Below are 57,671 nucleotides of genomic sequence, written 5' to 3' on the forward strand. Positions count from 1 at the left end.
AGGCCGAAGCGTACGCTTCGGCCTTTTTTGTATGTGGGTTACGAGCAGCATATTTGGTGTCCCTCATTGGGTCTGCTTGCCTTAACTGACATAAATGGACACGGGCTTCCCCTGGCGCGGGGGTACAGTCAATTTCGCTAAAGCGCTCACGTCTTGCGGTGTTTTGCGTAGTCCAAGGTGACTGGATATGTTAAAACGTGCCAATTAGGTTCGCAGCGGCAAAGAGCTGCCATACTGGCTGGAACTGAAGGCCGATGATTAAGTCGAAGCCCAATGAGAATTTAAGGAGCAATTGGTAATGACGCTTATCAAGAAGCCGCTGGCAATCGCTGGCGCGCTACTCAGTCTGGTGGGCTCTGCAGCGTTGGCAGAAGTCGATACCAACGTTGTAAAAACCATCAAGACACGCCTTGAGGCGAGTAATCCCAAAGCAACCTATGGAGAGGTGCGGGAGAGTCCAATTGAGGGGCTTTACGAAGTGGATGTCGATGATGGCAACACGACCCTGTTCGTCTCTGCTGATGGTAATCACTTTGTTTACGGCGATCTCTATCAGGTGAAGGCTGGCGGTGTTGCCAACCTTTCCGAGCAGCGTAGAGCGACGCGCCGCGCTGCGGTTATGGGCGCCCTTGATACAGAAGATATGATTGTCTTCTCCCCGAAAGGTGAAACCAAGGCAAGCGTTTATGTATTTACCGATGTGGACTGCGGTTACTGCCGCAAGCTGCACCAGGATGTGCCCGAGCTGAACAAGCGCGGAATCGAAGTGCGCTACCTGGCGTTCCCACGCGGTGGTCTTAACTCCCTGGGATATCGCAAACTGGCAACTGCATGGTGTGCGGAAGACAGCAACAAGACGCTGACTGCACTTAAGAACCGTGAAAACGTGCCTTTGGATGTCTGTAAGGCAAACCCCGTGGCAGCTCAATACAAGTTGGGCAACGAGGCTATCGATGTGCGCGGTACGCCGACTATCGTGATGGAAGATGGTCGGGTTGTTCCCGGTTACTTACCACCGGATCGCCTGCTTAAAGAGCTGGGAATTTAAGCCCGGCTGATAGCTAAAAAAACCGGCAGCCGAGAGGCCGCCGGTTTTTGTTTTTAAGCAGGGTTTTTAATTTCTACTTTTCTCGGCTGGGTCATATTCTCCGGCGCGAGGATATCGTTCAGTTCCTCCTCACTCAGTAACCCCTCATCAAGGATTAACTGCTTCACACTGGCACCGGTAATTAGTGCCTGCTTGGCGATGCGGGTGGCATTTTCATAGCCAATAAACGGGTTTACCGCAGTAATCAGGCCGATGCTGTTCTCAACCAGTTGCAGGCAGTGCTCTTCGTTGGCAGTGATGCCGCTCACACAACGATCCGCAAGCGTGGTCATGGCTTGGGTCATCAGGCGCATGGACTGTAGCAGGTTAAAGGCGATTACTGGCTCCATTACATTGAGCTGCAACTGGCCGGATTCAGCAGCCAGGGTAATCGTGAGGTCGTTGCCGATCACCTGGTAGGCAACCTGGTTAACCACTTCGGGAATAACCGGGTTGACCTTGCCGGGCATAATGGATGAGCCGGGTTGCATCGGCGGCAGGTTAATTTCATTGAGGCCAGCGCGAGGGCCGCTGGAAATCAGGCGTAAATCGCTGCAAATTTTCGAGATCTTAACGGCGATGCGTTTCATGACGCCGGAGAACATCACGAAGGCGCCCATGTCGGAGGTGGCTTCCACCAGGTTTTCTGCGCAGATAAAATCGATGCCGGAAATTTCTGACAGCGCGTTAACAACCAGCTGGCGATATTCCGGGTCGGTATTAATGCCGGTGCCGATCGCGGTACCACCCATATTGATCTCTTTGAATAGGGCGACCAGCTCCTTAACTCTGTCGACATCTTCGCGCACAGTGGCGGCGAAGGCGGCAAACTCCTGGCCCAGGGTCATAGGTACCGCATCTTGGAGTTGGGTGCGCCCCATTTTAATTACTGAGGCAAACTCTTTGGCCTTCTTGTCGAACTCAACGCACAAGCTCTCCATGGACTGAACCAGGTCGCTGTAGCTGAGCAGAATGGCCAGGTTTATCGAGGTTGGATAAACATCATTGGTAGATTGCGACAGGTTTACATTGTTGTTGGGGTGTACTTTTTTGTACTCGGCTTTGTTGTGACCGAGTAATTCCAGCGCGCGGTTGGCAATCACCTCATTGGCATTCATATTGGTAGAAGTGCCGGCGCCGCCCTGAATCATATCTACCAAAAATTGATCGTGCAGTTTGCCATCGATAATCTCGTCACAGGCAGTGGCAATGGCATCTTGCAGTTTGGGTTCCAGGTAGCCGAGCTGTCCATTGGCGCTGGCTGCAGCTTTTTTTACCATCGCCAGTGCTTTTACTAGGTTGGGGAAGTGATTCAGGGTAATTCCGGTAATCTGGAAATTTTCCAAAGCGCGCAAAGTTTGAATGCCAAAATAGACATCGGCCGGTACTTCGCGCTCACCCAATAAGTCTTTCTCCAAGCGGGTTTCTGCACCTGCACTAAAAACCGGCATTGGTTTGAGTGTGTGGAAATCGTTGGTCATCAGTTTCTCTTCTCTTCATCGTATGGGTCTGTGTGGGGTGGGGTAATATCTCCACCTCCCGCAAGCCTCGTGTTGGGGTAATTTAGTAATTAATTGGGAAGTATTTTTAGAGTGGTGTCGCAAAGAAACTCTGCGGCCCCTCTGTAGAGGTTGCGCGAATATTCTCGCGGATGTTTTTGTTTATCTCTTCGGACTCAGGACCAAAAACACCACATAATTTCAGTGCATTTTTTATGCTGATGTTGTGACCGAGAGATTCGAGAACTACTTTTGTGCAGACGGGCTCACGCCTGTCACTGGCGGATGCTCCCAGCTTTAATCCGGATAGATAGCTGACTCGGCTTTTATAAGTAGGGTATAAAATAGTTTGTGCGATTTCATTGTGAGTCAGTGATTCATAGCCAACCAGAAAAATACGATCGGCAAGAAAGAGCAGCATGCCTTTATAGCGGGATTTATACCACTCATCCCTGTCCGGGTAGCGCATTCGTTCGAAGCGCTGAAAATAATACCCATCACCATCCGACTCAATATGCAGCAGGCTGCGAATAATATGGTCGGAGAAGGTCATGGAGTAGTGGTACTCGAAATAGAAGCCTAAATATTTATCGGCCCGCCCCTGGGACTCCCGCATCAGAATATCAATATCGCGATTGTAGGGCCTGGCGGGGAGGCTGTCGGAGACGGGCGCGTTGCGTACGCGAACAATTTGGCTGAATTGCTCGTGGGGCATCACGATTTCATGGGGCTCTACGCCAAAAAAATGACATATCTTTCCCAGGGTATACTGGGAGGGTTGAGTGTTACCGTTGAGATATTTATTGAACTGGGCACGGTTCACCCCAATTCGCCGGCACACCTCGGCTATGGATGGGTAGAAGCTGCACAGAAGGCGGAGGTTTTGCGAAAAATCGTTGCTCATCGGTATTTTGCTTCTGGATAGAGGTTATCCCTTCAACCCCTGTTACTCACTCGGTCCTTTTTTAAAGTCGAAGCCATATGGCTTCGCCAATAGTTCCAGTTTCTATCAGTTGGGGTGGTTGCACTCACCGCACAGCGGGCGCTGTAATAGGGTTTTAATTTCCGTATCGGAATGGCCCATTGCCAACAGGTGGTTGAGCTTTACAAAACAGGCTTCGCTGGTCATATCCAGACCACCTATAACACCGGCATCAAGCAGTGCGGAGCCCGCAGCGTATTTACCCAGATCCACCTGGTGCTCCAAACACTGGGACACTGCTACACAAATAGTGCCGAGCTTTGAAGCCTTCTCAAGCTGCTCAGTAAACGCACTGTCGTCAGTCGGCGCATTGCCGGTGCCGTATGTTTCAATAATCAGGCCCTTGGGGCGGCTCTCTAAAATTTTCTCAATCAGTGAGGGAGATATACCGGGAAATAGTTTCAGTAAAATCACTCCGCCATTGGCATTGGTGGGAATCTGAAACTGCGGTTCACCGGTGGGCACCAGCAGGGCGTTGTGGTCGATATTGACCTGGATACCCACTTCCCCGAGACAGGGGTAATTGGGGCTGCTAAAAGCATCCAGTGAGCCAGAGCTGACCTTTACTGCACGGTTGCCACGTAGAAGTTTGCCGTTGAAGTAGAGGCAGACCTCCCTGATATCGTCGGAGCCGCTTAATAATAGCGCCGCAATTAAGTTGTTATAGGCGTCGCTACGCATCTCCCGCAAGGGAATCTGGGAACCGGTGACGACCACGGGCTTTTCTATGCCTTGCAGGGCAAAGGACAGTGCTGAGGCGGTGTAGGCCATGGTGTCGGTGCCGTGCAACACCAAAAAGCCTGAGTACTGGCTATAGTTGTCGCGTATCAGGCTGGCAATGTGATACCAGTCCTTTGGTCGCATATTGGCGCTATCCAGCAGTGGGTCGAGTGCCTGGAAATCGTATTGTGGAAGTTGGCCGATAACATCTTGTAAGAGGCGGCCCAGTGCGCCTTCCAGGTCGGCGTCAGGCACATAGCCCGATTCGCTTCGGCGCATTCCCAGGGTTCCGCCTGTATAAAGGATTAGGGTTTTCTTCATTACTCGACCACTATCTGAGTCCGGATTCAGTACGCCCCTATTTTGTGCAAAGGCGCGGTGGATGCAATTTCGCAGGTTGCTGTTACCTGATGCTAGTAGATGCTTCTATAGCATCTACTGAGGACGCTGTTGGTTTCAAGAGGTGATTTTGGGTGACAGAAGTTTCGACTCTACTCTAGCTGGAAGCGGTGCCTTTGTGGCGCAATTATATTGACTTTTTTACGTTCCGCTCGGTAAGGTTGATGATCTTTTGTCAATTTTATTTGCATTTATTGCGCGGCTTCCTGTGGTGGCACTTTCTATGTAATCGGGGTAGATCCCGATCTGGTTCGCTGCCCTTATAGTTGCGCGGAGGAACATTGTGAGCGCAACAGTGGAAGAGACTGCGGAGGCGGAGGCTCAGGTGGTTGTAAAAAAGGCACCCCGTGCCGTGCGGATCGGTATCTGTGGCTTGGGTACTGTCGGCAGTGGAACGGTGAATGTATTGGCGCGCAATGGGCGGGAAATTGCAGCCCGTTGTGGTCGCGCCCTGGTCATTGAGCAAATAGGTGCGCGCCGCGATAACGCACACTGTGATACCGGCCAGATAAACGTTACCCGGGAAATTTTCGATGTCGCCAATAATCCCAACGTGGATATTTTGGTGGAGCTTATCGGTGGTACTACGGTAGCCAAGGAGCTGGTGCGCACAGCGATTGAAAATGGCAAGCATATTGTCACCGCCAACAAGGCGTTGATTGCCGAACACGGCAACGAGCTGTTTGAGCTGGCCACAAAGCACAACGTCACCATTGCCTATGAGGCGGCAGTAGCCGGCGGTATTCCTATTATTAAGTCCCTGCGCGAAGGATTGGTGGGCAACCAGGTGCAGTGGCTCGCCGGAATCATTAATGGCACCGGCAATTACATCCTCACTGAGATGCGGGAGAAAGGGCGCAGTTTCGATGAAGCTCTGGCCCAAGCCCAAGCTTTAGGATATGCGGAAGCGGACCCCACTTTTGATGTGGAAGGTATCGATGCTGCTCACAAGCTGGTGATTATGGCTTCCCTGGCATTTGCTATGCCGCTCGCTTTTGACAAGGTGTACACCGAAGGCATCAGCCGGATCTGTAGTGAAGATATTCGCTACGCCGATGAGCTGGGATACCGTATCAAGCATCTGGGGATTGCGCGTCGCACTGACAAGGGCGTGGAGTTGCGGGTGCACCCGACTTTAATCCCCCAGCGCCGCCTGATCGCCAACGTAAACGGCGTTATGAATGCGGTGCTGGTCAGCGGCGATGCTGTGGGACCAACCCTGTATTACGGCGCTGGTGCGGGCGATGAAGCCACGGCATCGGCAGTGATCGCCGATCTTGTTGATGTGGCCCGCACTCTTGAGGCCAAGCCGGAGCACAGAGTGCCGGCAGCGGGTGTCGCCCTTGCGAACCAAGGGGGAACCCAGGTTCTGCCGGAAGAAGATGTTATTACCAGTTATTACCTGCGTATCGCCGCCCACGACAAGCCCGGTGTTATGTCTCAGGTGGCCACCATTTGCAGTGATCAGGGCATCAGCATCGAGGCTCTGATCCAGCACGAACCGGTTGAAGGTGAAGCACTTGTCCCGGTGGTGATTTTGACCAGTCGAGCTGATGAAGCCAGCCTCCGCCAAGCGGTTGCACAAATAGAGGCTTTGGAAACGGTCGAAGGTGAAGTCGTCAGGATTCGTGTCGAGAGCCTCGGATAAACCCCGCGGGCGCCGAGTGACATAACCCCGGGCTCGGTGCTCCAATCAATTAACTCCCCAGCCAGCGATAAGAGCCAAGAAATACTGTGAAATTTGTCAGCACACGCGGCAGCGCGCCGTCTCTCTCCTTCGCCGATACCGTACTAACAGGCCTTGCCAGCGATGGAGGCCTCTATGTTCCCGAGAATTTGCCGAAGTTTTCTCGCGAGGAAATTGCCTCTATGGCGGGGCTTGATTACGAGCAGCTGGCCTTTCGCATTATCCAGCCGTTTGTGGGGGATGATCTCAGTGATGAAGAGCTGGGCGGTATTATCGGACGCTCCTACAAGCACTTCCGCCACAAGGCTATTGCCCCGCTGGTGCAGACGGACACCAATGAGTGGGTGCTCGAGTTGTTTCACGGGCCCACCCTGGCATTCAAAGATTTTGCCTTGCAGTTCCTCGGTCAACTCTTTGATCACCTACTGAAAAAGCGCGGTGAAAGAGTGGTGGTTATGGGAGCAACTTCTGGGGATACCGGTTCGGCCGCGATCGAAGGTTGCCGCCACTGCGACAATATCGATATTTTTATTCTGCACCCCCATAACCGTGTGTCTGAAGTCCAGCGACGCCAGATGACCACAGTGCAGTCGGACAACGTATTTAATATCGCTCTCGAAGGTAATTTTGACGATTGCCAGAATATGGTGAAAGCGAGTTTTGCCGATCAATCATTCCTGCCCGATGGACGCCGCCTGGTAGCGGTTAATTCCATTAACTGGGCGCGGATTATGGCGCAGATCGTCTATTACTTTTATGCCGCCCTGCGCCTGGGGGCGCCGGATAAAACCGTTAATTTCTCCGTACCCACCGGTAATTTTGGCGATATTTTTGCCGGATACCTGGCGAGGCAGATGGGATTGCCTATCGACCAATTGGTAATTGCGACCAATGCCAACGATATTCTGCATCGCTGCATCAGCGGCAATGACCACACTCCCAAACCACTGGTGCACAGCTTGTCTCCCAGTATGGATATTATGGTGTCGAGCAACTTTGAGCGATTGCTGTTTGATCTCTACGGTCGCGATGGTGCGACGGTTGCTGAATTGCTCGCGGATCGCAGTCAGCCCATGCATTTGAGTGAATCGGCCCTGGGCAAAGCGAGAGAAGTTTTCTCCTCCAGTCGGGTGGATGACAAGCGCACGGTTGAAGTGATTGGTGAGACCTTCAGCTCCTGCGAATATCTACTTGATCCGCATACAGCTATCGGGGTTGAAGCCGCACGACAGGTACGTCACTCTACCGAACAGCCCATGGTTTGCTTATCTACCGCACACCCGGCAAAATTCCCCGATGCCGTGGCCCAGGCCCTGCCAGAAAAAGAGATTCCCCTGCCGAGTCATATGCAGGATCTCTGGCAGCGGGAGGAGCGCTTCAAGGTATTGCCCAATAACTTGTCCCAAGTACACGACTATATGGCGACGATGCTGTCAGAAGGCAGTTAATCGGCACACTGTCGTGCAATAAGCGGCAACCGATTAGCTATTAGTTTGCTGAGAAATACATTGAGTACAAAAATTCAGCGACGGCCAGTGGATTTGTCTACTGGCCGTTTTGCTTCTGAAACACCAAAAATATTGCAGCGTGTCCTGTTGGGGCGGGGGATTGTCAGCGAAGAAGCGTTGGATCACAGCCTCTCTCAATTACAGAGCCCGCAGAGTATGCGAGGGCTGGAGGCTGCCGTTTCCTTGCTGGTGGATGCTATCCACGGGCAAAAGAAAATCCTTATCGTGGGGGATTTCGATGCGGATGGAGCCACCAGTAGCACCTTGGGGGTGTTGGCCCTGGGTGCAATGGGCGCGCCGGGAGTGGAGTACCTGGTGCCGAATCGCTTTGACTTCGGCTACGGGCTGACTCCAGAAATTGTCGAGGTAGCCAAAGATTATCAGCCCGATCTGCTGATCACCGTAGATAACGGTATTAGCAGTATCGAGGGCGTGGCAGCGGCAAAAGCTGCTGGTATGAAAGTGATTGTGACGGATCACCACCTGCCCGGCAGTGAGCTGCCGCAGGCGGATGCCATCGTAAACCCGAACCAGCCGGACTGTGACTTTCCCAGCAAGAACCTGGCCGGAGTGGGGGTGATCTTTTATCTGCTCAGTCGTTTGCGTACGGCCCTACAGCAGAGTGGGTGGTTTGAGCAGAGCGGTATTGCCCCGCCCAATATGGCCGAATACCTGGATTTGGTCGCCTTGGGTACTGTGGCCGATCTGGTCCCGCTGGATCACAACAACCGGATTCTGGTTCACCAGGGCATCGCCCGTATCCGCGCCGGCCGCTGCCGGCCCGGTATTGCCGCCCTGATGGAGGTTGCCGGGCGCGACCAGCGCAGGCTCTCCACCACAGATATTGGTTTTATTTTGGGGCCGCGTATTAATGCGGCTGGCCGTCTCGACGATATCGGCACCGGTATCCGCTGCCTGCTCACCCGCGATCCCAGTGAAGCGCGGGAGCTGGCCGGCGAGCTGGACGCCCTGAACCGGGATCGCAAAGCGATCGAGCAGGGGATGCAGAGGGAAGCAATGGCGGCCCTGGATGAGTTGCGCCTGGAGGGCGAAATTCCCTGGAGTTTGTGTCTGTACGATGCCAACTGGCATCAAGGTGTGGTGGGTATTTTGGCCAGCCGCATCAAAGAGAAATTCCATCGCCCGGTGATCGCATTTGCTGAGGGTGATAACGGCCTGGTGAAGGGCTCTGCGCGTTCGATTCCAGGGCTGCATATTCGCGATGCCCTGAGTGACGTAGCTGCCGCTCATCCGGACCTGATCAGCAAGTTCGGTGGCCACGCTATGGCGGCGGGGCTGAGCTTACCCCAGGAAAACCTGGAGGCTTTCCGCAAGGCTTTTGAGCAGGTGGTGCGCAACCGCCTGAATGAAAACCAGCTGCACGCGGTTATCGACTCTGACGGTGAGTTGGAATCTGGGGATTACACTTTGCACACGGCAGCCATGTTGCGCGCTTGCGCGCCCTGGGGACAGGCGTTTCCAGAGCCGGTATTCGACGGTGAATTCCTGTTGCTGCAACAGCGCATTGTCGGCGAGCGCCATTTAAAAATGGTGGTGGCGCCGCCTCAGGCGCCGCAATTAGCGCTGGATGCTATTGCTTTTAATGTGGACACCGAGCAGTGGCCGCAGCCCACGGAAAGAGTGCGCTTGGCTTTTAAGCTCGATGTTAATGAATTTCGCGGGCGGGAATCCCTGCAATTAATGGTGAGCCTGTTAGAAGCGGTATAGGGCCCACTTTGTATTTGGCTGTTGGGAAAAACACGGAGTTTTTTGCAGCAGCTCCCAAGTTGTTTGGAAGTAAAAAGTAGTGAAACGTAAACAAGTCCAGGCCGAAGTCCTACTGTTATTAGCCGCTCTCTTCTGGGGCGTTGCCTTTGTGCCGCAAAAGATTGCCATGGCGGATATTGAGCCGCTGGCATTTAACGCATGGCGTTTTATTCTCGGCGGTTTAATCCTGATCCCTATCGTTTACTGGTTGTCCTCCCGTCGCGATGCCCAGCCCGGTGAAGCCGAAGGGCAATCGGTGAATCACACCTGGCGCGCCTGCCTGCCCGGTGGCGCACTGTTGGGTTTTTGGCTGTTTCTAGGCGCGGCACTGCAACAGGTGAGCCTGCTGTATACCACTGCCGGCCGCGCTGGATTTATTACCGGTTTTTATTTACTGCTGGTGCCGGTGATCGGTTTGTCCCTGGGGCATAAAACCAATCGCTGGACCTGGATGGGAATTGGTCTCGCTTTGTTCGGTCTCTATTGGTTGGCGGACTTCAGTGAAGAATCCCAGCTGGTGGGCGACTTAATGGTATTTGCCAGCGCCTTTGTTTTTGCCATTCAGGTATTGACGGCAGATCGATTGGTAAAACGCTACGATGCCCTGAGGCTGGCCTGTATCCAGTTCCTGGTGTGTGGCCTTTTGTCCGCCGTAGCTTCGCTATTTACCGAAGAGGCGACACTGCAATCGGCGATCGATGCGGCTTGGCCTATCGCCTATATGATGATTTTCTCCACGGCACTGGCGTTTACTTTCCAACTCTTGGCCCAACGCTACGCCGCGCCTTCTCACGCTACCGTAATTATGAGCCTGGAGGCAGTTTTCGCCCTGGCGGCGGGCTGGCTATTCCTCAATGAAATGCTCAATACCACGGAGTTAATTGGCTGTGGTTTGATGCTGGCGGGGATGCTGGTCAGTCATTACGGCAACCATAGCGGTACTCACCACTAGGAATATCAATGGAATTATCGACACTGGCACTCTTTGTTCCCGCAAGCTTCTTTGCCTCGGTCACACCGGGGCTCTGCATGATGCTATCGCTCAGTCTGGGAATTACCCTGGGCGTGCGCCAGACTCTGTGGATGATGGTGGGGGAGTTGATCGGTGTTGCGTCGGTGGCGATTACCTCTGCACTTGGTGCTGCGGTATTGATGGTTCAGTATCCGACTTTATTTCAGCTGCTCAAATACTGCGGGGCCGCCTATTTGGCCTGGATAGGCGTGCAGATGTGGCGCTCCCGGGGGCAGCTGGCTCTGATGGATCAGGGTGATACGGTCGACGCTAGCCGACCATCGCGAAGAGCGCTGGCACTACAGGGTTTTGTTACAGCTGTGGCTAACCCCAAGGGCTGGGCGTTTTTTATTGCGTTATTACCGCCATTTATTAACGATACCAAACCTCTGATACCCCAGCTTTCAGTCTTGCTGGCGATATTGCTGCTTTTGGAGGCGTTGTGCCTGCTGATTTATGCCAGTGGCGGCCAGGCCCTGAGTCGATTGTTGGAGCGGTCTGAAAATGTGCGTTTGGTTAATCGGATTTCTGGTACTTTGATGCTATCGGTGGGAGCCTGGTTGGCGTTATCCTGACACGGCTATTTATCGCTTTATGGAGGATGTTCTGTGTTGAAAAAACGGTTGTCATTCTTATGGGTATCGGCCCTGATTATCTCAGTGGCGGCTTGCGGCCAGTCGAGGGAGGAGAAAGCGATGGAGAACGAGGTTGAGAACACACCCGGCGCGGCGGAGCCCGAAGTCGCACCCACGCCTCCTGCAGCGACTATGAGGCCAGGGGAAATGGTGTGGATTTACCGCGGCAGTGGCAGCAAGCAGTGTGAAGGGGGTGGTATGACTCTTCAGCAGAGTCAGGCCAAGTTGAGTGACAATGGGGTGAAGGTGCAGGAGTCCCGCTGTGGAGTCCGCACCGACAGGATGTTCCCCGCCGTATGTGGCGCACCCACAGGAGATATCCTGATGCACTTGGTCGGTATGGATGCCCTGGATGCCTCAATTGAGCTGGGATATAGCCCCGCGGAGAAAGTGCAGTATCAGTTTGCTGCCTGTCGGGACAACAGTGCCTGAGTTGAAACCTTAAGTGGGGTAATCGTGAATATTTCCCAGGCCGCAGAGAATTCGGGGCTCAGTGCAAAAGCCCTGCGGCACTACGAAAATATTGGCCTGGTGGTGCCCGGCCGCTCTGCTAATGGCTATCGGGATTACTCCACTGCCGATGTTGAAACCCTCTGCTTCGTGCGCCGCGCGCGGGCCTGTGGCTTTACCACTGAGGAGGTCCGGGCGCTGCTGGGGTTGCGGGATAACCCGGAGCGCCACAGCCGCGAGACCAAAGACCTGGTCAATCACAAGCTCGGGCAGCTCGAAGAGCAGTTGCAGACCCTGCTGGGGATGCGCGCAACCTTGCGGGCCTTTGCCGATAGCTGCGCCGGCAATGAGTCCCCGGACTGCGCAATTCTGGAAAAGCTCTCGGGACAGACCGCCTAGTAGAGGATTTGCCGCCATATCAGCCCCTATCTGACTGGAAGGACCCCCGCGCGCTGCGGTAGAATGCGCGCCGCTTTTTATTTTGTCCGGACACCGAAAGTTCATGGAAATCAATCCCCTCATCAATCAATTAAAAGACCTCGAAGAGCGCACCGACGTTCTTAGGGGGTATCTTTGACTACGCCAGCAAGAAAGAACGCCTTACCGAAGTAGAGCTGGAGCTGGCCGAGCCGAGCGTTTGGGACGACCCCAGCCGCGCACAGGAACTGGGGCGCGAGCGCTCCTCCCTGGAAACGGTGGTTAATACCATCGAAAACCTCGACTCCGGCATCGCCGATTGCCGCGAACTGTTGGAAATGGCCGTCGAGGAAAATGATGAGGACTCCGTAGGGGAGGTCTCCACTGAGATCGAAGGTCTCCAGCAGCAGCTGGGGATTCTGGAATTCCGCCGTATGTTCTCCGGCGAGAACGACGAGAACAACGCCTATCTGGATATCCAGGCCGGCTCCGGCGGTACCGAGGCCCAGGACTGGGCGGAAATGATCCTGCGTATGTACCTGCGCTGGGGTGAAGCCCACGGCTTCAAGACCACCCTGGAAGAGGTCTCCGCAGGGGAAGTTGCCGGTATCAAGAGTGCCACTGTGCATTTCGCCGGCGACCACGCTTTCGGCTGGTTGCGCACGGAAACCGGCGTACACCGCCTGGTGCGCAAATCGCCGTTTGATTCCGGCAACCGCCGTCACACTTCTTTTAGCTCGGTATTTGTATCACCGGAGATCGATGACAATATCGAGATTGAAATCGACAAATCCCAGGTGCGTGAGGATACCTACCGCGCGTCCGGCGCCGGTGGTCAGCACGTGAACAAAACCGATTCTGCGGTGCGTTTGACCCACACAGAATCCGGTATCGTCGTGCAGTGCCAGAGCGAGCGCTCCCAGCACCAGAACCGCGATAAAGCCTGGAAAATGCTGCGCGCAAAAATGTACGAGCAGGAAATGCTCAAGCGCAATGCAGAGAAGCAGGCCATGGAAGACAGCAAGGCCGACATCGGTTGGGGCAGCCAGATTCGCTCCTACGTGTTGGACGACCAGCGTATCAAGGACCTGCGCACCAATGTCCAGACCAGCAACTGCCAGGCAGTACTGGACGGAGACCTGGACCAATTTATCGAAGCCAGCCTCAAAGCCGGCCTCTGATTTAAAGTCTCCACTCTCACCGCGCCCCTCGTCGATGAGGGGCAATATCAATCACAAAACTGATAGATCACCATGACTGATATCCAGCAAGACGAAAACAAACTGATCGCCGAGCGCCGCACCAAGCTTTCCGCTCTGCGCGAGAAGGGCAATGCTTTCCCCAACAGTTTTCGCCGCGAGAACCTCGCTGCCGACCTGCAAGCTGAGTTCGGCGATAAACAGAAAGAGGAGCTGGAAGAACTGGGTAAACGGGCGTGCGTAGCAGGGCGAATCCTGGCTAAACGCGGACCCTTTATGGTGATCCAGGATGTGTCTGACCGCATCCAGCTATACGCCGATAAAGCGGCACAGAAAGATATTAAAGAGCGCTTCGGTGCCTGGGATATCGGCGATATCGTCGGCGTAAAAGGCACACTGCACAAATCCGGCAAGGGCGATCTCTACGTCAACTGTGAAGAGTACAGCCTGCTGACCAAAGCGCTGCGCCCGCTGCCGGAAAAATTCCACGGCATTGCCGATCAGGAAATGCGTTATCGCCAGCGCTACGTGGACCTGATCGCCACGCCGGAAGCCCGCGAAGTGTTCCGCGTGCGCTCCAAGGTGATCGAGTACATCCGCGATTTCCTCAACGCCCAGCAGTTTATGGAAGTGGAAACGCCCATGCTGCAAGTTATTCCCGGCGGTGCCAGCGCGCGTCCGTTCGTTACCCACCACAATGCGCTGGATATCGATATGTACCTGCGTATTGCCCCGGAGCTGTACTTGAAGCGTCTGGTTGTGGGTGGTTTTGAGCGGGTTTACGAGATCAACCGCAACTTCCGCAACGAGGGTCTGTCCACGCGCCACAACCCCGAATTCACCATGCTTGAGTTCTACCAGGCGTACGCGGACTACAACGACCTGATGGACCTCACCGAGAAGATGCTGCGCGGTATCTGTGAAGATGTACTGGGCTCCACCACTGTGGAATACCAGGACAGCAGCTACGACTTCTCCAAGCCGTTCGCGCGTTTGTCTGTGTTCGACTCCATCCTGCACTACAACCCGGAACTCACTGCGGCCGATATCGACAATATCGAATCCGCCCGCGCGGTAGCCGAGAAGCTGGAAATCCCGCTGAAAGATAGCTGGGGCCTGGGTAAGGTACAGATCGAGATCTTCGAGAAGACTGTAGAGCACCGTCTCGACCAGCCGACCTTTATCACTGAGTACCCAACCGAAGTGTCTCCGTTGGCTCGCCGTAACGATGACAATCCGTTTGTTACCGACCGCTTTGAATTCTTCGTTGGCGGCCGCGAGATTGCCAATGGATTCTCCGAGTTGAACGACGCGGAAGATCAGGCTGAACGCTTCAAAGCCCAGGTTGCGGAGAAAGATGCCGGTGACGACGAAGCCATGCACTACGACGCCGACTATATCCGCGCGCTGGAATACGGCCTGCCGCCCACCGCTGGTGAGGGCATCGGTATCGACCGTCTGGTAATGCTGTTTACCAACTCTCCGTCGATTCGCGACGTACTGCTGTTCCCGCATATGCGCCCTGAAGCGAACGACTAATCGCTTCTCACTGCCGGGTAGTTTTACCTGCCCGGCAGTATTTCCTCCCCCTATGCCGCAGATTTCCTCACTCTGAAACTTCCCTCAGCTCTATCTATCCTTATTCATTGGTGCTCTATCGGGCCTCGAATGATTTGGAGCGGTTGCTGCTATGAAACAGGGACAGGCGAAAGAGAAAAGCGCAAGGCAAATATTGGCGCTAACGCTCTGTAGCTTTATCTCCTGTACCGCCGCTGCGCAAAGTTCGGAGCCTGCACCGGCTGCCAGCCTAACTTCCAAAGAGCCTGATGACTGGCGCTTCCTTGCCACTCCCTATCTTTTCCTCCCGCTTCGCACTAAAGGGACTTCCACTGTCGCTGACACCAGTGTCGATATTGATCTGGATTTAAGCAAAACCCTGGAGCTCCTCAACGCTGCATTTTCTGTACGTCTGGAAGCCTGGAAAGGGCGCTTTGGGGTAGTGGCGGATCTCTACTATGTGCACCTCAGACTGGACAAGGGAGCAACCATCACCCCGCCGCGAAACCCACAGCTGGATATCGATGTAGATATTGATGTGGAAGTGGATGCTCGCCAGGGCTGGATAAATGCCCTAGCCGGTTACCGGATTTTGGAAGGGAACCTGGCTAATAGTGGGCGAAAGTACTTCGTTGATGTGGGAGCGGGTTTGCGCTGGAACCGATTAAAGCAGGAAGTGAAAGCACGAGCGGGAATTAATATAGGCCCCAGACCCGAGTTCAGGAATCGCCTCGGAGGCAAACAGAGTTGGTGGGAACCTACACTATCTGCGCGAGGTGCAATCGGAATTACTGAATGCCTAACCATTGCTGTACGCACGGAATTGGGAGGCTTTGGCGCTGGGGGTGATGACTTACAGTGGAATCTACTAGCCGGATTCGACTGGCGCGCCTGGAAGACAACCTCGCTGCGTTTTGGGTATCAGTATTACAGTATTGATTATTCCGATCGACTCTCTGATGGGCGTTTTGCTTATGATATTACTCAACATGGGCCGTATATAGCGGCGACTTGGCGGTGGTAGTTGAGCGAGTTCTATTTTTGATTAAAGCGTGTGGGGTCGCTCAATGATCTTCTTAGTGACCGTTATTTATGAAGAGGCTAAGATTTTTAGAGTAATAATCTTAAAATCAAATAGTTGGTTATCTATCTGCAACATTTGATAGTGGTTATATTGATCATACTTTTTTATTTGGTTCGATGGTCTCGTTTATGTACATCTAATTGAAATGATAGTGAAAGGTAAATGTGAGCAGTTGATTTACATTTGAAATAGTAGTCAAGATAATAGTGGTTTGAGGGCTAACATATAAATAAAATGCACAATCATGACAAATAAAATCAAACGAAAATTACATATTGGAAATAGCATTTATTTCTGGGTAGCTAATCAAGAGAATCTTTTTTTGTATCCATACAAGGAATTCCATATTCGAGTACATCTCGCTAGAAACACCAAATCTCTATTGTATATAGATGCTAGTAGTTGGTACTTTACTCTGTCACCAAAGTCTGTAAGAGAGGCTGTAGAATTTGCATTGAGTTCAGGTTGGGAGCCAAAAGTTGCAGGCAAAACAATGTATGTTTCAATTAATGAGAGTGGGTACTACACCTTGCCGCAGGGGCTAAAATATGACTTTGAGCGACAAGGTAATAGTGCATTGCAAGCTTAGGTGCAGCGATGGCTTTTCCGTTTCGTCTTAGTATTCACTACAAACCTACATGAGCTGTGGGCGTTATGATATCTAGTATGAAAATAATAATTTATATTCTTTTCGCTATTATAATTTCGGGTTGCTATCCAATCAATAAAACAATTCAGCCTAGGGCTGAGATGGTGGTAATCAACGAGGTTGGAAACCCTGTCAGTGATGCTGTTGTCACCTTAATTGCTGGAGCTTATCCGTACGGTGAAGAGCGTACTCGTATGAGTATAAAGACTGATTACTCTGGTAAGGCTGAGTTTCCCATAATTAAAGATTGGAGAATTGAATCGTTGATGATTCATGGGGCAGAACATTACTTTTGGAGCTGGTGCGTATATAAAGAAGGTTTCCTTACCTATGAAGTTGGTAATGGTGGATCAGGCGAATTCACTCCGAATGCGCATATCATTTTAGAAGCAGGTGTCGCAACACCGTGCTCAAGTATATTAGAACAGTGGGAGACTGTGGATAGCTCATAATAAAAAAATACCCGATGTAAGAGTCGTGGCTACACTTTTTCGTGGGTGCACAGGATGTTTTCTGATAAAAGGAATTGTAGATTGAAAAATATATTTATTTTACTAGTGATGACTTCACTTAATGCTTGTGCTACTCCAAAAATTGAGAGTGAAAGTACAATTTTTGCATTTGTTGGAGAGCAAATTTACTTCTATGAGTTCCAGCCCAGTATTGATGGCGATTTTGTTCTTATGGATCTAGCTTTCAAAGCAAAGTACAGAGTTATTGAAAAAGTACACGGTGACTATGCCTCAAATGTGATATCGTTTGAAGCTTATGACCATTACGGAACACCAGAATTCTCAAAATATAAATATGTCCTTCTCTTTGTTTCTGAGCATAATGGGGAGATATACCATGAGAAATATCAATTCTTTGATGTTTATAAGACTAGATCAGGGCTCTGGGCTTATTGTGGCACTCCTTTTGAGTATGAGGAATATGAAATAGAACCCAAACCGCTAGAAAATATCGATTTCTACCCAGAAATTGAATACAGCACTATCATGTACAATGAAACTTTTGCTAAGAGGGAGTTTCCAGAGCCAGTTTTTGAGCATCGAAATGGTAAAGCCATTTGTCGGCAAGGCGTATACCTTGATGAATTATTTCGAATTAAAGAAGAGACTGTATTAAAGTCTCGAGGTTATTTCGATTAAAATAAATAGTAATGCAATTTAAGTAAAGGGCCCAAAATGTCTGGGCTTCTACAAGAATCGCCCGCTCTGACTTTTTATCGAGATGTTAAATGACTATGCGTGACTATCTTATTCTTCTCTGTAGCATTGTATTGGCGGGGCTCGGATTTCTCCTACCCCAAGATCAGCTGTTTATGGCTGTTAGGCAAGATGGTGAACTATTCCGTCCACTTTCATCTGGTGGTGATGATCCCACACTAATCAAGATCGCTCTTGGTTCTTATATAGCCAGTGCATTCTTTGCAATCATTAGTTTATATGTCCGTAAAATTAGGCGGTTTATTTTTCCACTTTATCTGGTAAATAGTGGTTTTTACATTTTACTTATGGCATTTGTATCTATAGATTCAGGTGTAATCATAGCTGCAAAGCACGGTAACTGGCTGCCTGTTGGGCAGCTAATTCTTTGGTTGCTCTTTTTGTTAGTTATAATTTGGGTGTCACTTAAAAGGTCAATTCAGTCGAACTCTAAGGCATCGGCTAATTGAAGTATTGGGGATGAATAAATTATCCGGGATCTTCAAAAATATGAAAATTGATAAAAGTGATGCTCGAAAAAGAGCCGATGAAATTAAGCCTTATCGCTGTAAAAATCTGATAGCTGTTCTCGAGTGCCCAATGGATATTAAGAATATTGGAACAGTCATTAGAAACGTCAATGCGTTGGGCGTTGAAAAAACGTATATTGTTGATCCACGTAACCTAATACCCGATGACTGGCAGGAAATGAGAGAAAGGAAATCACTCTCAAAACCGTCTGTCTCTGCGATCAAATGGAGCTTCGTCAAGCGTTTTGATAGTACCGAGGAATGTCTGGCTCATTTGGCGAAAAACAGATTTATCTCGATTGTCACCTCTCCCCATGTAAAAGGAAAAGACAACTTTATATTGCATGAGGCTGATTATACTCAGCCAAAACTGGCTGTTTGGTTTGGCAACGAATCTAGAGGTATAAGTGATCTTGCAGTCGAGAATAGCGCTTTCTGCGTATCCATTCCAATGTTTGGAATGATTGAAAGCCTGAACCTCGGAACAACTTCTGGAATTGTATTATATGAAGTTACTAAGCAGCGCCGCGAGTACCAGGAAAAGTACAAGAGAGCAAACCGTAGCGACTAATAAAGTGATGAAATTGACGTCCTATTTGTGTGTTTTTTGCACGATGGCTGCATTCTTTTCCTCAAATAGATAAAGAAACTTTCCCCATTGAATAGGCGCCTACCTTTCGGTCGCAATTACTCTTGGGTAACTCATAAAGCAAGCAAAAATTATTTCGTCTTTAAAGTTACCCTCAAAACGAGAAAGTCAAAATTACTTTAATATGAGCAGGATAGAGTTTAAGGAGCTAACTCAAGTGAATCGAGACGAGCTGTTAGCTGTACTCAATGAGGATTCACTTAGGGAGCACTTAATTAAACATGAATACTTTGATGACCAAAGCCTTAATGAGTGGATCAAGTTTAAGTTAGAAGTAGATTCCCTGACTGGGTGCCGTGTTCGACTAATTTACATCGGTGGAGTATTAGCTGGGTGGTGTGGTCTTCAACCTGACGATAGCGGTTTTGAGATGGCTGTTGTCATATCCCAACAGTTTTGGGGTTCTGGGCTCTCGGTATTCAAAACAATGATCGGTTGGGCTAAGGAATTGGGGCATAAGGAAATAGTGTGTCATTTGCTTGACAGTAGGCCGGAATACAGAGCTTTGAAAAGAATATCCAAAACAGTACATAAAGCTGAGCTGTTGGGCCGATGTTTTACGACATACTGTATCGAACTTGATAAATATGTACAGAGTAAATTAAAGCTGATCGGTGAATCGTTTCTTTCTTGTTACATGAAAAAATAAGCTATGACTTGGATCTTGGTTTCAGATATTTTTGGTCGTACAAAAGCGTTAGAGCGATTTGCAGCTGATCTTCCTGGTAGTGTAGAGATAGTTGATCCGTATAATTCAGAATTGATGAATTTTGATTGTGAGGTTGAGGCGTATTCATATTTTACATCAAAGGTTGGGCTCGATAAATACGTTGAAAAATTATCAGAGAGAATCGGCGCATCATTTGGTCATGTGAGTTTAGTAGGTTTTAGTATTGGTGCATCGGCCATATGGAGGTTATCTGATCATCAGGTTTGAGTAATGTTTCAGGGGCAATTTTATTTTATAGTTCACAAATTCGCCATTACGCCAAAATTGATCCTATATTTCCTACGCACTTGATATTCCCGGCGATGGAGCCTCATTTTTCTGTATTAGAGGTCATGCAGACGTTGAAGCAGAAAGAGCAAGTGGAGGTCCATCATTCCACTTACCTTCATGGCTTTATGAACCCCGGGGCGCTAGAACAGCTTACGGCTAAGGGTGTTAGCGTACATCTCAATACCCGGCTAGTTAAGGAAGGTGCAATTTACCGTTCTATGAATACTCAAGAAACTTTCAAGGCAGACTTGGTTTATGAATGTGTAGGTATGTCGCCAAATACCGAGTTTCTAAAAACAGAATTACCCGGAGTGTTAGATAAGATGGGATTAATTAAAGTGGACGAATATATGCGGGTTAGAGGTTATTCTAACCTTTATGCGATAGATGATTGCTCTACTATGGATGAAAATAAGCACGGCTATATAGCAAACGTTCAAGGAGGCATTTTAGCGAGCGTTATCATTAATCAAGCCAAAGGTAAAAGGTTAAGCCTTATAAAACACCTAGTTATGCCATTGTTACGCCGACCGGTACAGAGACAGGTGTAGCTCAAATGCCCTTGAGAATCAATTAAGAGGTAGTCTAGAGCTAATCATACCTGCTAGATGCGTATGAGGCGGCATAGGGGGTGTTACTGCCATTAATAGTAGTTTATTTACGTAGGTAGGTTCCCCCGTCTGAGTTGATCACAGAAAACCAGATGGTCTTTTCTTCTTAATTTGCGGTATTGCGTATTTACTTTCTTCAACGTAATGTTTGTGCCGAAAGTATGAGAATGTAAGAAGTGAGCTCCAGCTCGTATGAGTTTCTACTAGGTGCCCGTAAGGGCTGGCGAAGGCCCAAGCTTATGGATGGATCCTTTCGTGTGATGAATATTTTTCATAGGCTGCAATCTCAATGGGAAATTGAGCATAGGTAGGAGGTCTGTATGTTTATAGGAGAGGTGTCAAGAAGGACGAATCTCACTGTAAAGGCGATAAGATTTTATGAGGAAAAAGGCCTCATTGCCGTTCCTAAAAGGCAGGGCAGATATAGAGTCTATACGGCAGAAGATGTTGAAATTCTTACTTTGATCTCAGAAGCTAAAGCACTTGGGGTGACTTTGGCTGAGTTAAAGGATGTTATTCGGTACCATAATGGAGAGGTTGATTGGGCTCGAATCAGTGTCTTTCTGAAGAAAGTAAAAAGAAAAATTGAGGCTGAATTGGAATCACTTTCTAATAAAGCTGAAAAGGTTGATCAATGTATTGCGTCTATAGATTCCTGTCATAAAAGCCTTGACCCTCCCCTTAAGGGGAGACGGTAGACTTTTCATCGTGTTTTTAAGCAATAGTATGACGAGATGAAAAATATCCTACTTTTAAATGGCAATCCAAAGAAGAACAGTTTTGTTAAGCAGTTGAGCGATGTCTATGAGTCTGAAGCAAAGAGACAGGCTAATGTTCGTCGATATAACCTGTCGGAAATGGACTTCAATTCGAATTTAGAGTTTGGGTACGATGATTATCAAGTATTGGAGGATTGTCTATCTGAATTTCAAGAGACTCTTAAATGGGCACAGCATATTGTTGTGGTGTCGCCTATTTGGTGGGGCGGATTGCCAGGAAAGCTCAAAGGCTTGATTGATCGATCTTTTCTTCCCGGAATTACCTTTAAATTTGAGAGTGGTAGTGCAGAACCCATACAGCTTCTTAAAGGCAAAACATCAAGAATAATTTTGACAATGGATGCCCCTATAGAATATTTAGAAGAACAAGCAAAGCCAGTATTAGAGCAGCTTGATCGATTTACTCTTCAATATTGCGGCTTCTCGAAAGCAGAGGTTAATTTATTTGGTTCAATGATTATGTCTGATAAGAATCAACAGGGTTCCTGGTTGAAAGCTGTTAAGGAACTTGGTGCTAGCTGTATATAACCTAGAACAAATCAATCTATGTTAATTACGACTTCCTAACGACAATCAATACGCTTGACGATATCTTATCTTCAATCGGTAGAGATCTAAGAAAGTGTATTTCAGGCAATGTATCTAATTGAGCTGCACTTTCTACCAGATTGATTTCTATCTGGTAGAAAGTGCAACAGCCATTGGGGCTATAGTATCGCTCATTCTTAATCCCGCAGGATGAAAATTGATCATTCGGTTGGTGTTAGAAAATAGTACTCGCTACTCAGTTGTTTAAACCATCATCTATTTCTTTTGAGCAAATTTGTAGATTTACTTACGCCGAATAGATGAATATCTGAGGCGTATTTATGTAGGTTTAAGATCGTCGTGTTCCGATAATTCTCTCTGCAATTGGGGGCCCGGTGTGGATTGGTAATACGAAATGAGCCGTAAGGTCAGTATATATGGAAGACAAAAGGGAGCTGTGGATCTTCGCTGTAGAGCCACTTTTGAGCATATTTCATACAATTAGCCGGCGGATCACACCTCTTCCCACAAGAATCAGGCAAAATTCATATGGACGTCAGGTGTTATAAAGCCTGAATAGATACATTGATTGCTTATTACTTCATATTTAAGCAAGGATATGTCATGAGGAACCTTTGTATTTCAATGGCTCTACTCTCACTGCTAGCCCTGGGTGTTAACAGTTATAGTCAGGATACACAGACAGCTCTTGAAGGGCCCTATCTTGGGCAGAAACCTCCTGGGTTAACTCCAAAGTTATTCGCTCCTAATCCCTCGAAAGAGTATCGGGATTGGGGTGGCTACTTCACGCCTGATATGCAGGAGTACTACGTTACAAGAAGATATCACCAAAGTGGCGAGTCTTCGAAAGTTGTATTCAAGCTTGAGGGTAATCGTTGGTATGAATCGGAAGTGGCCTGGGGTGGCTCTATCTCACCTGATGGTCAAACAATGTATTCTAGAAATCGATATAGAGAACGCACTGACAATGGTTGGTCAGAACCTAAAAGCCTGGGGCCACTATTTGAAGACTTTCGTATCATGCGCCTTACGGCTTCTGCAAAAGGAACCTTTGTATTTGATGAAGTAGGTTCAAATGGAGATGGTATTCTTCGCTATTCGCGTCTGTTAGATGGTAAGCGTGAAGCGCCAAAACCTTTTGGAGAGCAGATAAATACAGGCAAGTGGACTGCTCATCCGTTTATTGCCCCTGATGAGTCCTACATTATCTGGGATAGTGAAAGAGAGGGTGGATATGGTGATAGCGATATGTACATAAGCTTTCGTCAACAAGATGGCTCATGGGGTGCGGCTATTAACTTCGGTGATAAGATCAATACAGAGGGGGAAGATGGTGGTGGATATGTAACACCTGATGGGAAATATCTTTTTTACTGTCGGCGTTGTACTCCTCCGAATTTTGAAATAATGTGGGTAGATGCGGAGTTTATTGAGGCCCTTAGGCCTAAATAAAATTTACACTAAGCTACGCCTAGATCTCTGTATCTATCATCATGTTGCTAAATTTAAATTCTTTGATGATATTTCCAGTCTCCACGACTTAGAGTCCTGGTTGATTCCGCAGCAACCTGTTAAGTTGTATAGAATCCTTTCACCAAGTATGAAAGTGAGTACCACACTAAGTGTGCTGTCGCTGACTTTTATAAATTACTCAACTCAGCCTCTATTAGCCATTAACTATCGAAAACTTGAATCAATGTTGAGAGAAATAAGGTTAGATTAAGGCTTGTGCAAATAGATATGCGCACCACAAAAGCCTGTTCTTTCTGATAACATTTTATCTATTTGGAGCGGAAGTTCAGCCTGAGACATTTATTGTAGAACAGATAGCTAATACCGGAGTTAAAATTAGCTGGAGGGATTGTTCAGTGCGAATAGATGCTCTTTTGGGGCTCTATGATCGGTTAAAATCTATACAAGGTGGTGTAGATGTCTCAGATATGTGGGCTTTGTATCTTTATATTACTAAAAAGGAGTGTCTTTTTGACTAAAGGTGAATGCAATTGTGGAGAGATAGCTTATGAGATACAAGAATCCCTCACAGATTTATATATGTGCCACTGTTCAATCTGTCGTCGTTCCACAGGGAGTGGCGCTATTACTGTAGCTATTGTGCCTACTGAGAAGTTTAGTTGGGTTAAAGGTAAGGAGAACCTTAAGTATTGGTCTAAGCCCGGGCATGATTGGCATACAAATTTTTGCGCTACTTGCGGTTCGACTCTGCCCGGAGATAATGATTCTTTAAATACTTACATTCCTGCAGGAAGCTTGGTAGATGGTAACGAGAATCTAAAAGTGGTTCATCATTTATGGGTTGACTCAAAGGCCTCTTGGGAAGTAATAGGTGACGCCGGGAAGCAGCATCCCAAGGGGTTTGGGTCTTAATTTATTTAACGTCCTGGTTTATTGCGCTTTATATTTTTACTCATTATTACGTGTGTAGTGACAGGGAGATTAATTTTGGAGTGAGTTTTGTCTCTGGATCTTGAGAATACAAGGCATTTTTAGGTGTATTATCTCGGCTGTAATAACCAGAGAGAAAACTCATTCTCCTGTTTAGAAAATTACCGAAACAAGCTCATATCCTCCATCTAATGTCCATATAAAAGCAATTGCGCTACAGAGTCCAGCAACAGAATAACGTATCCGGATTTCCCACTCCTTTTTCCATCGACTGGCCAAATAGGCAAGGGGCCATATGGCAAGAATTATGAGTACTTGCCCGGCTTCTACCCCCAGGTTGAAGGCCAAGAGGCTTTGCCAGATATTCGGGGAGTCAACTTGGAGTATTTCATGTAATACAAATGAAAAACCCAGGCCGTGGAGTAGGCCGAGCATGCAGGTGCCGATAAAGATTGTACTTTCGCTGCCTGTGATCTTAGTGTCTTCCCTGTGTAGTGATATCCAGGCCATATAGATTATGGATAGGGCGATACCGGTTTCTACCATAGGTACGAACCAGCTGACTGTGGGAACAAAGCCAAAGAATCCGGCTGAGAGGGTGATACTGTGACCGATGGTAAAGCCGGTAGCGCGCCATAAGAGTAGCGGTAGGCTGAGTGCACCGAGGCTTAGGCAGAGTACAAACAACATGTGGTCCACCCCCTTCAGGATATGGGCGATGCCCTCCACCAGAAAAGTCTTCACAGCGTCTATTGAGGAGTGGGTAATCAGTAGTGGCTTTTGCATAAGACCGCGTGAGCGAAAGACCTGGGTCCTGCCTGGGTTGTAATCCAGTACCAGGTTGGCGGTATCTTCCTGGTTGGGGAGGCCGGGGTTAAGAGAGCTGGATAGTTGGTATTCTCCAAGGGGAGCTTCCAGAGGGTAGAAGATCTGAATATCAACCAAGGTGTCACCCACATACAACCGTTGATTGGTATCTTCAGGTAAATATTGCTGCAAAAATGCCTGCTGTGCCTCCTCCAGCGTTGCAAAACCTGGTTCATTTCCTATCCGATACAGGCGCACGGCTTTTACATCGCCTTTTATCTGCTTGTCAGTATTGCGGAGAAGAGTGGCTCTCTCTGCAATATCACCGAGTCCTAGAGGCGCTAGCTCCAGCTGTTGAAAGTCAACATAGTGGACCAAGTCACCTTGATCCAAGGAGTTTTTGGTATAGGGCGCGGGTTGTGAGAGTTTGCCAGTATAGGGGTCGCGCCCCAGTCCTGTTTTATCTGCCAGTAAATAGGGCATAGGCACTCTCATATATAGGTTGGCACCACTGGCTGTGTGCTCTATATGGAAAATCCGTACATTGAGGTTGAGAAGGAAATGCGCTTGTGCTTGCCCGCTGATGCTGGATATGAGGAGATATAGAACAATCATCGCGGGCAACTTGAGTGTGCTGTTTTTCATGGCTCTAGCTATTTCTCTATTTTATTCTTACCGTACGGATAGGGGAGTAAATCCAGCGATTTTCCAGTGGTTATCAGACTGGATAATTGCGATATTGGCCCGGGTCTCTTGCGGTCTTTGTTCAAAGTGTCCCCAGCTTCGGTCCTCTACTACCGCTTGCCAACTTGTAATCAACCGGAATCCTTTGTTGCCATTCAGGTTAATTTGACTGGAGTACTCGACTTTAAGATTTGTAATAGCACTGATTGATCCCAAGCCACCACTCGTTGTTTGGGGGCGATAAATTTGTGCCAGATTTGAATAGGTACTTTCGAACCCTTCCTTGGTAATCAAGTTTTTCAGCTTTAATTCCAGATTGATCGGTAGAGGCTCTTTAAATGCGGCTGCAACTTTTAACAGTAGCTGTTCTGTTACTTGACCCAAGTCTCGTTTTTTAGCGGTTCCTGGAAGGTTTACCCGGTATTCTTCTGGAAGATTGAGGTACAAAGCGACAGCTGAGATTATTATGGCGGTATAGAGAATAGTTGAACCCTTGCGGCCTATAAGTGAGTGTTTTGTGGATAGCGTCAATACAATTATCGTAATAATAAGAAATGAAAATAGGATTGCCATAGGGACCGCCAGGCTGGGGGTTTCTATTGCAAGTGGATCGCTATTTGGAGGTCGGTAATCGTATAGGTAGTTGTGCCACTGAATATCAGGAAATGAGGGAATTACATGGGTGGGGAATGGGCCTGTGGGGTCCTGAATTAGGGTGGGAACGGAGTTGATCGTATCGGTGAATAGATTCCAGTCTACGGTAACACTCTGGGGCAGTGCATCGATGGAAAATTTTTCCCGGTAGCCAATCATCACTGAGCCCATTTCAATAGTGTCATTCTCTGAAATCTGTGAGTACCCGCTGTTATTTGCGCGGAGAAAAACAGTCTCAATGCTATTCGGCTGTGAGGGCGACTGATCAATAGAAGTTGGATTTTTATTATTTAGATAGCTGCGTACTGTGTGATGCAGGAAGGCCTTACTTTCTGGTGTTAATGGTTGCCAGGCATCAAAAGGGTGATTAGTCCACTCCAGTAAGTCCTTGGTGCGCACGAGTATCTCATGGCGTATCTGGCGGGGCTCTACGTAGAGGAAAGACATTAGAGGGTAGCGATTATGCCGACTAATGTCGGTGTTCTTAAAATGTGTATTCCATGGGTCTTTCCAGTCGATAATGAGTGGCTCAGGTTGAGATAGGTAGTGAAAGCCGCTGATAGGTGTTTGCCCGTGGCGACTGGTAAAGCCAATTGTCACGGATGCCAGCTTGTCACTACCGATGGGTGGTTTTAGTTGCAGGTCTGAAAGTCCACCGATTGGATATTTCAGCTGAGTTAAAAGAATCTTTTTATCTGCCGGGAAATCCGGCATTTTTATGCCGGTGCGGGGATCGGTTTGCCCAGCAAAAGGGGAAATTCTAGGTTTTCTCTGGGCTACTCGAATTGAGATGAGTTTGGGCTTAATGCTCTTATTTCCAGAGAGTACTTGAAAGTCGAAAGATTGTTGGGTTTTTGCCGATTGTGCCAGTCGATAAATATCTGGTGTATCTTCAATTCCTGGCCAAAATAGTTTGGCATCGCTTGCTGATATCTCGAATCTAATGTTTAGGATATTTTTTTGTATATCGATCTCCGCAATATTGTTGGCGGTCTCAGCGCCACTTAAACTGATGAAATCAGCCTTGCTGGTTGTTGATAATGTACTGTTGAATAATATCAGGGCCAGGCTGATAAGTATTTTGCTGAATGATAAATAAAATTTCGCTTTGGGAGTCATGTGTTGCTTGGGTAGAGTTGATCAGTTGCACATTATTCGTTTTTGAAGGGGGGGTTAATTTAGTCTGGTGCTTCAAGATCAGTACCGAAGGTTGCATTGACTTCCCCGTAGATTTTCTCAGTCAGCTTTTTATAAATTACTTTTCCGCCATAAATAGTGGGTACGAATACAACCTCAGCAGGGTCAGCTGGTAACTTTTCGGACTCCGGTTTGGTACTGCTGGGGTCCCAAGTCGGAAAATTCACTTGCCGGTTACTGATAGCCCATTCCACTCTGAGGGCGCCGAGATCGCCAATGTGGTTGCTGCACTGATGCTCGACATGAAATGTTAATTTATCGCTGTTACCCAATGGCGGCAGGAAGTAGGTGGTGGCTTGCTTTGGGCGAGGGGAGACTATACGAGTGCCCGGGAAGTTACCGTCCCCGATTGCCGAAGTCGTATTTTTCTTTTGTAGTTCTTGAGACCAGAGAGCGGCACTGAATCCAGATACCAGTAACAGAAGAGTAATACTGAAAAGCTGCAATGGGGTTTTAGTCGGAATCATCTTCTTGTATAGAGTTTACTTATGGGTTTTATGTCTTTAGGCAGCTTAGTTGATGATTCAGGTCACAATAGGAGGGTAGATTGGTATGGCGTGGAGTTTCGTTTTGAAACTTGAGTAAGTTGGTGTTGCCAGTTTTGGGGGATACGGGGATTTAATTGATGACGACTAGATGATTCGGCAGTTCATCTTTAATGGTGCTGGTGGGTATCGCTTCGTGAAGTAGATCTCCGCATTGCTCAATACATGCCAGTAATGCCTCTCCAGCTTTTCCCCGCTTGATTTGTTGCACAAAATTTTCAACTACTCTCTGCCAGTTGTCATTGGTGATGTGTTGGGCAATGCCTCTGTCGGCCAGTATTTCTACATAGTGTTCGGCTTCTGAAACAAATATCAGAAGCCCGAGTCGGTCCTTGGTTGCGTGTAAATCCTGCTCCAGAAATTGCCTGCGGGCTAAATTTGAAGCTCGCCAGAATTTTATTTTCTTTGGTACCAGGCGCATGGTGATGGGGCGCCAGCGGAATATTACTGCCAGGACAATAAATAAAATCCACTGAAGCGTCACCGCCTGTTGGAGGTTGATCCAGAACGGCAGGAATTCGATCAGAGGGGAGACTAACAGTGTTAGGAATGCGGCCCATAGGGTAGAGATATAAAGGTAGTTGTCCGCTTCCTTGGCGACCACAGCCATGACTTCAGCGTCGGTGCGAGACTCTACTTCCTTGATCGCCTCTGCTACCTGGCGCTGATAAGTATTGGTAAGCATTACCATCCTCCCGATGCGCCCCCTCCGCCAAAACCTCCGCCGCCCCCGCTAAACCCGCCCCCAGAGCTGCCGCCGGATAGACCTCCGCCAAATCCGCCTCCACCATAGTAGCCGCCGTAGCGCCCCCGCTTAAAAATACGGCTCTGTACAGGTGAACCCAGTGCGGCACTGCCGAAGAGGTGTAGCATGACCAGCAGAAGGAACAGGCCGACCAGTACAGCAATTCGGCGTCCCTCTTTGGTTTCTACGGGTTCAGCGACATATTCATTTTTCGTCGCGGCGATAATTGATCGAACCCCTGCATTGATTCCGCCGCTAAAATCGCCATTGCGAAACTCTGGCAGTACTTTGGTTTGGATAATATTTGCTGCCAGTGCATCGGTTAGGGCTCCTTCCAGGCCGTAGCCTACTTCGATACGGACCTTTCTATCATTGGGCGCAATCAGGAAAAGCACTCCATTGTCTTTGTCTTTTTTTCCTAGCTTCCACTTGCGTGCCAGTTGGTTGGCATACTCCTCTATAGTGATGCCCTGAAGCTCGGGGATGGTGGCGACGACCAGCTGATTATCACTGTCGCGCTCATACTGCTGTATCAACTCAGTAAGTTGGTATCTCTCATCGGCCTTTAACAACTCTCCCTGATCTACTACCCGGCCGGACAGCGCTGGAAACTGTACATCGGCCCAGGCTGTTAAGGCACAGACCAGAGCGATCAGGATGGTTATGGCAAGACTGGGGCGGTTCATTTTGGGGTCGATGGCGCCTGTCTATTGGAAGTTGAGGAGCCTCTAAATAACTCCGTAATACCTCTGCGGGTCTTGAAGGCTGCAGATGTTAGGCGCAGCTCGCCGCGAATGGCCGTAGCCCTTTGCAAGAGCTGCAACGCAGCAGCTGTGGCCTTCAAGGCCCGCCCTTCGGGGCTTGCAGAGCGATTCACACTCCGCGTTGCGACTTCTTGAAAGGTCTAGACATTCCTGCGAAGCCGCGCCTTGATTGTGAACCGCTCTGCATGCCAGAGGTATCATGGAGTTATTCAGAGACTCCTTAACCTCAGGTGCCTTATCGGCATCTTCACTGGTGGCTTCGAAAGTTTCTCGAAGCGGCATATCCCTGTAGAGCACGGCATGCCAGATTCTTCCTGGAAAAGTGCGAATCTCGCGGTTGTAGCGCTCTACAGCCTGGATATAATCCCGGCGCGCGACACTGATGCGGTTTTCGGTGCCCTCTAACTGAGATTGCAGTGTGAGGAAGTTCTGGTTGGCTTTGAGGTCGGGGTATCGCTCTACCACCAACATAAGGCGGGATAGCGCGCTGGTTAACTGGCCTTGTGCTGCTTCGAACTGTTGCAGCTTGGCTGGGTCATTGAGAAGGTTGCCGTCAACCTGGAGAGAGCTGACTTTGGCCCTGGCCTCAGTGACGGCTTGTAGGGTTTCCCGTTCGTGGGATGCGTAAGCTTTTACGGTTTGCACCAGATTGGGAACCAGATCGGCACGGCGCTGGTATTGGTTTTGAACCTGGGCCCAGGTGGCTTTAACCTGCTCGTCATAGGTTGGGATATTGTTGACACCACAGCCGCTGAGGGTGGTTGCCAGCAGCAGTAGCAGTGAGCTCTGCCAAAAGGGCCAGCCGCTGGGGAGCGCAGAGGTCATGCGGAATATCCTTATTCTCACGTGAACCCATCAAGAATAGTCCGCCTGACTCCCGGCGCTGGAGAAGGCATCACCATGGAGCCAAAATGGCGTTAAAAGCAACAATATTTAAGGCCAAAGTCCAGATATCCGATATGGACAGGGATTATTACGCCGAACATCCGCTCACTTTGGCGCGACATCCCTCGGAAACAGATGAGCGTATGATGGTGAGGCTACTGGCTTTTGCACACAATGCGGCAGAAACGCTGGAGTTTACCCGGGGACTGTCCTCCGATGAGGAAGCGGATCTCTGGCAAAAGAACTTGAGCGGGGAAATCGATCTCTGGATCGAAGTAGGGCTTCCCACTGAGGAACGAATTCGCAAAGCCTGCAACCGCTCGAAGCGCGTTATCGTATACAGTTACGGGCGCCGTGCAGCACCAATCTGGTGGCAGAAACAGGCCAGCCAATTGGAGCGCTTTGATAACCTTACCGTCTACCATTTAGCCGCTGATGCCACTGAGCAATTGGCGGCTATGGCTGAGCGCAATATGGACCTGAGTGCAACCATTCAGGATGGTCATATCTGGCTGGCCGATAGTGACAACAACGCGGAGATTACTCCGGAAACCTGGAAATAGGAGCAGACAACTTAATGCCTTCTTTTGACATTGTATCTGAAGTGGATAAGCACCAACTCACCAACGCTGTGGATCAGGTGAATCGCACTATTACCAACCGCTTCGACTTTAAAGGTGTGGATGCGGAAGTGGAGATGAGTGAGTTCTCCTTGGTAGTTCGCGCTGAAGTGGACATGCAGGTAGACCAGATGGTGGATATGCTGCGCGGCGCACTGATCAAATGCGATATCGATCCACTGGCGATGGATGTAGGTGATAAAGAGCAATCCGGCAAGCAGGTCAAATTGGACGTGACCCTGAAAAATGGCCTTGACAAAGAACTGTCAAAAAAGATTGTTAAGCTGATCAAAGATGAAAAGCTCAAGGTGCAGGCTGCCATTCAGGGTGAGCAGGTGCGTGTTACTGGCAAGAAGCGCGATGACTTGCAGCAGGTGATCGCCTTGTTACGCGGTAAAGAGCTGGAACAGCCATTGCAGTTTAATAACTTCCGCGATTAATTGGTTTTGCAGTGATCAAGCGTACTCTCTTCAGTGTTCTATCCGTGCTGTTGTCGCCACTGGCGATAGCCGCAGAAATTACCCCGGCTAGGTTGCTGGCCAGCTATTGGGTTGATAGTAGTGCAGGCCTGGATATTTCCGGCTTAAGTTTCTGTTCTGGAGATCTGCTGGCAGTCTCCGATAAGAATTCTGAAGAGATCTACACGCTTGAACTTCGCGATGGCAGTGCCGGCCTGGTATCACATCTTCGCTTAAGCGGCCTTGGGATACCGGAGCAGGATGAGCCTGTCAGCGCTTGGGAAGGCTTCAAGGAGTTGTTCCGCCCGGCAGAAGATCTGGACTTTGAAGGTGTTACCTGTAGCGATGGCCAGGTCTATCTGGTCAGTGAGCATTACAATCGTATTGCCATCGTAGATATCGAGGGAAATGCACGCTGGCAGGAGCATAGCTGGTCCGCATTAGCCAGGTCCCAGGGGTTTCTACAGAAGACCAATGCTTCCAGCGAGGGGTTGGTGAAAGCCGACGATACTTTCTGGGTAGCCATGGAGCGCGAACCCCGTGGTTTGTTGAGGCTTAATGCAGATGGCGAGGCCAGCACACTGACTCTGCCTCAAGTAGATGGCCTGGACTTTGCTGGCCGTTCAGAGGACTTGGCGGGGTTGGATTACCACGACGGCGCACTCTTTACCTTGGAGCGCAACGCCCACGCTGTGTGCCGCAGGGCACTTCCCAGCCTGGAAGCCGAGTGGTGCCTGGATTATCGCGCCCTTGAAGAATCTCCCGAGCGGGTTTATGAAGAAACCCGCTATGGAAAGGGCGAGGGGCTGGCAGTCGGAGAGCAGGGTATTTTCGTTATCCTCGACAACAATAATATCGGCCGTGCCCTGGCGCCTGACGACAAGCGCGCGCTGTTGTTGCATCTGGCAATGCCAGATGAGGCCAGTAGGCAGCAATAATTGACTCTGTTTGGCGCCGTACTTCCCGAGAGCCGGCGCTAATCCCATCCCTCTAGTTCTCTCCTGTTCAACAACTCCCTCCATTTTTAAAATATCTTCTAGTCACTAGCGCTAAAATTGTTTAGAGCAATTGGGGTAACTATGCTGTGTACCAATAGCTATTGGGACCTTACAGCTTGGTAGTGTCTGTTGGCCGCAGGGAATCTCCCGGTTCCTAAATCACTTTGGCGATAAATTGGAAGGGTCGTGATTAAGCGTATTTTTTTAACTATCGTATGGGCGCTCTTGTCACCCTTGGGGCTGGCAGCTGAAATTATTCCCGCCAAAAAAATAGCTCACTACTGGGTGGATGATAGTGCCGGGTTAAGTATATCTGGTTTGAGTTTTTGCGATGGAAAAATGGTTACGGTGTCGGATAAGCAATCCAGGGAGATCTACCAGATAGTATTAGGAGATAGGAGTGCAACCTTGGAGCCTTATATCAAGCTGGCTGGGCTCCGGGTTCCGAAAAAAGATAGGCCTACTAATTTATGGTATTTTCTACTGGAACTTACCCGCCCAGCCGCAGCGATGGATTTTGAAGCCATCACCTGTGCCGATGATAAATTCTATTTGTTGAGTGAACGTTACAACCGGATAGCCGAAATAAATATGGAGGGAAAGGGGCATTGGTTAGAAAATATGTGGTCGGCCACGGCTAAAGCCCAAGGTTATATGCACGGGTACAACCTCTCCGGTGTAGGGCTACAGAAGGTGGGCGATGACTTTTGGATGGCTATAGAGCGGGATCCCCGTGCCCTGGTAAAACTCGGCCCCAAGGGAAGTGTACAGATTTTTACTCCGCCGCCAGTAAAAGGGCTGGATTTTCGTGATGAGTCGGAAAATATGGCAGGCCTCTATTACTATGATGGCGCTTTGTGGACCCTGGAACCGAATGCCTATGCAGTTTGTCGCAGGGAATTACCCAGCTTGAAAGCTGAGTGGTGCCTGGATTACTGGGAACATGAAAACTCCTCTGAACTCGGCTATGAGGTATCGCGGACCGGTGGCAAGGGAGATGGTTTGGCTATTGGAGAGCGGGGCGTTTTTATTGTGTTTGACAATGATAATATCAGCCGTATTCACGACCCTCAGGATCGCAGAGCACTCTTATTACATCTGGCTCTACCAGATCAATCTGACTAAATACCAATAGAGACTTTCTATTATTGGGGTTCGAATAGTTGGGTTGTGTTTAAAGGGGGATGTAATGATCAAGACAGTTTTCCTCGCAATTAATTTCATATTTTTAGCATCCGTGGGAATGGCTGCTGAGATTTTTTTGGCTAAAGATGTTGCTGATTACTGGATAGATAATAGCTCGGGTGTAGGTCTATCTGGTTTGAGTTTTTGTGGCCAATTAATAACGATCTCCCCTAAAGAATCGGAAAAAATATATAGAATCAATTTGCACGGCCAGGGTGCTACATTAGAAAAATACCTGAAAGTTAGTGGCCTGCCTTCGCCCAAAAGGGGAGTAGCCGATAATGTTTCTCACTTTGTTATGGATTTATTGCGGCCTAAATCCGCAATGCGTTTTGGTGGAATATGTTGTAGAGACGACGGTACATTTTTATTGAGTGAACGCCACAATCGAATAGCAGAAGTGGGCACAGATGGGAGTTCACGCTGGATTAATAACAAGTGGTCATCAGCAATAGAGCACCTGGGTTATTCGCTGAGATACAATAATGGCGGGGAGGGAATAGTTGAGGTTGGCGATGACTTGTGGGTAGCTTTAGAGCGGGAACCCAGGGGATTGTTAAAGGTGGGAAGTAAAGGAGAGTTTCAAGTTTTCTCCTTGCCTTCTGTAGTGGGGCTGGATTTTGGAGACCACCCGGAGAATCTGAGAGGACTTGATTATCATGACGGCGCTCTTTTTACTCTTGAAAGCAACGCATATGCGGTATGTAGAAGAGCTCTGCCGAGCTTGCAAGCTGAATGGTGCTTGGTTTACCGTGAGATTGAAGAATCCCCGGAGCACGCCTATGAAGTGTCGCGGTTGGGGGGGATGGGGTCTGGAGTTGCTGTAAATAACCAGGGGGTATTTGTGGTTTTCAATAACAATAATATCAGTCGTGCCCGTGATCCCCAGGATCGCCGCGCTCGGTTGTTACATTTGGCTTTCCCCGACGGTAAACAATAGGGGCGTAAAATAGGTGGTAGTTGAGAAGTTACCGGCACTGCTGGAGGAAATACGGGCTTGTCGCCTCTGTGAAGAACAACTTCCTCTAGGGCCGAATCCAGTCTTGAGGGCTGCAGCGTCTGCACGCCTATTGATCGTCGGCCAAGCCCCGGGCACCAAGGTCCACGCGACCAGTATTCCCTGGAATGATCCCTCAGGAGATCGCCTGCGAGATTGGCTGGCGATCGACCGGGACACCTTTTATGACGAGTCCCAGATCGCCATTATTCCCATGGGCTTCTGTTACCCTGGGCGCGGCAAGGGCGGTGACCTGCCGCCGCGACCCGAGTGTGCCGCCACCTGGCATCAGCGCCTAATGACACAATTACCCAACTTGCAACTGTCGCTGTTGGTGGGACAATACGCCCAGCGCCATTACCTCCCGCACTGGTATGGCAGTATTACCGAGAATGTTCGCCATTACCGCGATGCACTGCCAGCGGGATACTTTCCCTTGCCGCATCCCAGCCCGCGCAACACCTTGTGGTTGCGTCGCAGGCCCTGGTTTGAGGAGGAGGTTGTGCCCGAGTTACAACACCATGTTAAAAAGATATTGAAGGTTTAAGAATGCCGGTTCCGGACAAAATAAAGATCCACCCCTCTTGGTACGATGTTTTGGGCGGGGAGTTTGACCAACCCTACATGGCCCAATTGCGTCAGTTTTTAAAGGGGGAGAAGGCTGCCGGCAAGAAGATCTACCCAGCCGGTGGCCAGATCTTTAATGCCTTTAACTCCACACCTTTTGATCAGGTAAAAGTCGTTATCCTGGGTCAGGACCCATACCATGGCGTTGGCCAAGCCCATGGCCTGTGCTTTTCTGTGATGCCCGGAGTACGCATTCCTCCATCGCTGCAAAATATTTATAAAGAGTTGCACTCCGATATGGGTATTCCCCCTGCACACCACGGTTGCCTGCAACCTTGGGCAGAGCAGGGCGTGCTTTTGCTAAATGCCACCCTTACTGTTGAGGACAGCAAGGCCGGCGCCCACCAGGGGCAGGGTTGGGAGCAATTTACGGATGCGGCGATTCACAAGCTAGCGGAACAGCGCGAAGGGTTAGTCTTTGTTCTTTGGGGGAGCTATGCCCAAAAGAAGGGAGGCTTTATCGACCGCAATAAGCATTTGGTGTTGCGTGCTCCACATCCCTCCCCTCTATCTGCGCACCGGGGGTTCTTTGGTACCCGTCCTTTTTCCCAGGCGAATCACTGGTTGCAGCAGCGTGGCGAGAAGCCTATTGAATGGGCTTTGCCAGAGGCGAGTCAATTGAAGCGGATTGCTGTGGAGATTTAGTGGCTTGCCCCGGATAGGTGTTATCTGTCCGGGTTTGTATTTATCCAGAGAGCCAAAAATTCTATTCCTGTTATCCTTCTCTTGGCTTCTAGATAAAAAATCTTTCTATTTTTTAGTGGTTATATGCGTCAACTCTCTGCTTCGGCAGTGTTTTGTGATGAGAGTCTTTAGAGGCTTGAAAGCCAATCAGAGCTATTATCTATTTTTGGCTCTTTTGAAGTTATTTATCTGTCCGATAAAGTATCACTTGTGAGATCTAAGGTGGAATTGCTATGAAAATGATGACCTGCAAGGAGTTGGGAGGCGCCTGCGATGTGGAGTTTCGTGGGAATAACTTTGAAGAGGTGGCGGAGCTTAGCAAGATGCACGGAATCGAGATGTATCGAAAAAATGATGCACAGCACTTGCAAGCTATGAAAAAAATGCAGGATTTGATGAAAGATCCAGAATCAATGCAGAAGTGGTATGAGTCAAAGAAGGCGGAATTTTCATCTCTCCCGGATTGTAAATAGAAAAATTAGTATTTTATGGGTAAAAATCATTTGAGCGTAAAAAAATGGCGCTAAAATCGTGCTGGAATTGACTGTGGATATAGGGCTTGAGTAAATCAGAAAGTATTTCCAGTTGAGTGGTGATATATTAATTGCTCAATAACCTTCTCTGTTTTTGATTAGCGGCCCTTCACAGGGTGTTTCTTTTTGGTTTCAACGGCCTTCCAAAGAGGTCGCATTAATAGCCGGGCAAACGCAAAGCCGACAAAAAACAAGTTACAGATATAGGCTAAAAAATAAGGGCCAAACTCTCTTTCGAAAAATATGCCAGTAGCGTTGAGGGTGCTGACGATAACTACCGATGAAGCGATACTGAAAAGCCCATAGTAGGTAACTTTCATTACAATAGACACAAATTTGAAGTGTCTTTTTTTCCACAGATAGACAATAAAGCCTGTGGTGGCTATTCCCATCAAGGAGCTGCTTGTAGACCAAACATAGCCAGCATCGATACGGAAGTTCAAAAGTGCCAAAGAAAAGGCGGCGAGCAGTGCGCTGAATAGGCTGATATAGACAATCATGGCCAGGGACACCACATGACCCCTAGAGATACTCTCTATTCTCCTTGACTGAAAAGTGGCAACCATTGCCGCAAATCCTGCCAGCACTATGGATATTTCAATAATGACAAGCAATTGATCGATTTGTACCGACAGTTTTTCCATCTTCCGCTATTGTCCCAAGCAGAAAGGTTAAATAGGAAAGTTGATAACAGTATATGAGTGAAATGGAGAGCTGGTAAGTTGTTTCCCGTCTCACAATTAGCTTTATTTTAGCCTGCTTGCTATATGGTTAATAATTATTGTTAGGTGTAGGTGTCCAATGGTTGGCACCACACTTTTAGCTGAAAATCAGCCGGACGCCACCGTTTTCTCCTTGCCGGTTCGGCCTAGTTCATTTTCTTTAACAGCTACCCATAATGGGCGCATAAGCAGTCTTGAAAATGCATAACCGACGACAAAGAGGTTGCATACAAAAGATAAAAAATACGGCCCATATTCCTTGTTGAAGACAATCCCTAGCGCATTCATGATATTGATAATAACGACTGAGCCGGCAATGCCGAAAAGAAGGAAGTAGGTAATCTTGGCGATAATAGAGATAGATTTGAGCCGTTTCTTTATCCAGAGATAGCCGATAGAGAATGATGTAGCCACACTCATGGCAAAACTACTCAAGGACCACAGGGTGCGATCAGCGAGATCAAAATTGGATAGAGTCAGGGTGAAGGCAGCCAGTAATGCGTTGATCAAACTGATATAAATAATCATCGCGAGGGATACAATTCTTCCTTTGCCAAGATTTCTGCCTTTAGTGGGTTGGAGTGTGCCAACTATTGCAGCAAAGCCTGCCAGAATAATGCAGCATTCAAGAACGACAATTAGTTGGTCTAACTCTTTCAATATTGCCTCCCTCTACTGCTTTATTAAGCTGGAATTTTGATGCCTAGGGGAATATCTATAAATATAGTAGCGGTAGTAAGCTGCGTTTTGAGTGGTGCAAACCTTTTTGCTTTTCAGAGGTTTCTTTCTGGTTGTTAACTCATAAACAAAAAAGGCGACTAAAAAGCCGCCTTTTTGATTAAAAGTAATTTTCCTGTTTAGGCTAGCGGATCGGCGTCTGCATCGTAGGGGAGTTCCTCGATATCCAAAGTGCGGCCATCTTTCAGGTGTAAGGTTTCACCTGCGGCCACTTTGGCGATGGTGAGTACGGCGAGTAGCTGAATGCCTTCTTTGCTATGGCAGGCTTCCACCAGATTACCAATACTTTGCTTTCCATCTCCAAATATCTCCATGCCCGATTCAGGGAGATCCCCCGAAGCGCAGCTGGCCCGGTAAAGGCGACGTTTGGCAGCGCCGCGGAATTGCATCCGGGCAATTACTTCCTGGCCGGTATAGCAGCCTTTTTTAAAGCTCACGCCACCGAGCAGGTGCAGGTTGGTCATCTGCGGGATAAACATCTCTGTCGTGGCGGCGTCCACCTGAGGGATACCGGCTCCAATTTGGCGCATTTGCCAGCAGTCATAGCCGGTAGCTTCACACTCTGGTGATAGCTTTTGCCACAGTTGCTGGACCTTGCTGGTGGGTACCAGGATGGCTAGCTGCAGGTCGGTAATACATTGGGCAATGCAGCGCTCTCCTTCGAAGTCAAATAGCTTCACCTCGCCGACTGAGGGTTGCTCGAAGCCCAGCAGTTTGGAGGTGAGCTCTGCCACATCGCGCCCCTGCAGGCCTAACCAGTGGGTTTCATCACTGATGTCTCGCAGCTCTGTTTTGAAAAAGACGGCGTACTTGGCCAGCGCTTGCTGGGCGATGGGGGCCAAATCCTTCGGCAACCGGAAGATGAACTCACTTTGCGAAAGTTTCAGTGCACTAAAAGCACTGATCATACGCCCCTTGGGGTTGCAGTGAGCTCCCAGGGTGCTGTGTTCATCGGGAAGGTTGATCAAGTCACAGGTGAGCTGCCCCTGTAAGAACTTCTGGCTGTCGGGTCCGGTAATGGAAATAGCTCCGATTGGGCCCAGGTCCAGCAGGTGCAAACTCTGAGGGTCTTCGCGACTGGTGAGAGGGAAGTGAGCTTTGCTGCCCTCCCAAATGGCGCCCTCGTTGCTGAGAAAATCCTGCCACTGTTGCTGATCCATAATCCTGCCACCTGCATTTGTATTCGGGGCATAATTTGGGGGTCCTTCGCGCCCTTTTCAAGTTTGGTGGGGCAGGGGGTATACTGCGCTTTTTATCTGGTTGGAAAGAAGTATGGATCGCAACCGCCTGTTTTGGGCCAGTCGCCGTGGCATGTTGGAATTGGATCTGGTGTTGCTGCCGTTTCTGGATAATGTTTACGAGACCCTGGAGCCAGAGGATCAGCAGCGCTATATCCGCCTGCTCGATGAGCAGGATCAGGATCTGTTCGCCTGGTTCTTGCGTCGAGAAGATCCGGCTGACCCGGACTTGAAGCGTATAGTGCAAATCATCCGTGACAACACCGGACTCCAGGAATAGCTCGACACCCTCGCTTTATGAGCGCAGCGCCCGCTTAAGTTGCGTCGTTGCGCCTTCCTTTCTTTTGCATTTGCTCCTTTTGCTGATCACCTTCCTGGCGATCTTACTGGTCTGGTTGTGTAACCTGCCTTTAGTGTTATCAGGGCTGGCGAGCCTTTTTGTTATGGTTTACGCCGGGATAGAGTGGCGCAGGGTAAAAGCTGTGAGAGGCCATTTATCGACCTGTGCGCGAAGGTGGTTTTGGCACCCTGATGGCGCAGATCGTCGCGAATTTCAGTTTGTAAATGAGCTGGTGTTGTGGTCTTGGTTGGTGGTGATTAATGGTCGGGACAGGGCTGGGCGCCGGCTCCGTCTGGTGCTGGCCAAGGATATGCTGGCGCCGCAGGATTGGCGCAGGCTACAAGTGGCACTGCGCTATTCCCGCTAGTTAGCTGGGTTGCCGTGGCGGGCCCAGCTGGTTAAACGTTGGTCGGTTAAATAAATTGGCGTTGGCCGGCAAAGTTCTCTGGCACCAAAATCGTGTCCATAGCAAGTTCACGCAGTTGGGGGTAGTCGAGGGAGTAGTGCAGCCCCCGGCTCTCGCGGCGATCCAGGGCCGAACGAATAATTAGTTCCGATACCAGGGAGAGATTGCGCAGTTCAACCAGGTCACTGCTGATGCGGTAATTGGCGTAGAACTCGCGAATTTCTTTCTGCAGCAACGTTACTCGGTGTTGTGCGCGCAAGAGTCGCTTGCGGGTGCGCACAATGCCTACGTAGTCCCACATAAACCGGCGCAGCTCATCCCAGTTATGGGAAATCACTACATCTTCATCGGAATCGGTGACTCGCGATGCATCCCAGTCAGGAGACGGGCGGGGCGCCTGTACCATACCTAGGTGCTCATCGATATGCAGGGCTGCTGAGCGAGCGTAAACCAGACACTCTAACAGCGAGTTACTGGCAAGGCGGTTGGCGCCGTGTAAGCCGGTAAATGTCGTTTCGCCAATGGCGTAGAGCTGGTCCAGATCTGTACGCCCATGGCGATCGACCATAATGCCGCCACAGGTATAGTGAGCTGCAGGCACCACTGGAATAGGCTCTCGGGTGATATCAATGCCATATCGAAGGCAATTGTTATAAACCGTTGGGAAGTGATCGCGTACAAACTGAGGATCTTTATGGGAAATGTCCAGATAGAGGCAATCTGCCCCCAGCCGCTTCATTTCGTGGTCGATAGCGCGGGCGACGATATCCCGTGGTGCCAACTCTCCTCGCTTGTCGAAGCGGTCCATAAACCGGCTGCCGTCGGGAAGCTTGAGTACAGCGCCTTCACCGCGTAAAGCCTCTGTTACCAGCAGGGCTTTGGCCTTGGGATGGTAAAGGCAAGTGGGGTGAAATTGATTGAACTCCATATTGGCCACGCGGCACCCGGCGCGCCAAGCCATTGCGATTCCATCGCCGCTGGCACCGTCCGGGTTACTGGTATAAAGGTAGGCCTTGCTGGCCCCCCCGGTGGCCAGGACGACGGCTTTAGCCTGGATCAGCTCGACCTCATCGTTGCTCTTGTTGAGTACGTAGGCGCCGGCACAGCGAAATCGGCCTTTATCTGGATCCGGCTGGCGAATTAGATCGATGGCAACGTGGTGTTCGAAACAATCGATATTGGGGCTGTTTAGCACCTTGGTGATCAGGGTGCTGTGTACCGCTTGGCCGGTGGCATCAGCGCTATGAATAATGCGCCTGTGACTGTGCCCCCCCTCTTTAGTAAGGTGGTAGCCCTGCTCCTCGCGGGTGAAGTCCACCCCTTGATCGATTAACCAGCTGATCGCAGCAGTGCTCTCCTCTACGGTAAAGCGCACTGAAGCGGGGTGGCAGAGTCCTGCACCCGCGTCTAATGTGTCTGCAATATGCGACTCAACCGAATCCATCTCATCCAGCACTGCAGCGATGCCTCCCTGGGCGAACCAGGTGGAGCCATCTTGCAATCTCTGTTTGGAGAGCAGGGCCACGCGATACTGGGAGGCGAGATGCAGGGCCAGTGTAAGGCCTGCTGCACCGCTTCCAATTACGAGAACGTCGTAGTTTGCCTGAGCATTCATAGATTTCAATTATGTTTAAGGGTCGCGTAGTATAGCGCCTCCTGATTATTCGTCGATTTGACGTGGAACTTATGTCCTATTGTCATTGTCATCAACACAGTAAAAGAAACGCCTGCGCCGGTGGCCCCGCAGTTAAATTTTGTGGCGCCCGCAGTGTGGCTGGATATGGGAGTTGGGGATGACAGCGCATCAGGCGTCAACGAGTGACCGTGAGCTGGTAGAACGAGTACAAAAAGGGGACAAACGCGCTTTTGATCTTCTTGTACTCAAGTACCAGCACAAAATTGTTGCTGTAGTGAGTCGGTTCATTAAGGACCACAGTGAAGTACAGGATGTAACCCAAGAAGCTTTTATTAAGGCTTATCGTGCTCTTGCCAATTTTCGCGGCGAGAGTGCTTTTTACACCTGGATGTATCGGATTGCGATCAATACCGCCAAGAATCACCTGGTTTCCCGCAGTCGTCGGCCGCCATCTTCCGATGTTGAACTGGAAGATGCTGAGTTTTACTCGGGTGCTGACCTGCTGCGTGACAACGAGACACCTGAAAGTCAGATGTTTCGCGACCAGCTGGAAGCGGCGGTGCATCGCGCTATTCGCGCACTGCCAGAGGATCTGCGCTCAGCGGTAACGCTGAGAGAGCTTGAGGGACTGAGCTACGAGGAAATCGCCGAGGTTATGGGATGCCCGGTGGGAACTGTGCGCTCTAGAATATTTCGCGCACGGGAGGCGATAGACCGGACAGTCCAGGCCGTGATGGCCGGCGAGCCGGAAACACTGGGTGACAGGGGTTAAAATTGCAGAAAATTTTCCCAGTCGGGGAAACCAACCGCTCAGACTCCGGTCATAACATGTAACCAAATATGGTGCTTGTGGGCACCGAATAAATGATTGCACAAGAGGGTTAACCCCTATGTCCCACGGGAATCATCAGGAACGTCTTAACGAGTCGCTCTCGGCGCTCATGGATGGCGAAGTCAGCGAACTGGAGCTGCAACGGCTTCTGAAGGCCAGCGCGGCCTCTGAAGAGTTCGGTGAGCGCTGGTCGCGTTACCAACTTGCGGCGAGTGTTATGCGCCGCGAACAGGTCGCGCCGGTCGACATCGGCCTTGCAGCGAGTATTTCTGCCGCCATCGATGAGGAAGAGCCTCTGTCGCAAAACGGCAATGGGGGATCTGCGGTTGCTGGCAATTTGGTCAACAATCGCTGGTGGCGTCCGCTGTCCCGTGGTGCTGTTGCTGCGACGGTGGCCTTTGCTGCCATTTTGGGTGTGCAGCAAATGACAGATTCTCCACAGAGCGCTATTCAGGGGGCAAACCAGCCGGTAGCTTCGGTAGAACGGGAGGCTCAGCCGGTCGTTCAGTCTGCACCGCAGCCTTCCGGTTTCTATGTGCCCGCCCCTTCCACGCGTTCAGTGAGCACTGCGGCTCCCCGCTTTGTGCCGGAACAACGCACCGGTGTTGTGGGGCAGGCCGTAATTCAGCAGGCCCCGACTCCCGAGTTGATGCGCCACCTGAATCGCGTAATGATTCAGCACTCAGAACAAGCCGCTCATGTGGGCAGTCAGGGCATGGTTCCCTTTGCTCGCGCCACTTACGGCGAACAGGTTGGAATGTAGTGTGACGAAAGTCGAAACCAGGGGGCGCCGAATTTTCAGCGGGATTCTCAAGGCCAACGGTCTACTGTTGGCCTCCTCGTTGTTGGCACCCATGTCATTTGCCCAGGTTGACACTGGGGTCGAACCCAGTGCCCCCACCACCATCAATCTCGATATGAGTACTGCTCCCGCAGCAGCCCCAGCTGTAGTGGAGGTTGCTATGACAGACGGGGGCTCGGTTAAGGTGGAAAGCCCTGCCGCAGTACCGGCCGATCCAGCAACTGCAGCTCCGGAAGGCGCTGTTGGTACCGTGCCGGCGCAAGAGGGGGTGACATCTGGTGTAGTTAATCTCAATCCTGCGAATCTCAACCCTGCAGCGCAGAGCGGCCTGGTAAGCCCGGGTGTAGTGAGTAGCAACGAGGTTGAGCATTGGCTAGCCAAGTTGGCAAAAGCAGTAACTGAGCTTGAATACAGTGGTCTGGTGACCTTTGAGCATGCGGGCCTCCTGGAGACCTTGCAGGTGGTTCACGCGGTTCGAGAAGGTGAGCAGGTAGAGCGCGTGCGCTACCTCAGTGGTGAGCCTAGAGAGTTGATCAGCCACGGCAGTGCCGGAAATTGCGATGTCAGTGCTTCGCCAAGAAATCGTGCTACAGCATGGAACTCGGCGGGCCAACAACAGGCTCAGCGCGCCTACCAATTTATCTTGCGGGGTGAGGAGCGAATCGCGGATCGCGATGCTGTTGTGATTGAGGCGCGACCGAGGGACCGCTATCGCCTGGGGTTGGTAGTGAGTCTCGATAAACAGACTGGGCTGCCGTTGAAGACCATGCTGGTTAGCACCCAGGGCCGCGTACTGGAGCGTTACCAGTTTGTACAACTGGATCTCTCCCCTGTAGAGGATGCCGCACTACAGGCGGTCTCGAATAATGCCCGGCGCATCGATAATCGGAATGAGTGTACGGCTTCACAGAGCCGCTGGCAGGTGGGCTGGTTGCCCGACGGTTTCCGGGTAGTGTCCGTCAAGCCCTTATCTGATGGCGATATGATGGTGTTTAGCGACGGGCTGGGAGTGTTTTCTGTATTTGTCCAGCGCCTCGGTCCAGAACTTGAGGGCTTTAAAGGTCGCGCAATCCGCGGAGCTACAACAGCCTATATGGACCGCCTGGAAATTGAAGGCGTTGCTTACACTGTAACAGTGGTGGGTGAAATCCCCGAAACTACAGCGCGCCGTGTCGCCAGCTCAATTACCGCAAAGAGCTAAGTGAGCATATAGGTGCTTCAAGAGCGTGGCCGGGTGGTGGCCATAGAGTCCGATGCTATCTGGGTGGAGACCACCCAGAGTAGCGCCTGTAATGGCTGTTCTACCAAGTCCAGCTGTGGGACTGGATTGCTGGGCGATCTGTTTTCTTCTTCGACCCGCGTTAAAGTAGCTCTCAACGGTTTTTCCGCAGATAAAATCCACCTCGATGATGTGGCGGTAATTGGTATTACCGAGAATGCCCTGACCAGTAGTGCCTTGCTGGTTTACCTCGTCCCCTTGATGTCCCTGGTGCTAGTTGCACTGATTGGGGATTCGCTCTTCGCTGAACCCGGTGCTGTAATTGGGGCCTTGATCGGTCTGGTCTTAGGTGCTTTGGGCGTTCGCTGGTACAGTAGGTCCCAGTCGCAAAACCCCACCTACACCCCAGTACTTCTGCAGATTGAGCCCTCCCAAAAGAAATAGCCCGCCGCCTCCGCCTTCGCCAGTTAGCCCTAGTCTCCCTGACCTAAACTGAGAGTTCCATTTATTGCCTGGAGGCTCTGCCAATGAGGGCTCGCTGTTTTGATGAGCGCTGGCCTCTACGTACTGCATTTGTCATCTCTCGTGGCGCGCGCACTGAGGCTCAGGTTGTGGTGGTGGAGCTTAGTGATGGTGAAGTCTCTGGCGTCGGTGAGTGCACGCCTTATGCTCGCTATGGAGAAAGTGCTGCCTCTGTTTTGCACCAGCTGCAGCCAATGCTCAAAGAGGTGAGCGATGGGTTGACCCGAGAGCAGTTACAGCTGCGTATGCCTGCCGGAGCGGCGCGAAATGCACTGGATTGTGCGCTGGCAGATTGGGAGGTTAAAAAAGCGGGGCGTCCACACCCGGCTCCGGATTTTCTCCCTACCGTACAGACATTAGTTGTTGATAGTCCCGAGGCAATGGCAAGTGCTGCGAAAATTGCTGTGACTGCGGGAGCTGATGTTCTCAAGTTGAAACTTGATGACCAACATGTGCAAGAAAGGGTGTCGGCAGTACGCTCAGCAGCACCGGATGCCAGGTTGGTGATTGATGCCAATGAGGCATGGCGAAAAGAGACCTTGTTGCAGAGATGTCATGATTTAAGCAAGCTGGGGGTGGCGATGCTTGAGCAGCCACTTCCAGCGAGTGAAGATGAATTTTTGGAGAACTTTGAACACCCGCTGACGATTTGTGCGGACGAGAGTTGCCATACTCGGGAGGATCTGCCGAAGTTGCTCAAACGCTATGAGATGATCAATATCAAGTTGGACAAAACTGGCGGGATTACCGAGGCCCTGGCACTGGCAGATGAGGCGGCTGAACTCGGCCTGGAAATTATGCTGGGATGCATGCTGTGTACCTCTCGGGCTATCCGCGCAGCCTGGCCCCTGGGAAGTCGAGCTAGCTTTCTGGACCTGGATGGGCCCACTTGGCTGGCCAGCGATGTGGAGCCCCCTCTGCGTTTCGAGGCAGGAAGAGTTTATTGGTCGTAAGTCAGCAGGTCGATTAGCGCTTGCAGATAGTCTTCACTTGCCGCATCAGCTGATATTGGGGGGAATTCAAGGGTAATACAGGGCAGTGTTTGCTCTGCACACCAGGTGCCGAATGATCCTGGGGTCTGGTAACCCACATCCCCAACCAGAGGCAGCTTGAAATCGCTGGCAAGCCGCATGCCCAGAGGGCTGTTGCTGGGGTCCTCGACACAGGCAAGGGGCTCGTGAATGGAAACGGTCCAGGTCGGTCCCAGCTTTGCAAACAGCTGGCAAAGTGCAGAGGTCTCGGGTTCAGAGGCGGCGCTATCACCTGTACTTAACCGAACATCGCGTTTTTCCGCAGCACTGTTCCACCGGTAGACATTGCCACTGCCATCCCAATTTGCAGTGGCAAAGTTGCGGTTGAGATCTACGCCGCGTGCGTTGGCCCTGGTGCCCAGCTGGCAGCCATCCGGATTGACAGCGAGGATTACGTGATGTCTCAATGAGTTGGTGGCGAGGGCCCGCAACGCGCAGGATAGAGCGACGACTGCGGCGACTTCATCTCCGTGGGTGCCGGCCATTATGAGGCCGTGGTGGGTGCCGGTTTGTGCGGGAAAATAGAGTAGAGGGGCACCCAAAACACTTTGGCCGTAGAGCTCAGTGGGCAGGTGAAACTGACCGCGTTCTGGGCGCGGGCGCATTTCGGACATCGTTAACTCTTTACACAGTTTTACAGTCTGTTGTAGAACTTTGGTGACTAGATCGCCACTAAGTCGTTACTGAGAGTCCCTAAGGGGCTGGACAAGCCAAGGCTTGCCCTTGAAAGGACTCGAAAATCCAATGGTTTCATATTAGAAGGGATCACTAGGGGTAACAAACCTATGGTTAAACGTTGTACACAATATCTACTGGTTCTGTGTCTGTTGGTTTCCGGGGCTGCCAGTGCCCGCGGACTACCCGAACTTACGGAGTTAATCGAAGATAACTCTCCGGCAGTCGTCAAAATCAACACGGTTGATCGCAACCGCACTAGTCGCAGCAGCCAGCCGCAGCTTCAGCAGGAAATTCCCGATATCTTCCGCCACCTTTTCGAGCCGCGCCAGCGCCAGCGCCAGCAGCGTCCGGTAGCGAGTATGGGTTCCGGCTTTATCATCTCTGAAGACGGTTATATCGTAACCAATAATCACGTGGTCGATGGTGCAGACCAGGTAACCGTTACATTGACCGATCGTCGCGAATACGAGGCGCAGGTTATTGGCAAGGATGTGCGCTCCGACCTGGCCCTGTTAAAGATCGACGCGGAGGGCCTGTCGTCAGTACGCTGGGGGGATTCCGAAGAACTGCAGGTAGGAGAATGGGTTGTCGCTATTGGCTCTCCCTTCGGCTTGGACTACTCCGCAAGCGCCGGGATCGTCAGTGCGATGGGGCGCAGTATCCCCAATGAGAGCCGCGAGAATTACGTTCCTTTTATCCAGACAGATGTTGCAATTAACCCCGGCAATTCCGGAGGCCCGCTGTTTAACCTGGATGGTGAAGTAGTGGGTATCAACTCTCAGATCTATACCCGCAGTGGCGGTTCTATCGGGCTCTCCTTCGCTATTCCCGCAAGCCTTGCCCAGGATGTGGTTGCCCAGTTAAAAGAAAAAGGGCGGGTGGATCGCGGATGGCTCGGAGTGGGAATCAGTAATGTCGACCGCAATATGGCGGAAGCCATGGGCCTTGGTAAGCCCGCCGGCGCCCTGATCGATCAGGTGAGCCCTGGGTCGCCCGCAGCTCAAGCGGGAATTATGCCCGGTGATATCATTTTGCGCTTCCATGGTCAGAAGATAGGAGTTTTTGGTGACCTGCCGCACGTTGTAGGCCAGATTCGACCGGGTACACAGGCCCAGGTGGAGTTGATCCGCAATCGTAAACCCGAGCGCCTGAGTGTTACTGTCGGCACCCTGCCGGGTTCTGAAGATGAAGCGAGGCAAGTGGCAGCCAATCCCAGCTCTGGAGTGGGTGGGCGGCTGGGTGTCGTGGTTGAGGAAATTCCCGATATCCTGAAGCAGCGCTGGAATGTGGAAACTGGGGTGCTGGTGAAGCAGGTGATTCCAGGCAAGCCCGGTGCCAAAGCAGGTTTGCGCAGTGGTGATATCATCGCGCAACTTGGTTTTGAAGAAGTTGGCGACATTAGTGACTACAAAACTGTCGTCAAGGATCTGCCGGAGGATGAGCTATTGCCGATTCGCTTCTTCCGGGCCGGGCAGTCCACTTTCCGTACAATTAAGATCGAAAGCTAGCCGCTTTCCAGCGATTGGTGGCCCATTGGGCCACCTAGCTCTCACCTCTGTCCATGAGTTCTGTTAGACTTGCGCCACACAGTTGGCACTATAGCCAGCTAATCATTTGATTTTGCAAGGGTTTTTATTCCGCAGTGGCCACAGATCTCTCTCATATCCGCAATTTCTCCATTATTGCCCATATCGACCACGGGAAATCTACCCTGGCTGACCGCTTTATCCAGGACTGTGGTGGCCTCTCCGATCGGGAGATGGCTGAACAGGTGCTGGACAGCATGGAGCTCGAGCGCGAGCGTGGGATTACCATCAAGGCGCAGAGTGTGACGCTCGACTATGAAGCGCGCGATGGTAAGACCTATCAGCTGAACTTTATTGATACCCCCGGACACGTGGATTTCTCCTATGAGGTGTCCCGTTCTCTGGCAGCTTGTGAAGGCGCGCTACTGGTGGTAGATGCCGCCCAGGGCGTTGAGGCCCAGTCGGTTGCCAACTGCTATACAGCCATTGAACAGGGGTTGGAAGTTATCCCTGTCTTGAACAAGATGGACTTGCCCCAGGCAGACCCTGAAAAGGTTGCCGAAGAAATTGAAGATATTATCGGTATCGATGCCGCCGAAGCGACTCGTTGCAGTGCTAAGTCTGGCCTCGGTGTTGAGGATGTACTGGAAGATCTGGTGCGCTTGGTACCACCGCCGGAAGGCGATGTCGATGCTCCTCTACAGGCGCTGATTATCGACTCATGGTTTGACAGCTACCTGGGCGTTGTTTCCTTGGTGCGTGTTGTCCAGGGCACCCTGAAAACCAAAGAAAAGATTGTCACCAAATCTATCGGTCGTGCCCATGTTGTGGACAGCGTGGGAATCTTTACACCCAAGCGCCACGAAACCGGTGTGCTTCGCGCAGGTGAAGTGGGCTTTGTGGTGGCAGGGATCAAGGATATTCATGGCGCTCCTGTGGGCGATACGCTGACCCATGCTAAGGGCGCCGATGACATTGATATGCTGCCGGGCTTCCAGAAGGTTAAGCCCCAGGTTTATGCAGGCTTGTTCCCGGTTAGTTCAGACGATTATGAGGCTTTCCGGGATGCGCTGGAGAAGCTGTCGCTGAACGATGCCTCCCTGTTCTACGAACCAGAAACATCCGATGCCCTGGGCTTTGGTTTCCGTTGTGGTTTCCTCGGCATGCTGCATATGGAAATTATCCAGGAACGTCTGGAGCGGGAATACGACCTGGATCTGATTACCACAGCGCCGACCGTGGTTTATGAAGTTGAGCAGTCAGACGGTGAGATAGTGATGGTAGATAATCCATCGCGCTTACCCGATGTAGGCTCCATCGAAGAGATGAGGGAGCCGATTGCCGAGGTGAATATTCTTGTACCTCAGGAGTATTTGGGCAACGTCATCACTTTGTGTGTGGAAAAACGCGGTATTCAAAAAGACATGCAATACGTAGGTTCACAAGTGTCCCTGCGCTATGAACTGCCGATGAGCGAAGTGGTTATGGACTTCTTCGACCGCCTCAAATCCGTAAGCCGCGGCTTTGCCTCTTTGGATTACAGCTTTGTCCGCTTTGAAGCGGCCAAGTTGGTGCGACTGGATATCCTGATTAATGGTGACCGGGTGGATGCTCTGGCGCTGATTGTCCACCGCGATAATGCGCAGCAGAAAGGCCGCGCTATGGCTGAAAAGATGAAAGAGCTGATTCCCCGTCAGATGTTTGATGTGGCGATCCAGGCGGCTATTGGTGGTCAGGTAGTTTCGAGAACCACGGTGAAGGCGCTGCGCAAAAACGTGACAGCTAAATGTTACGGTGGTGATGTTACTCGTAAGAAGAAGCTGCTGGAGAAGCAGAAAGCGGGTAAGCGCAGAATGAAGCAGTTGGGTCGTGTTGAAGTGCCGCAGGAGGCATTCCTGGCGGTACTGAAGGTGGATCAGTAGGGCTTCGGTCCTACGCCACGACGAAAAATAAGGGATAAAGGGATAGTAGAGAAAAGTAATGGATATAAATTTACCTCTGATTCTGCTGTGGTTGGTTGTGATTAGTGGCGGAATCTGGTTAGTTGACAGCCTGTTTTTCGCCCGTCAACGCAAGAAGAATGTTGGGGACCAGCAAGAAGATCCGATCGTTGTCGAGTACGCGAAGTCTTTCTTCCCGATTCTGGCGATCGTATTTGTTCTGCGCTCTTTTATTGTCGAGCCCTTCCAGATTCCTTCAGGTTCAATGATTCCAACATTGGAAGTCGGGGATTTTATTCTGGTCAACAAGTACGCCTACGGTGTGCGCTTGCCAGTGTCCCGAACCAAGGTAATGGATGTGGGGGAGCCCAAGCGCGGCGATGTCATGGTGTTCTTTCCGCCCCACAATAACGATACCTACTACATCAAGCGGGTGATTGGATTGCCCGGTGACAAGATAGAGCTGAAGAACAATGTGCTCTATGTCAACGGTGAGATGGCTCGCCAAGAATTGATCCGGGCTATCCCGCCGAGTAACCCGCAAACAGAAGTCATGTGGGAAGATCTCGATGGCTATCGCCACGAGATGCAGAAAAGTGTCCGCCCCCGGCAGTACAGTAACTTTAGTGGTGTAGTGCCGGAAGGGCATTATTTTATGATGGGCGATAACCGTGATAACAGCCTCGATAGCCGGGAGTGGGGCTTTGTCCCAGAGAAGGATATCGTCGGCAAAGCTTTCGCCATTTGGATGCACTGGGACAAATTGCTCAGTTTGCCCAGCTTTAAGCGTGTAGGCTCAATCCAATAAAGAAACCAGCCGGGCATATTAGCCCGGTTATTTATAAAGGATAGAGGGCATAGTTATGGGTGGTAAACTCAACCTTTCACTGAAGCAGCAGCGCGGTATGAGCTACTGGGGATGGTTACTGGTTATAGCGGTGGTCGGATTTGTATTGACTTGTGTTTCTAAAATGGCTCCGGCTTATGTGGATGCTCGCTACGTTAGCGAAGGGTTAAAATCCCTTGGGCAAAACCCAAACCTGGAAAATATGACTAGCGGTCAGATTAAGAATGATCTAAGCCGTTTTTTCCTAGTTAATAATGTACGCGGAGAACCTACCAAGTCGGTAAAGGTGGTTCGTGGATCAAAAGGCTCAGTGGTGAGCATCAATTACGAGCTGCGCCAGCCGCTGATATACAACGTAGATGTTGTGATGAAGTTTAATAAGCAGCTCGACACTGCAAAGCCGGAGCTTTGCTGTGATCCGCTGATCGATCTGGAGCAATTCCGCAAACGTGACTGATCTTTTATTGGAACGCCTTTGCAAGCGCCTCGGCCATGATTTTGATCAAGCCGAGTTGCTTGAGTTGGCTCTTACTCACCGATCCCACGGGAGTCGTAATAATGAACGCCTGGAGTTTCTCGGCGACTCGATACTCGGGTTTACTATCGGCGCGGCACTTTACGAGCAGTTCCCCAACGGGCGTGAGGGGCAGTTGAGCCGCTTGAGGGCACAATTGGTTAGCGGTGAAACCCTGGCAAAACTTGCCCGGGAGTTGGAAATTGGCGATTGCCTGCGCCTCGGTGAAGGTGAAATGAAGAGTGGCGGCTTTCGTCGGGCATCGATTCTGTCCGATGCCGTAGAGGCTCTTATTGGGGCCATCTATCTGGATGCCGGTTTGGAGGCTGCGCGCGCCCGGGTACTTGAGTGGTTTGCATTGCGCTTGCAGGGCCTATCATTAGAGACTGTGAAGGATCCCAAAACTCGCTTGCAGGAGTGGCTACAGGCTCGAAAAAAACCTCTGCCGGAATATAAAGTCGTAGATGTTTCTGGCGCTGAACACGCACAGCATTTTGTAGTGGAGTGTCGTGTCAGTGGCCTTACGCAGCCCGTAAAAGGCGAAGCTAGTAGTCGCCGTAATGCTGAAAAGACTGCGGCGGTGGAAGCCTATAAGCTCCTCACCGGGCAGGACTAACCTTACAATAGAAACGGCGCGCCGGATCCATTTCCCGCATCGTAATGACAGCCCCTTGTATCACTGGGGGCGCTTCTGGCTCCGGGGCTTCCCGGAGACCTCCAACTCTTTCGGAGAAATTTCTTGAGCGAACAACCTTCTCGCTGTGGCTATGTCGCGATTGTCGGCCGCCCCAATGTGGGAAAATCCACACTGTTGAACCACCTGCTGGGGCAGAAACTCGCGATTACTTCGCGCAAGCCGCAGACCACCCGCCACAATATGCTAGGTATTAAAACCGAAGGTCCAAACCAGATTATTTTTGTCGATACACCGGGTCTGCACTCCGATCAAGAAAAAGCGATTAACCGCTATATGAATCGAGCTGCCGCCAGTGCTGCGCGGGATGTGGATGTAGTGGTGTTTGTTGTAGAGCGCACTCGTTGGAGTGAGGCAGACCAGTTGGTGGCAGATAAGCTGCGCGGTATTAAATGCCCATTAATTATCGCCGTGAACAAGGTGGATCAGCTCGAGGATAAAGCTGATCTGCTGCCCCAGCTACAAGCCCTGGCTGAGGAGCATCCAAAAGCTGAAATTGTTCCCATATCAGCCTTGCGCAACGTAAATCTGGATACTTTGGAAGAGGTTATTCTGAAGCACTTGCCTGAGGGGCAGCATTTCTTCCCCGAAGATCAAGTGACTGACCGCAGCTCGCGCTTTCTCGCAGCAGAAATTGTTCGCGAAAAGATTATGCGTCAATTGGGTGCCGAGGTTCCCTACCAAGTTACTGTGGAGGTAGAGGAGTTTGCCCAAGAGGGTAAGGTCTTGCATATCAGCGCTGCTATTTTGGTTGAGCGGGCGGGCCAAAAACGTATCATCATTGGAAATAAGGGCGAGCGAATCAAACAGATTGGCAGCCAGGCTAGAGAAGATATGGAGCGCTTGTTTGATAGCAAGATAATGCTCAATTTGTGGGTGAAGGTGAAATCTGGCTGGTCTGATGATGAGCGGGCTCTGCGCAGTCTCGGTTACAGAGACGAGTAATCATCAGGGCAATTTCCCCTGGACCTATGAAAACGCCTCAACCGCCTCAACCCGCATATATCCTCCATTCGCGGCCCTACAAAGACTCCAGCTTGATCCTGGAGCTTTTCACTCCCGATTACGGTCGACTGGGCTGTGTCGCCCGTGGGGCCCGCCGTGACAAGCAACGCCGCCAGCAAGCGTTGCAGCCCTTCACCCCGTTGCTTGTCACATTGATGGGAGCGGGTTCACTTAAAACGCTCGGTCCAGTCGAGAATGTTGGTGTACCACTATGGCTCAAGAGCCGAGCGGTTTATGCGGGCCTTTATGCCAATGAACTGATGGTAAGGCTCCTTCCCGAGGGCGAGGAGCACTACACGCTGTTTGCAGCTTATCAGAGCCTGCTGGAATCTCTGTCTCAGCTGGAGGGACTCTCCAACGCTGAACTGGAAGGTCCGCTTCGTCGCTTTGAGTTACAACTGCTCCTGGAGCTCGGTACCTGCCCGTCCCTCAATATTAGCGGCCTGCGAGGAGACCCTGTAAGTGAAGATGGGGTTTATCGCCTGGATGATGAGTGGGGTTTAATTCCTGTTCACCGCTCCAAAGATGAGAGTCTGGGAGAGTGTTTTTTTTCAGGTGCCGAACTATTGGAGATGGACAGCGCTATGAATGGGGGTGGCTGGTCAGGTGACGCTTTAGCACCTGCAAAGCGTCTTACACGTTTATTGTTGAGGAAAGTATTGGGGGATAAGCCTTTGAAGAGCAGAGAGCTTTTTCGACAGGTTTACGGAAAAAAATGATTGTTAGTATTGGCACCGATATTTGTAACTATGACCGTATTGAGGTGGCGTGGCAGCGCTTTGGTGATCGCTTTGTTGAGCGTGTTCTTAGCAGTGCGGAAAGGAAGGACTTTTATGCTATGGCTGAGCCCATCCGCGCTGCATATCTGTGCAAGCGATTTGCGGCGAAGGAGGCTGTAGCCAAGGCCTTGGGCACAGGGATTGGTGAGGGGGTTTCCTGGCAAGACATCGATGTCCGTCGCCGCAAGGGCGCTGCACCGCAGGTGGTACTGGCGGGCGCAGCTGAGGAGAGGGCCGAAAAACTTGGTGTGGACAGAATCCACCTCAGCCTGTCTGATGAAAAAGACTCGGCCCTGGCATTTGTCGTGTTTGAATCCTGCTAGGCAACTACCTCCAGGCCAAAGAGCGCATCCAAGTCTTGTTCAGAAGCCCACTCGCGCAGGGCCCGGATCTCCCTGAGAACAGCATTGAGTTTGCGCTGGTCAAAGGCTTGGGCATCGGAGCCTTGGATAGTGCGCAATGCCTCTTGTAACACGCAAGTTGATTCTCTCAAGCGTGAAACTCCGCAATAGCAGCAGCCACCGTGCATGCGATGAGTGAGTTCGAACATGCCCTTGTAATCCCCAAGGTTGTACAACCTTTCCAGTTCTCTCTCATCTGAACTGAGACCGTCAATTAACATGCGCAGCATGTCCCTGGCCAGCTTGGCATCGCCGTTGGCGAGGGTCAGGCATTCGCCAATGTCTACCAGGCGCATCTCCTCAATCTTCACTTTTTCTGCGGCCTGGGGAGTGATGATCTTAAGCCAGCGCTTGATCATATGGGAGAGCTGGGCCTCGCTAACAGGCTTGCTTAAGTAGTCGTCTAGTCCCGCAGACAGCAGGCGTGCTTTTTCTTCGGCGCCGGCGTGGGCGGTGAGGGCAATGATTGGAGTACGGCGGCCGGTCTCCTGCTCACGAATCAGACGTGTGGCTTCGATACCATCCATCTCGGGCATTTGAATATCCATAAATACCAGGTCGAAAGCTCCCTGCTGCCAGAGCTGTAGAGCTTCTTCGCCGCTTGCTGCAATAACGACTTCTACATCTTGTGCTCGCAGAAGTTCGCCGACCAGTCGGCGGTTTGCCGCGTGGTCATCGACTGCCAGCACACGCGGTGGTGCGGGCCACGGTAGCGCCTGTACCCCGCCACTAACCCGCTGTTGCCCCTGCTGTGGTACTGCTCGTTTCAGGGATCGCAGCAAATTGTCTCGGGTGACGGGTTTGCTAAGGAAAGTGAGAGTGCGGGTGCGCAGTTGGTCGTAGCAGCGACGCAATTCAGCGGGTGGGCCCAGTACGATCACGCGGCACTGATAGGTATCAACCAGCGACTGCACTTTGCTACTGAAATTATCAAAATCACCTTTGGCAGTAGCTGTATCGATAATAACCGCATCCGGTAGGGCATCGTGCCGCCACATTTGCTCGATTGCCGGTTGCAGAGTATCGGTATCGCCGAGTTCTATGGGCTCCACTTGCCATTGGCTGAGTAGCTGGGCTACCTGGGTCCGTGTAACTGGGTTGGGGTCTGCAAGTAAAATTCGGCAGCCAGGATATTGAATACGCGGATACATGCCTCGATTGCGTTCAGCCTGGAGGGAAATTTGCACCCAACAGGTGCTGCCGTCATTGGCTGTTTCTTCAATACCTGTGCAGCCGCTCATCCTCTCAACTAGGCTGCGGGCTATAGACATCCCTAAACCATTTGCGCTGATTTGTTGGGTGAGCTGTGGGGACTTGCTGGTGAGGATGTTCTCAATTTCACGGCGACCAGCCTCGTCAATACGGTTACCCAGGCCGGTAACCGAAATACGGAGTACAAGTTCTGAGTTATTAACGCTATGTACTGACAAGCGCACGGGGATATTGCCATTTGCCGAGCTGCGCACCGCGTTACCTACCAAGTTTGTAAGTATTTGCTTAATTCGTAATGGGTCTCCGATTAAAGTGGGAGGGAGTTGAGAATCGATCAAAGGCACCAGTTCCAGATGGTGCTCATAGGCGTTTGGGGCCAGTATTTGCAGGGTCTCTTCAAGTAGTAAGCCAAGGTCCATAGGGATATGGTCAAGGACCAGGTTGCCGGACTCAATGCGGGAAAAGTCCAGGATGTCGTTGATGGTAGTCAACAGGTTTTCCGATGAGCGTAAAATGGTTTGCAGGTAATCCTGCTGTAGCTCATCAATTCCAGTTTTTAACAACAGGTTGGTAAAACCGATAATTCCATTTAAAGGTGTGCGAATCTCGTGACTGGTATTGGCTAGGAACGTCGATTTAATCCTGCTTGCTTCCTGCGCCCTTTTACGTGCTAAGTCCAGCTCAATATTTTGTTCTTCCATACTGTCCAGGGATTGGCGCAGGTCATCCATAGACTGGAGCAAGTTGGCTTTGTATTCCTGTTGGTAACTGGACAGGTTTTCAGCCATCTCGTTAATTTGGTTTCCCAGTTGAGCGAGTTCTCGATTCTCCGTTTCATGGGTGCGTCGATCAAACTCACCTCTGCCAATCGCCTCCAGAGTATGTCCCATTCTAATCAGGCTGTGAGCAAAGCGCTCAGACATGATGACCGACCAAGCCAGCGCGGCTAGGGTACAGAGAATCAACCCCACCAAGCCTACGAGTAAAACTTGGTAAGTTCCCACCAGGAAATAGGGGCGATGTAGCTCAATACTTATCCAGCAGGTGGTGATATCGCCTTTCAATGGCTGTAAAACCTGAAGGGTCTCATCATCTTCAAAAATAAAGGGTTCGCGCTTGTTAAGGGTGTCTCTGCTAATGGGGGTGCGTGGACGCGGCCCGACACTGGCCAGCAAGCTGAGTCCGGTGCTGGGGTTGAGAGCTAGCTTGGGGCTGGGTTCGGTGGAGTAGACATGAACAGATCTGACCATATCTTTTTCCAGCATAAGCGCCAGCAAACTTTTACGCAGCCATTCCATTCTAAGTTCAGCTGGATGGCCCCCGCTCATCTCAATTAGTTCAGCTAGCTGTTCGGCGCTGGCTCGACCGTGGCTTAATAGCAATTGGCGACGATCGTGCATTTGCTGCAGGGTGAAAACGAGAGCGAGGAGCAAGGACAGAATTAGTGCGGGTGCTACAGTAAGGCGAAATACCAGGGTTCGTAAGGATCGAGGTTGCTCTGGTTCCTCGATTGAGAGAATAGGGTTGCCTGGGGCCATGTTAAGAGGGGCCTTGTACGATTATTTTTCCCTCATTTTACCGTTATGTACATCTGAGCGCACTCATTCACTTATCAGAAAACGCTTCTTTTTTGTCACAATATGCGCGTTTTAGAGGCTTAAAGATTCACTTTGCCAAGATTAGATAGCGCGGCATAGCCATCTGAATAATACCGCTTCAGGCATATCTCCCTTAATAACCTGGGTAGGGAGTAGACCAAAGTAGACGGTATTTAGTGCATAGTACCGCTTGCTGTACACTTGGACCCCGCGAGATTTTTCTGGAA

At 50.5% G+C, this 57,671-nt stretch carries 61 protein-coding genes; 46 read left to right on the plus strand and 15 right to left on the minus strand.

The features are described 5' to 3' along the window. Nucleotides 1-298: 298 nt before the first annotated feature. Nucleotides 299-1,048: a DsbC family protein gene (locus tag ACJJI3_RS00525; protein ID WP_444941116.1), complete on the plus strand. Its 750-nt coding sequence runs from the start codon at nt 299-301 to the stop codon at nt 1,046-1,048. 53 nt (nt 1,049-1,101) lie between these two features. On the opposite strand, the gene aspA is transcribed toward ACJJI3_RS00525, so the two are convergent. The 3 genes from aspA to ACJJI3_RS00540 all read right to left on the minus strand — a co-directional run bounded on the left by aspA (nt 1,102) and on the right by ACJJI3_RS00540 (nt 4,609). Next, on the minus strand, nt 1,102-2,568 hold the full coding sequence (gene aspA, locus ACJJI3_RS00530; protein WP_444941117.1) for an aspartate ammonia-lyase: 1,467 nt from the start codon (nt 2,566-2,568) through the stop codon (nt 1,102-1,104). A gap of 106 nt (nt 2,569-2,674) precedes the next feature. Continuing rightward, a complete protein-coding gene (locus ACJJI3_RS00535) occupies nt 2,675-3,490 on the minus strand; it encodes a helix-turn-helix domain-containing protein (RefSeq protein WP_444941118.1) in 816 nt (271 codons plus the stop codon). A gap of 105 nt (nt 3,491-3,595) precedes the next feature. Beyond that, nucleotides 3,596-4,609, minus strand: a complete 1,014-nt coding sequence (locus tag ACJJI3_RS00540) for an asparaginase (protein ID WP_444914359.1) — start codon at nt 4,607-4,609, stop codon at nt 3,596-3,598. A 403-nt stretch (nt 4,610-5,012) separates the two neighbouring features. Between ACJJI3_RS00540 and ACJJI3_RS00545 the strand changes: the two genes are divergently transcribed. The 22 genes from ACJJI3_RS00545 (at nt 5,013) to ACJJI3_RS00650 (ending at nt 24,363) form a co-directional block, all read left to right on the plus strand. Next, nucleotides 5,013-6,335, plus strand: coding sequence for a homoserine dehydrogenase (locus tag ACJJI3_RS00545; protein ID WP_444919295.1), 1,323 nt, complete (start codon nt 5,013-5,015; stop codon nt 6,333-6,335). An 86-nt stretch (nt 6,336-6,421) separates the two neighbouring features. Continuing rightward, nucleotides 6,422-7,822, plus strand: a complete 1,401-nt coding sequence (gene thrC, locus ACJJI3_RS00550; protein WP_444941119.1) for a threonine synthase — start codon at nt 6,422-6,424, stop codon at nt 7,820-7,822. A gap of 60 nt (nt 7,823-7,882) precedes the next feature. Next, nucleotides 7,883-9,610: a single-stranded-DNA-specific exonuclease RecJ gene (recJ, locus tag ACJJI3_RS00555; protein ID WP_444941120.1), complete on the plus strand. Its 1,728-nt coding sequence runs from the start codon at nt 7,883-7,885 to the stop codon at nt 9,608-9,610. 79 nt (nt 9,611-9,689) lie between these two features. Further along, nucleotides 9,690-10,601: a DMT family transporter gene (locus ACJJI3_RS00560; protein WP_444893194.1), complete on the plus strand. Its 912-nt coding sequence runs from the start codon at nt 9,690-9,692 to the stop codon at nt 10,599-10,601. Between the two features lie 8 nt (nt 10,602-10,609). After that, on the plus strand, nt 10,610-11,236 hold the full coding sequence (locus ACJJI3_RS00565) for a LysE family translocator (RefSeq protein ID WP_444941121.1): 627 nt from the start codon (nt 10,610-10,612) through the stop codon (nt 11,234-11,236). Nucleotides 11,237-11,269: 33 nt separating this feature from the next. Continuing rightward, nucleotides 11,270-11,728 (plus strand): hypothetical protein, encoded by a 459-nt coding sequence (locus tag ACJJI3_RS00570; RefSeq protein WP_444941122.1) that lies wholly within the window; start codon nt 11,270-11,272, stop codon nt 11,726-11,728. A gap of 24 nt (nt 11,729-11,752) precedes the next feature. After that, entirely contained in the window at nt 11,753-12,145 is a 393-nt protein-coding gene (locus tag ACJJI3_RS00575; RefSeq protein WP_444893197.1) for a MerR family transcriptional regulator, read from the plus strand. 103 nt (nt 12,146-12,248) lie between these two features. Further along, nucleotides 12,249-13,344 (plus strand): peptide chain release factor 2 gene (prfB, locus tag ACJJI3_RS00580; protein ID WP_413662795.1). Its coding sequence is split into 2 segments (ribosomal slippage): nt 12,249-12,320 and nt 12,322-13,344, totalling 1,095 coding nucleotides; the frame shifts between segments, so codons are not numbered across the junction. A gap of 72 nt (nt 13,345-13,416) precedes the next feature. Beyond that, nucleotides 13,417-14,901, plus strand: coding sequence for a lysine--tRNA ligase (gene lysS, locus ACJJI3_RS00585; protein ID WP_108733981.1), 1,485 nt, complete (start codon nt 13,417-13,419; stop codon nt 14,899-14,901). Nucleotides 14,902-15,052: 151 nt separating this feature from the next. Further along, the gene (locus ACJJI3_RS00590) at nt 15,053-15,943 is read left to right on the plus strand and encodes a hypothetical protein (RefSeq protein WP_444941123.1); all 891 of its coding nucleotides are present in this window, start codon (nt 15,053-15,055) and stop codon (nt 15,941-15,943) included. A gap of 304 nt (nt 15,944-16,247) precedes the next feature. Then, entirely contained in the window at nt 16,248-16,592 is a 345-nt protein-coding gene (locus tag ACJJI3_RS00595; protein ID WP_413662792.1) for a hypothetical protein, read from the plus strand. A 77-nt stretch (nt 16,593-16,669) separates the two neighbouring features. Further along, nucleotides 16,670-17,104, plus strand: a complete 435-nt coding sequence (locus ACJJI3_RS00600) for a hypothetical protein (protein WP_444941124.1) — start codon at nt 16,670-16,672, stop codon at nt 17,102-17,104. An 81-nt stretch (nt 17,105-17,185) separates the two neighbouring features. Beyond that, complete coding sequence (locus ACJJI3_RS00605) at nt 17,186-17,803, plus strand: hypothetical protein (RefSeq protein WP_444941125.1); 618 nt, start codon at nt 17,186-17,188, stop codon at nt 17,801-17,803. Nucleotides 17,804-17,892: 89 nt separating this feature from the next. Continuing rightward, nucleotides 17,893-18,330 carry a hypothetical protein gene (locus tag ACJJI3_RS00610; protein WP_444941126.1) on the plus strand — a complete coding sequence of 146 codons (438 nt, stop codon included), beginning with the start codon at nt 17,893-17,895 and terminating at the stop codon, nt 18,328-18,330. A 10-nt stretch (nt 18,331-18,340) separates the two neighbouring features. Continuing rightward, the gene (locus ACJJI3_RS00615) at nt 18,341-18,961 is read left to right on the plus strand and encodes a TrmH family RNA methyltransferase (protein ID WP_444941127.1); all 621 of its coding nucleotides are present in this window, start codon (nt 18,341-18,343) and stop codon (nt 18,959-18,961) included. A gap of 235 nt (nt 18,962-19,196) precedes the next feature. Continuing rightward, nucleotides 19,197-19,688 (plus strand): GNAT family N-acetyltransferase, encoded by a 492-nt coding sequence (locus ACJJI3_RS00620; RefSeq protein ID WP_444941128.1) that lies wholly within the window; start codon nt 19,197-19,199, stop codon nt 19,686-19,688. Nucleotides 19,689-19,691: 3 nt separating this feature from the next. Further along, the gene (locus ACJJI3_RS00625) at nt 19,692-19,976 is read left to right on the plus strand and encodes a hypothetical protein (protein ID WP_444941129.1); all 285 of its coding nucleotides are present in this window, start codon (nt 19,692-19,694) and stop codon (nt 19,974-19,976) included. Continuing rightward, entirely contained in the window at nt 19,973-20,590 is a 618-nt protein-coding gene (locus ACJJI3_RS00630; protein WP_444941130.1) for an FAD-dependent oxidoreductase, read from the plus strand. The genes ACJJI3_RS00625 and ACJJI3_RS00630 overlap by 4 nt, the downstream gene beginning before the upstream one ends. Nucleotides 20,591-20,970: 380 nt before the next feature. Beyond that, nucleotides 20,971-21,348, plus strand: coding sequence for a MerR family transcriptional regulator (locus tag ACJJI3_RS00635; protein ID WP_444907669.1), 378 nt, complete (start codon nt 20,971-20,973; stop codon nt 21,346-21,348). Nucleotides 21,349-21,384: 36 nt separating this feature from the next. Further along, nucleotides 21,385-21,957, plus strand: a complete 573-nt coding sequence (locus tag ACJJI3_RS00640; RefSeq protein WP_444893205.1) for an NAD(P)H-dependent oxidoreductase — start codon at nt 21,385-21,387, stop codon at nt 21,955-21,957. A 624-nt stretch (nt 21,958-22,581) separates the two neighbouring features. Beyond that, a complete protein-coding gene (locus ACJJI3_RS00645) occupies nt 22,582-23,430 on the plus strand; it encodes a TolB-like translocation protein (protein ID WP_444941131.1) in 849 nt (282 codons plus the stop codon). A gap of 531 nt (nt 23,431-23,961) precedes the next feature. Then, nucleotides 23,962-24,363 carry a GFA family protein gene (locus ACJJI3_RS00650; RefSeq protein ID WP_444941132.1) on the plus strand — a complete coding sequence of 134 codons (402 nt, stop codon included), beginning with the start codon at nt 23,962-23,964 and terminating at the stop codon, nt 24,361-24,363. Between the two features lie 171 nt (nt 24,364-24,534). Here ACJJI3_RS00650 and ACJJI3_RS00655 read toward each other — a convergent pair whose 3' ends face one another. The 6 genes from ACJJI3_RS00655 to ACJJI3_RS00680 form a co-directional block, all read right to left on the minus strand. Continuing rightward, nucleotides 24,535-25,833, minus strand: a complete 1,299-nt coding sequence (locus ACJJI3_RS00655) for a HupE/UreJ family protein (protein ID WP_444941133.1) — start codon at nt 25,831-25,833, stop codon at nt 24,535-24,537. A 27-nt stretch (nt 25,834-25,860) separates the two neighbouring features. Then, a complete protein-coding gene (locus ACJJI3_RS00660) occupies nt 25,861-27,645 on the minus strand; it encodes a hypothetical protein (protein WP_444941134.1) in 1,785 nt (594 codons plus the stop codon). Nucleotides 27,646-27,704: 59 nt separating this feature from the next. After that, nucleotides 27,705-28,190 carry a hypothetical protein gene (locus ACJJI3_RS00665; RefSeq protein ID WP_444941135.1) on the minus strand — a complete coding sequence of 162 codons (486 nt, stop codon included), beginning with the start codon at nt 28,188-28,190 and terminating at the stop codon, nt 27,705-27,707. A gap of 151 nt (nt 28,191-28,341) precedes the next feature. Continuing rightward, nucleotides 28,342-28,953, minus strand: coding sequence for a TPM domain-containing protein (locus tag ACJJI3_RS00670; RefSeq protein WP_444911226.1), 612 nt, complete (start codon nt 28,951-28,953; stop codon nt 28,342-28,344). Then, entirely contained in the window at nt 28,953-29,699 is a 747-nt protein-coding gene (locus ACJJI3_RS00675) for a TPM domain-containing protein (protein ID WP_444941136.1), read from the minus strand. The genes ACJJI3_RS00670 and ACJJI3_RS00675 overlap by 1 nt, the downstream gene beginning before the upstream one ends. A gap of 42 nt (nt 29,700-29,741) precedes the next feature. Next, a complete protein-coding gene (locus tag ACJJI3_RS00680) occupies nt 29,742-30,602 on the minus strand; it encodes a LemA family protein (RefSeq protein ID WP_444941137.1) in 861 nt (286 codons plus the stop codon). 86 nt (nt 30,603-30,688) lie between these two features. Here ACJJI3_RS00680 and ACJJI3_RS00685 point away from each other — a divergent pair, with 86 nt between their 5' ends. From ACJJI3_RS00685 to ACJJI3_RS00720, 8 genes are all read left to right on the plus strand, one after another. Continuing rightward, a complete protein-coding gene (locus tag ACJJI3_RS00685) occupies nt 30,689-31,225 on the plus strand; it encodes a YaeQ family protein (protein ID WP_282931942.1) in 537 nt (178 codons plus the stop codon). Between the two features lie 14 nt (nt 31,226-31,239). After that, on the plus strand, nt 31,240-31,722 hold the full coding sequence (locus ACJJI3_RS00690) for a YajQ family cyclic di-GMP-binding protein (protein ID WP_108733959.1): 483 nt from the start codon (nt 31,240-31,242) through the stop codon (nt 31,720-31,722). Between the two features lie 11 nt (nt 31,723-31,733). After that, a complete protein-coding gene (locus tag ACJJI3_RS00695; protein ID WP_444941138.1) occupies nt 31,734-32,678 on the plus strand; it encodes an esterase-like activity of phytase family protein in 945 nt (314 codons plus the stop codon). 246 nt (nt 32,679-32,924) lie between these two features. After that, nucleotides 32,925-33,863, plus strand: a complete 939-nt coding sequence (locus ACJJI3_RS00700) for a hypothetical protein (RefSeq protein ID WP_444941139.1) — start codon at nt 32,925-32,927, stop codon at nt 33,861-33,863. A gap of 64 nt (nt 33,864-33,927) precedes the next feature. Then, a complete protein-coding gene (locus ACJJI3_RS00705; RefSeq protein WP_444941140.1) occupies nt 33,928-34,863 on the plus strand; it encodes an SdiA-regulated/phytase-like domain-containing protein in 936 nt (311 codons plus the stop codon). A gap of 13 nt (nt 34,864-34,876) precedes the next feature. Then, on the plus strand, nt 34,877-35,467 hold the full coding sequence (locus ACJJI3_RS00710) for a uracil-DNA glycosylase family protein (protein ID WP_444941141.1): 591 nt from the start codon (nt 34,877-34,879) through the stop codon (nt 35,465-35,467). A gap of 2 nt (nt 35,468-35,469) precedes the next feature. Beyond that, the gene (ung, locus tag ACJJI3_RS00715) at nt 35,470-36,192 is read left to right on the plus strand and encodes a uracil-DNA glycosylase (protein WP_444941142.1); all 723 of its coding nucleotides are present in this window, start codon (nt 35,470-35,472) and stop codon (nt 36,190-36,192) included. A 272-nt stretch (nt 36,193-36,464) separates the two neighbouring features. Next, complete coding sequence (locus tag ACJJI3_RS00720; protein ID WP_444941143.1) at nt 36,465-36,704, plus strand: DUF1059 domain-containing protein; 240 nt, start codon at nt 36,465-36,467, stop codon at nt 36,702-36,704. A 158-nt stretch (nt 36,705-36,862) separates the two neighbouring features. Here the strand turns inward: ACJJI3_RS00720 and ACJJI3_RS00725 are convergent, their stop codons facing one another. From ACJJI3_RS00725 to ygfZ, 3 genes are all read right to left on the minus strand, one after another. Continuing rightward, nucleotides 36,863-37,408 (minus strand): hypothetical protein, encoded by a 546-nt coding sequence (locus tag ACJJI3_RS00725; RefSeq protein WP_282931949.1) that lies wholly within the window; start codon nt 37,406-37,408, stop codon nt 36,863-36,865. 186 nt (nt 37,409-37,594) lie between these two features. After that, nucleotides 37,595-38,146, minus strand: coding sequence for a hypothetical protein (locus tag ACJJI3_RS00730; protein ID WP_444941144.1), 552 nt, complete (start codon nt 38,144-38,146; stop codon nt 37,595-37,597). Nucleotides 38,147-38,343: 197 nt separating this feature from the next. Continuing rightward, nucleotides 38,344-39,384, minus strand: coding sequence for a CAF17-like 4Fe-4S cluster assembly/insertion protein YgfZ (gene ygfZ / locus ACJJI3_RS00735; protein ID WP_444941145.1), 1,041 nt, complete (start codon nt 39,382-39,384; stop codon nt 38,344-38,346). A gap of 112 nt (nt 39,385-39,496) precedes the next feature. Here ygfZ and ACJJI3_RS00740 point away from each other — a divergent pair, with 112 nt between their 5' ends. Both ACJJI3_RS00740 and ACJJI3_RS00745 read left to right on the plus strand, forming a co-directional pair. Continuing rightward, nucleotides 39,497-39,742, plus strand: a complete 246-nt coding sequence (locus ACJJI3_RS00740) for an FAD assembly factor SdhE (RefSeq protein ID WP_282931952.1) — start codon at nt 39,497-39,499, stop codon at nt 39,740-39,742. Further along, on the plus strand, nt 39,717-40,169 hold the full coding sequence (locus tag ACJJI3_RS00745; protein WP_444941146.1) for a protein YgfX: 453 nt from the start codon (nt 39,717-39,719) through the stop codon (nt 40,167-40,169). The genes ACJJI3_RS00740 and ACJJI3_RS00745 overlap by 26 nt, the downstream gene beginning before the upstream one ends. A 46-nt stretch (nt 40,170-40,215) precedes the next feature. Here the strand turns inward: ACJJI3_RS00745 and nadB are convergent, their stop codons facing one another. After that, nucleotides 40,216-41,823: an L-aspartate oxidase gene (gene nadB, locus ACJJI3_RS00750; RefSeq protein ID WP_413662753.1), complete on the minus strand. Its 1,608-nt coding sequence runs from the start codon at nt 41,821-41,823 to the stop codon at nt 40,216-40,218. 178 nt (nt 41,824-42,001) lie between these two features. Between nadB and rpoE the strand changes: the two genes are divergently transcribed. The 5 genes from rpoE to ycjG all read left to right on the plus strand — a co-directional run bounded on the left by rpoE (nt 42,002) and on the right by ycjG (nt 46,172). Next, on the plus strand, nt 42,002-42,616 hold the full coding sequence (gene rpoE / locus ACJJI3_RS00755) for an RNA polymerase sigma factor RpoE (protein WP_282931954.1): 615 nt from the start codon (nt 42,002-42,004) through the stop codon (nt 42,614-42,616). Nucleotides 42,617-42,734: 118 nt separating this feature from the next. Next, on the plus strand, nt 42,735-43,439 hold the full coding sequence (locus ACJJI3_RS00760) for a sigma-E factor negative regulatory protein (protein ID WP_444898008.1): 705 nt from the start codon (nt 42,735-42,737) through the stop codon (nt 43,437-43,439). A 1-nt stretch (nt 43,440) separates the two neighbouring features. Beyond that, the gene (locus ACJJI3_RS00765; protein WP_444941147.1) at nt 43,441-44,679 is read left to right on the plus strand and encodes a MucB/RseB family sigma factor regulatory protein; all 1,239 of its coding nucleotides are present in this window, start codon (nt 43,441-43,443) and stop codon (nt 44,677-44,679) included. Between the two features lie 12 nt (nt 44,680-44,691). After that, entirely contained in the window at nt 44,692-45,141 is a 450-nt protein-coding gene (locus tag ACJJI3_RS00770) for a SoxR reducing system RseC family protein (RefSeq protein ID WP_444925500.1), read from the plus strand. 83 nt (nt 45,142-45,224) lie between these two features. Then, nucleotides 45,225-46,172 carry an L-Ala-D/L-Glu epimerase gene (gene ycjG / locus ACJJI3_RS00775; protein WP_444941148.1) on the plus strand — a complete coding sequence of 316 codons (948 nt, stop codon included), beginning with the start codon at nt 45,225-45,227 and terminating at the stop codon, nt 46,170-46,172. Here ycjG and mpaA read toward each other — a convergent pair. After that, the gene (mpaA, locus tag ACJJI3_RS00780; RefSeq protein WP_444941149.1) at nt 46,160-46,864 is read right to left on the minus strand and encodes a murein tripeptide amidase MpaA; all 705 of its coding nucleotides are present in this window, start codon (nt 46,862-46,864) and stop codon (nt 46,160-46,162) included. The two genes, ycjG and mpaA, sit on opposite strands and share 13 nt — an antisense overlap. A gap of 171 nt (nt 46,865-47,035) precedes the next feature. On the opposite strand from mpaA, the gene ACJJI3_RS00785 reads away from it, so the two are divergent. The 8 genes from ACJJI3_RS00785 (at nt 47,036) to acpS (ending at nt 54,556) form a co-directional block, all read left to right on the plus strand. Then, entirely contained in the window at nt 47,036-48,436 is a 1,401-nt protein-coding gene (locus ACJJI3_RS00785) for a Do family serine endopeptidase (protein ID WP_444941150.1), read from the plus strand. Between the two features lie 134 nt (nt 48,437-48,570). Continuing rightward, a complete protein-coding gene (lepA, locus tag ACJJI3_RS00790) occupies nt 48,571-50,376 on the plus strand; it encodes a translation elongation factor 4 (RefSeq protein WP_413662746.1) in 1,806 nt (601 codons plus the stop codon). Nucleotides 50,377-50,434: 58 nt separating this feature from the next. Beyond that, entirely contained in the window at nt 50,435-51,202 is a 768-nt protein-coding gene (gene lepB, locus ACJJI3_RS00795) for a signal peptidase I (protein ID WP_413662745.1), read from the plus strand. A 55-nt stretch (nt 51,203-51,257) separates the two neighbouring features. After that, the gene (locus ACJJI3_RS00800) at nt 51,258-51,698 is read left to right on the plus strand and encodes a DUF4845 domain-containing protein (RefSeq protein ID WP_444941151.1); all 441 of its coding nucleotides are present in this window, start codon (nt 51,258-51,260) and stop codon (nt 51,696-51,698) included. After that, nucleotides 51,691-52,371, plus strand: a complete 681-nt coding sequence (gene rnc / locus ACJJI3_RS00805) for a ribonuclease III (RefSeq protein WP_444941152.1) — start codon at nt 51,691-51,693, stop codon at nt 52,369-52,371. Before ACJJI3_RS00800 ends, rnc begins: the two co-directional genes overlap by 8 nt. Nucleotides 52,372-52,494: 123 nt before the next feature. Next, nucleotides 52,495-53,394, plus strand: a complete 900-nt coding sequence (gene era / locus ACJJI3_RS00810; RefSeq protein WP_282931965.1) for a GTPase Era — start codon at nt 52,495-52,497, stop codon at nt 53,392-53,394. 92 nt (nt 53,395-53,486) lie between these two features. Further along, nucleotides 53,487-54,173, plus strand: a complete 687-nt coding sequence (gene recO, locus ACJJI3_RS00815) for a DNA repair protein RecO (protein WP_444941153.1) — start codon at nt 53,487-53,489, stop codon at nt 54,171-54,173. Beyond that, a complete protein-coding gene (gene acpS, locus ACJJI3_RS00820) occupies nt 54,170-54,556 on the plus strand; it encodes a holo-ACP synthase (RefSeq protein WP_413662741.1) in 387 nt (128 codons plus the stop codon). The genes recO and acpS overlap by 4 nt, the downstream gene beginning before the upstream one ends. Here the strand turns inward: acpS and ACJJI3_RS00825 are convergent. After that, nucleotides 54,553-57,384 carry a response regulator gene (locus ACJJI3_RS00825; RefSeq protein WP_413662740.1) on the minus strand — a complete coding sequence of 944 codons (2,832 nt, stop codon included), beginning with the start codon at nt 57,382-57,384 and terminating at the stop codon, nt 54,553-54,555. The two genes, acpS and ACJJI3_RS00825, sit on opposite strands and share 4 nt — an antisense overlap. Nucleotides 57,385-57,671 lie beyond the last annotated feature (287 nt).

This window comes from Microbulbifer maximicatervae (SeqCode) (assembly GCF_052466985.1).

Bases quoted from the DNA above. Each gene is read 5' to 3' on its own strand.
- ACJJI3_RS00625 (WP_444941129.1), top strand. From the start codon at position 19,692: ATGACTTGGATCTTGGTTTCAGATATTTTTGGTCGTACAAAAGCGTTA.
- mpaA (WP_444941149.1), bottom strand. From the start codon at position 46,864: ATGTCCGAAATGCGCCCGCGCCCAGAACGCGGTCAGTTTCACCTGCCC.
- ACJJI3_RS00760 (WP_444898008.1), top strand. From the start codon at position 42,735: ATGTCCCACGGGAATCATCAGGAACGTCTTAACGAGTCGCTCTCGGCG.
- ACJJI3_RS00825 (WP_413662740.1), bottom strand. From the start codon at position 57,384: ATGGCCCCAGGCAACCCTATTCTCTCAATCGAGGAACCAGAGCAACCT.
- ung (WP_444941142.1), top strand. From the start codon at position 35,470: ATGCCGGTTCCGGACAAAATAAAGATCCACCCCTCTTGGTACGATGTT.
- ACJJI3_RS00565 (WP_444941121.1), top strand. From the start codon at position 10,610: ATGGAATTATCGACACTGGCACTCTTTGTTCCCGCAAGCTTCTTTGCC.
- ycjG (WP_444941148.1), top strand. From the start codon at position 45,225: ATGAGGGCTCGCTGTTTTGATGAGCGCTGGCCTCTACGTACTGCATTT.
- ACJJI3_RS00535 (WP_444941118.1), bottom strand. From the start codon at position 3,490: ATGAGCAACGATTTTTCGCAAAACCTCCGCCTTCTGTGCAGCTTCTAC.
- ACJJI3_RS00785 (WP_444941150.1), top strand. From the start codon at position 47,036: ATGGTTAAACGTTGTACACAATATCTACTGGTTCTGTGTCTGTTGGTT.
- ACJJI3_RS00740 (WP_282931952.1), top strand. From the start codon at position 39,497: ATGGATCGCAACCGCCTGTTTTGGGCCAGTCGCCGTGGCATGTTGGAA.
- ACJJI3_RS00525 (WP_444941116.1), top strand. From the start codon at position 299: ATGACGCTTATCAAGAAGCCGCTGGCAATCGCTGGCGCGCTACTCAGT.
- ACJJI3_RS00680 (WP_444941137.1), bottom strand. From the start codon at position 30,602: ATGACCTCTGCGCTCCCCAGCGGCTGGCCCTTTTGGCAGAGCTCACTG.
- ACJJI3_RS00675 (WP_444941136.1), bottom strand. From the start codon at position 29,699: ATGAACCGCCCCAGTCTTGCCATAACCATCCTGATCGCTCTGGTCTGT.
- aspA (WP_444941117.1), bottom strand. From the start codon at position 2,568: ATGACCAACGATTTCCACACACTCAAACCAATGCCGGTTTTTAGTGCA.
- lepB (WP_413662745.1), top strand. From the start codon at position 50,435: ATGGATATAAATTTACCTCTGATTCTGCTGTGGTTGGTTGTGATTAGT.
- ACJJI3_RS00610 (WP_444941126.1), top strand. From the start codon at position 17,893: ATGACTATGCGTGACTATCTTATTCTTCTCTGTAGCATTGTATTGGCG.
- lysS (WP_108733981.1), top strand. From the start codon at position 13,417: ATGACTGATATCCAGCAAGACGAAAACAAACTGATCGCCGAGCGCCGC.
- ACJJI3_RS00660 (WP_444941134.1), bottom strand. From the start codon at position 27,645: ATGACTCCCAAAGCGAAATTTTATTTATCATTCAGCAAAATACTTATC.
- ACJJI3_RS00655 (WP_444941133.1), bottom strand. From the start codon at position 25,833: ATGAAAAACAGCACACTCAAGTTGCCCGCGATGATTGTTCTATATCTC.
- nadB (WP_413662753.1), bottom strand. From the start codon at position 41,823: ATGAATGCTCAGGCAAACTACGACGTTCTCGTAATTGGAAGCGGTGCA.
- ACJJI3_RS00685 (WP_282931942.1), top strand. From the start codon at position 30,689: ATGGCGTTAAAAGCAACAATATTTAAGGCCAAAGTCCAGATATCCGAT.
- ACJJI3_RS00590 (WP_444941123.1), top strand. From the start codon at position 15,053: ATGAAACAGGGACAGGCGAAAGAGAAAAGCGCAAGGCAAATATTGGCG.
- ACJJI3_RS00615 (WP_444941127.1), top strand. From the start codon at position 18,341: ATGAATAAATTATCCGGGATCTTCAAAAATATGAAAATTGATAAAAGT.
- ACJJI3_RS00670 (WP_444911226.1), bottom strand. From the start codon at position 28,953: ATGCTTACCAATACTTATCAGCGCCAGGTAGCAGAGGCGATCAAGGAA.
- ACJJI3_RS00595 (WP_413662792.1), top strand. From the start codon at position 16,248: ATGACAAATAAAATCAAACGAAAATTACATATTGGAAATAGCATTTAT.
- ygfZ (WP_444941145.1), bottom strand. From the start codon at position 39,384: ATGGATCAGCAACAGTGGCAGGATTTTCTCAGCAACGAGGGCGCCATT.
- ACJJI3_RS00645 (WP_444941131.1), top strand. From the start codon at position 22,582: ATGAGGAACCTTTGTATTTCAATGGCTCTACTCTCACTGCTAGCCCTG.
- ACJJI3_RS00600 (WP_444941124.1), top strand. From the start codon at position 16,670: ATGAAAATAATAATTTATATTCTTTTCGCTATTATAATTTCGGGTTGC.
- ACJJI3_RS00725 (WP_282931949.1), bottom strand. From the start codon at position 37,408: ATGGAAAAACTGTCGGTACAAATCGATCAATTGCTTGTCATTATTGAA.
- ACJJI3_RS00635 (WP_444907669.1), top strand. From the start codon at position 20,971: ATGTTTATAGGAGAGGTGTCAAGAAGGACGAATCTCACTGTAAAGGCG.
- acpS (WP_413662741.1), top strand. From the start codon at position 54,170: ATGATTGTTAGTATTGGCACCGATATTTGTAACTATGACCGTATTGAG.
- ACJJI3_RS00665 (WP_444941135.1), bottom strand. From the start codon at position 28,190: ATGATTCCGACTAAAACCCCATTGCAGCTTTTCAGTATTACTCTTCTG.
- ACJJI3_RS00705 (WP_444941140.1), top strand. From the start codon at position 33,928: ATGATCAAGACAGTTTTCCTCGCAATTAATTTCATATTTTTAGCATCC.
- rpoE (WP_282931954.1), top strand. From the start codon at position 42,002: ATGACAGCGCATCAGGCGTCAACGAGTGACCGTGAGCTGGTAGAACGA.
- ACJJI3_RS00720 (WP_444941143.1), top strand. From the start codon at position 36,465: ATGAAAATGATGACCTGCAAGGAGTTGGGAGGCGCCTGCGATGTGGAG.
- ACJJI3_RS00800 (WP_444941151.1), top strand. From the start codon at position 51,258: ATGGGTGGTAAACTCAACCTTTCACTGAAGCAGCAGCGCGGTATGAGC.
- ACJJI3_RS00690 (WP_108733959.1), top strand. From the start codon at position 31,240: ATGCCTTCTTTTGACATTGTATCTGAAGTGGATAAGCACCAACTCACC.
- ACJJI3_RS00640 (WP_444893205.1), top strand. From the start codon at position 21,385: ATGAAAAATATCCTACTTTTAAATGGCAATCCAAAGAAGAACAGTTTT.
- ACJJI3_RS00540 (WP_444914359.1), bottom strand. From the start codon at position 4,609: ATGAAGAAAACCCTAATCCTTTATACAGGCGGAACCCTGGGAATGCGC.